30 protein-coding genes and 1 pseudogene are annotated in these 47557 nt (G+C 70.6%); 15 read left to right on the forward strand and 16 right to left on the reverse strand.

Features of this window, described 5'->3' with window-relative positions:
* The 6 genes from VF106_RS22710 to VF106_RS22735 form a co-directional block, all read right to left on the reverse strand.
* On the reverse strand, window positions 1-136 hold a 136-nt coding region (locus VF106_RS22710), incomplete at its 3' end, for a CBS domain-containing protein (RefSeq protein ID WP_330841840.1).
* 12 nt (window positions 137-148) lie between these two features.
* Complete coding sequence (locus VF106_RS22715) at window positions 149-781, reverse strand: CBS domain-containing protein (RefSeq protein ID WP_330841810.1); 633 nt, start codon at window positions 779-781, stop codon at window positions 149-151.
* A 336-nt stretch (window positions 782-1117) separates the two neighbouring features.
* Complete coding sequence (locus VF106_RS22720; protein WP_330841811.1) at window positions 1118-1501, reverse strand: RidA family protein; 384 nt, start codon at window positions 1499-1501, stop codon at window positions 1118-1120.
* Window positions 1502-1584: 83 nt separating this feature from the next.
* Entirely contained in the window at window positions 1585-3102 is a 1518-nt protein-coding gene (locus VF106_RS22725) for an alpha/beta hydrolase (protein WP_330841812.1), read from the reverse strand.
* A gap of 121 nt (window positions 3103-3223) precedes the next feature.
* A complete protein-coding gene (locus VF106_RS22730) occupies window positions 3224-3685 on the reverse strand; it encodes a hypothetical protein (RefSeq protein WP_330841813.1) in 462 nt (153 codons plus the stop codon).
* Window positions 3686-4056: 371 nt separating this feature from the next.
* On the reverse strand, window positions 4057-4665 hold the full coding sequence (locus VF106_RS22735; protein ID WP_330841814.1) for an HSP18 transcriptional regulator: 609 nt from the start codon (window positions 4663-4665) through the stop codon (window positions 4057-4059).
* A gap of 106 nt (window positions 4666-4771) precedes the next feature.
* On the opposite strand from VF106_RS22735, the gene VF106_RS22740 reads away from it, so the two are divergent.
* The gene (locus VF106_RS22740; RefSeq protein ID WP_330841815.1) at window positions 4772-5215 is read left to right on the forward strand and encodes an Hsp20/alpha crystallin family protein; all 444 of its coding nucleotides are present in this window, start codon (window positions 4772-4774) and stop codon (window positions 5213-5215) included.
* 58 nt (window positions 5216-5273) lie between these two features.
* On the opposite strand, the gene VF106_RS22745 is transcribed toward VF106_RS22740, so the two are convergent.
* Entirely contained in the window at window positions 5274-5744 is a 471-nt protein-coding gene (locus VF106_RS22745) for a heme-degrading domain-containing protein (protein ID WP_330841816.1), read from the reverse strand.
* Between the two features lie 68 nt (window positions 5745-5812).
* Between VF106_RS22745 and VF106_RS22750 the strand changes: the two genes are divergently transcribed.
* Window positions 5813-6151, forward strand: coding sequence for a TraR/DksA family transcriptional regulator (locus VF106_RS22750; protein ID WP_330841817.1), 339 nt, complete (start codon window positions 5813-5815; stop codon window positions 6149-6151).
* A 16-nt stretch (window positions 6152-6167) separates the two neighbouring features.
* Here the strand turns inward: VF106_RS22750 and VF106_RS22755 are convergent, their stop codons facing one another.
* From VF106_RS22755 to VF106_RS22765, 3 genes are all read right to left on the reverse strand, one after another.
* Window positions 6168-6992, reverse strand: coding sequence for a cupin-like domain-containing protein (locus VF106_RS22755; RefSeq protein ID WP_330841818.1), 825 nt, complete (start codon window positions 6990-6992; stop codon window positions 6168-6170).
* Window positions 6993-7132: 140 nt separating this feature from the next.
* Window positions 7133-7525 carry a hypothetical protein gene (locus tag VF106_RS22760; protein WP_330841819.1) on the reverse strand — a complete coding sequence of 131 codons (393 nt, stop codon included), beginning with the start codon at window positions 7523-7525 and terminating at the stop codon, window positions 7133-7135.
* A 22-nt stretch (window positions 7526-7547) separates the two neighbouring features.
* The gene (locus VF106_RS22765) at window positions 7548-8792 is read right to left on the reverse strand and encodes a helix-turn-helix domain-containing protein (RefSeq protein ID WP_330841820.1); all 1245 of its coding nucleotides are present in this window, start codon (window positions 8790-8792) and stop codon (window positions 7548-7550) included.
* 286 nt (window positions 8793-9078) lie between these two features.
* Between VF106_RS22765 and VF106_RS22770 the strand changes: the two genes are divergently transcribed.
* The gene (locus tag VF106_RS22770) at window positions 9079-9321 is read left to right on the forward strand and encodes a hypothetical protein (protein WP_330841821.1); all 243 of its coding nucleotides are present in this window, start codon (window positions 9079-9081) and stop codon (window positions 9319-9321) included.
* Between the two features lie 66 nt (window positions 9322-9387).
* On the opposite strand, the gene VF106_RS22775 is transcribed toward VF106_RS22770, so the two are convergent.
* Window positions 9388-12375, reverse strand: a complete 2988-nt coding sequence (locus VF106_RS22775) for an AfsR/SARP family transcriptional regulator (RefSeq protein WP_330841822.1) — start codon at window positions 12373-12375, stop codon at window positions 9388-9390.
* 253 nt (window positions 12376-12628) lie between these two features.
* Between VF106_RS22775 and VF106_RS22780 the strand changes: the two genes are divergently transcribed.
* Window positions 12629-13024 (forward strand): nuclear transport factor 2 family protein, encoded by a 396-nt coding sequence (locus VF106_RS22780; protein WP_330841823.1) that lies wholly within the window; start codon window positions 12629-12631, stop codon window positions 13022-13024.
* Between the two features lie 59 nt (window positions 13025-13083).
* Here VF106_RS22780 and VF106_RS22785 read toward each other — a convergent pair whose 3' ends face one another.
* From VF106_RS22785 to VF106_RS22805, 5 genes and pseudogenes are all read right to left on the reverse strand, one after another.
* Window positions 13084-13452 (reverse strand): nuclear transport factor 2 family protein, encoded by a 369-nt coding sequence (locus VF106_RS22785; protein WP_330841824.1) that lies wholly within the window; start codon window positions 13450-13452, stop codon window positions 13084-13086.
* A 20-nt stretch (window positions 13453-13472) separates the two neighbouring features.
* Window positions 13473-31382 carry a non-ribosomal peptide synthase/polyketide synthase gene (locus VF106_RS22790; RefSeq protein WP_330841825.1) on the reverse strand — a complete coding sequence of 5970 codons (17910 nt, stop codon included), beginning with the start codon at window positions 31380-31382 and terminating at the stop codon, window positions 13473-13475.
* A 46-nt stretch (window positions 31383-31428) separates the two neighbouring features.
* Window positions 31429-34701: pseudogene (locus tag VF106_RS22795) on the reverse strand (amino acid adenylation domain-containing protein); the annotation flags it as partial.
* 35 nt (window positions 34702-34736) lie between these two features.
* Window positions 34737-34943, reverse strand: a complete 207-nt coding sequence (locus VF106_RS22800; protein ID WP_330841827.1) for an MbtH family protein — start codon at window positions 34941-34943, stop codon at window positions 34737-34739.
* A gap of 40 nt (window positions 34944-34983) precedes the next feature.
* Window positions 34984-36261: an MFS transporter gene (locus VF106_RS22805; protein WP_330841828.1), complete on the reverse strand. Its 1278-nt coding sequence runs from the start codon at window positions 36259-36261 to the stop codon at window positions 34984-34986.
* A gap of 218 nt (window positions 36262-36479) precedes the next feature.
* Here VF106_RS22805 and VF106_RS22810 point away from each other — a divergent pair, with 218 nt between their 5' ends.
* From VF106_RS22810 to VF106_RS22860, 11 genes are all read left to right on the forward strand, one after another.
* The gene (locus VF106_RS22810; protein WP_330841829.1) at window positions 36480-36926 is read left to right on the forward strand and encodes a cobalamin B12-binding domain-containing protein; all 447 of its coding nucleotides are present in this window, start codon (window positions 36480-36482) and stop codon (window positions 36924-36926) included.
* Window positions 36923-38200 carry a methylaspartate mutase gene (locus VF106_RS22815; protein ID WP_330841830.1) on the forward strand — a complete coding sequence of 426 codons (1278 nt, stop codon included), beginning with the start codon at window positions 36923-36925 and terminating at the stop codon, window positions 38198-38200. Before VF106_RS22810 ends, VF106_RS22815 begins: the two co-directional genes overlap by 4 nt.
* A 29-nt stretch (window positions 38201-38229) precedes the next feature.
* Window positions 38230-39234 carry an asparagine synthetase A gene (locus VF106_RS22820; protein ID WP_330841831.1) on the forward strand — a complete coding sequence of 335 codons (1005 nt, stop codon included), beginning with the start codon at window positions 38230-38232 and terminating at the stop codon, window positions 39232-39234.
* Window positions 39231-40520, forward strand: a complete 1290-nt coding sequence (locus VF106_RS22825; RefSeq protein ID WP_330841832.1) for a glutamate synthase-related protein — start codon at window positions 39231-39233, stop codon at window positions 40518-40520. Before VF106_RS22820 ends, VF106_RS22825 begins: the two co-directional genes overlap by 4 nt.
* A 273-nt stretch (window positions 40521-40793) precedes the next feature.
* Window positions 40794-41894: a branched-chain amino acid aminotransferase gene (locus tag VF106_RS22830; protein WP_330841833.1), complete on the forward strand. Its 1101-nt coding sequence runs from the start codon at window positions 40794-40796 to the stop codon at window positions 41892-41894.
* A 7-nt stretch (window positions 41895-41901) separates the two neighbouring features.
* The gene (locus tag VF106_RS22835; protein ID WP_330841834.1) at window positions 41902-42534 is read left to right on the forward strand and encodes an RraA family protein; all 633 of its coding nucleotides are present in this window, start codon (window positions 41902-41904) and stop codon (window positions 42532-42534) included.
* Window positions 42535-42610: 76 nt separating this feature from the next.
* Window positions 42611-43594 (forward strand): quinone oxidoreductase family protein, encoded by a 984-nt coding sequence (locus tag VF106_RS22840; protein ID WP_330841835.1) that lies wholly within the window; start codon window positions 42611-42613, stop codon window positions 43592-43594.
* Window positions 43595-43596: 2 nt separating this feature from the next.
* Window positions 43597-44469 carry an HpcH/HpaI aldolase/citrate lyase family protein gene (locus VF106_RS22845; protein WP_330841836.1) on the forward strand — a complete coding sequence of 291 codons (873 nt, stop codon included), beginning with the start codon at window positions 43597-43599 and terminating at the stop codon, window positions 44467-44469.
* Window positions 44469-45689 (forward strand): aminotransferase class I/II-fold pyridoxal phosphate-dependent enzyme, encoded by a 1221-nt coding sequence (locus VF106_RS22850; protein WP_330841837.1) that lies wholly within the window; start codon window positions 44469-44471, stop codon window positions 45687-45689. The genes VF106_RS22845 and VF106_RS22850 overlap by 1 nt, the downstream gene beginning before the upstream one ends.
* Entirely contained in the window at window positions 45686-46222 is a 537-nt protein-coding gene (locus VF106_RS22855; protein WP_330841838.1) for a MaoC family dehydratase, read from the forward strand. Before VF106_RS22850 ends, VF106_RS22855 begins: the two co-directional genes overlap by 4 nt.
* Window positions 46222-47499: a condensation domain-containing protein gene (locus tag VF106_RS22860; protein ID WP_330841839.1), complete on the forward strand. Its 1278-nt coding sequence runs from the start codon at window positions 46222-46224 to the stop codon at window positions 47497-47499. Before VF106_RS22855 ends, VF106_RS22860 begins: the two co-directional genes overlap by 1 nt.
* The last annotated feature ends 58 nt before the right edge of the window (window positions 47500-47557 follow it).

Here is a 47557-nt window from a genome sequence, read left to right on the forward strand (position 1 = left end):
CGATCAACCGGTACTCGGCGTCGATGACGGGGAGGGCGGTGAAACCGCGGGCGGCCAGGAGCGCGGCCGCTTCCTTGATCGGCGTCTCCGGCCGCACCGTCATCACCGGAGTCGTCATGATGTCTCGGACACGCATGTCTCTTCCCTCTCAGGAACGTAGTAGGAAGGGGTCGGTGGGTTCGCACTCTCTGGGCCGAGCGCCGTCGTCGAAGACGTAGCCGAGCCGGTCGGCCACCTCCACCACACCGGGCACCGCCCGCACCCGCTCGACGATCGCGGCCCGCGTGCTGCGCCACTCGACACGGCCGAGCAGGAGCACGATCCCGTCCCGAACGCTGACGATCACCTGCCGCTGGTCGGGGCGTGCGGCCAGCACGTGCTCGACGTCCGCGCGGATCACGTCGTCGTCCCGGAGGTAGGTCGTGAGCAGGTCCCGCCGCGACAGCACACCGACCAGCCGGCCGCGCTCGGTCACGAACAACCGCCGCACGCCCGCCTCGGCAAGCCGCCTGGTCGCCGCCGGCAGCGTCGCGTCCACCGGAACGGTGCGCACCGACGTGGTCATCAGCTCGCGGGCGGTCACGCCGGCGCCGTCCCGGACACCGATCAGATCCGCCTCGGACACGACCCCGACCAGCCGCCCGTCCCGATCGACGACCGGCACCGCGCCGATCCGCCCACGTGACAGGATCGCCGCCACCGTGGCGAACGGTGTCCCGGCCGCCACCGACACCGGGCAGCGGGTCATCACGCTGCCGACCGTCATCGCTGGCACAGTCATCACGTCTCCCTCGTCGGTCTCTACCACCAGCCTTCCCGCCCCGGCGCGCCACGGTCAGTGCCGAAAGCTTCGACGACGCGGGCGAAGGTCCCGCGAGAAGTCCCGGTCGGTTCGGGACCTTCGGCCGTGCCGACTCACAAAACAGTCCAGGCCGCTTCCCGAAGGAAACGGCCTGGACTTGCGGGCGAAGCCCCTGCGAAGCAGGCGGGCGAAGCCCCTTTGCCTTGGCGTCAAGAAAAGCGAGCGGTTTGGCCATGCGGCCACGCGATAAAGGCGCCCTTCCTCACCCCCGGCACCACCGGCGATGTCCTGCCATGCACACAGTTCGACCCTCGTTCAGACGACCGCGAGGGCGTCCACCTCTACCCGGAACGCGGGATTGATGAGCCCCATGACCTGGACGAGAGAGCTCGCGGGAGGTGCCGACTGGTCGATGTACTCGTCGCGAACCCTGCGGAAGATGGCCAGGTCGTCCAGATCGGTCAGGTAGACGGTCAGCTTGACCACCCTGGTGAAATCCGAACCGGACGCTTTGAGGGCGACCCCAAGATTGTGGAATACCTGACGAATCTGCGCCTCCGGGTCGCCAGCTCCCACAACGCGACCCGCCTCGTCCATCGGAACCTGACCCGACACCGCCACCATTGTTCCGGAAAACGAGACGGCATGGCTGTAACCATTTACCGAGGGTAATCCGTCAGGTTGCCGAAAGTGTTCCATGTGATCAGTCTACCTGGAACGATCGCCACCCCGAGATGCTGAACCGGGCCACCCCATTTGGCGGTGGCCCGGCTCGGGATCTGTCAGAGCAGGTTCGGCAGCACTGTGGGGATGCGGGTTTCCGGTTGGGGATCGGGTGCGCAGAACATGTCTCGCGCGGGCAGCACGCCGGTCTCGAGGAACCGGTGCACCTCGCGGACCGCGCACGACGGGGTGCTCGGGTCGTAGGCGCCGTGGTTGCCGGTATCGACCGTCACCATCTTGGCTCGCTGGCCCAGTGCCCGGCGCATGCCGAGCGCGCCGACGTGGGGCGTGACCGGGTCGCGCATGGTCTGGATCATGAGGATGTTGGCCGGTCCGCGATCGGTGACCTTGACCGGTGGTTCGACCGGGTCGCGCCAGAACGCGCACGGCCAGATGTTCGTGCCCATCCCGCCGATCAGCGGGTATCGGGCGCGGTCGACGGTGACCTCCCGCTGGTAGTGCCGGATGTCGCGGGGCGCGCGGACGTCACCGCAGAGCACGGCGAGTTGCGACGCTCGGAGGTTGTCCATCGGCACCTGTGGTAGCGCGAACGATCGGGTCGCGGCCCCGCGCCCCTCGGCGAACACCCACAGCTCGGCGAGCGAGGGGAAGAAGACCGTGTGGTAGCTGTACCCGAACAGGGCGGCACGCATCAGGTTCCCGGTGAGCAGCCCCAAGTCCGGGACCGGCACGGGGTTCTCGTCCAGCCGCGCGACCAGGTCGAGGAACCGCTGCCGGATCTCGGCCGGTGTCGTGCCGAGGTGATACGTCGCGTCCCGCTCGGCGAGCCACGCCGCGATGTCGGCGAACCTCAGTTCCAGCCCGACGTCCCAGAGCGCGAACCGTTCGTGCCAGCCCCGGTTGGGATCCAGGTTCGAGTCGATGACGAACCGATCGGTGCGCTCGGGGAACATGGAGGCGTAGACGGCACCGAGATAGCTGCCGTACGAGCCGCTGTTGTAGGAGATCTTCCGCTCTCCCAACGCGATCCGGATGCGGTCCATGTCGCGGGCCGTGTTGGCGGTCGTGATGTGGGGCAGGACGGGGCCGCCGTGGGTCTGGCAGTCCCGCGCCAGTTCCCTTGCGAACTCGACGTTCCCGGCGATCGAACCGTCCGGCGCGGGGAACGGGAAATACCGCTCGACCGGGTACTGCTCGGGTGTCCGACCGCACGTCACCGGTGTGCTGTAACCGATTCCGCGCGGGTCGAAGCCGATCAGGTCATAGCGGTCGAGCACCTCCTGGGGATAGATCTGGGCGTAGGCCGTCGGCAGGAACAGGCTCGCCGCCCCCGGCCCACCACCGTTGTGCAGCAACACCCCGCGACGCAGACCTGGCTTGGCCGTTGAAATTCGCGAGACCATGATCTCGATCGTGCCGCCGCCCGGGTTCCGGTAGTCGAGCGGGACCCGCAGCGTCGCGCAGCGCGTCCGGGGATCCGCCGGCAGCGGGAAGTCCACCGGTGGCGGGCATTCCGTCCACGCCAGGCCCTGGGCGGGCACGGGAGCCGCGATCCCCAGCGGGGCCAGCGTTACCAGTAAAGCGACGACGAGCAGTGCCTGCAGAAGTCTTCGCACGTGTTTCTCCCCTACTGAAACAATGTAAGGGCAAGCTACTGCGGAGCCGGCGCATCCACATCCTTCGCGCGAAGGACCCCCTGTCATGCTGGAGGAGGTACCGAGCCGGTTCACCGGCTGGTCAGTCCGTTGCCATGAGTAACGCGGCTACCTTCTGAAACCGCGCGACCCTGCGAGGAACTCTCGGCGGGCGAAAGGAGTACCACGACAACGAGTTGAGATCCATATCCTCAACGCCGTCCTTACCCACCAGGACCACTGTCCTGGAGGGGAGCAACGATGGTCCTGGACCAATCCTGACCTCGGCGACATCGGCCCACTTCATTCGCGCCGAGGTGCCGGACATTCCTCGCTCCACGACACTCTCCTCGCTCACGAACACACCCGAGCGCAACGAGGTCACGCTCCACCATCCGCCGACGAGCATCACCACGATGCCGATCAGCAGCCCTGCCACATCGCCTCCGAAGGCTGTCGCGAGCCCGGTAAGTACAAATAGGACACTCAGGGCGAACATGATCCACCGCCACGGCGAGCGCAGTGAACGAGGCAGTCGCGGGCCGGCGATCTCGTCGGATATCACGTTCATCCCCTTAGGACGATTCGGACAGCGCCTCGCAAGCGCTGTCTTGAAAGACGCTTTCATGTCGTTGAACCCAGATCCACCGCTGGTCTTGGTGACTCGGGGTGCGGCCCGGAGGACTCGCTGCGCGGTGCCGGGGCACTTCGCGCCCCGACACCGCCTGAGGTCACGAGGCCTCTTCGGCCGGCAGCCATGCGAGGAAGGCGTCCTTCACCACACCGCTCACGTCGCGCTGGCCGCGCACGAATGGCGTGGTCACACCACGGGCAATGTCCCGAAGGACGCGCTCGTGTCGTCGAACGTCCCCATCGCGTCTTTCAGGACACCGGCCACGTCCCAAACGCGTCCTTCGCGGCCGGGTGCGCGTCACGTCAGGGGAGGTCCGTGTTGCGGCGGCGGTTTCCGGCCGCTTCGCGGCGTAGTTCGTCGGTGTGCTCGGTGATGGCGCCGAGCCGGTCCGCGAGCCCGGGGTGATCTCCGGTCAGGTGCGGGCGGACCGCGGCCAACGGTGACAGCAGGTTGGCGACGTCGTCGTCGCCGAGTGCCGCGCCGAGGCGCTCGGCGGTTTCCCGACCCGCCGCGTCCAGGCCGTCCAACGCGCTGACCTGACCGGCCAACTGGCGTAGGACCGCCGAGTTGCGCCGGGCCCACTCCGCGACCGCGCGGTCCCCCGCCCGCCGGTCGCGCTCGGCGTCGACGCGTGCCTCCCCGGTCATCTCCCCCGTCGACGACGGTCGCAGCCGCAGGAACCGTCGCTCGGCGGCCTGCCTGCTCGCCACCCCCAACGCCGGGGCCAGGGCCGCCCAGCTGGTGCCGCCGGTCCGGGCCGCCGCGATCAGTTCCGGCTCCCAGGCGCCGAACTGTTCGCGCACCGACCGTAACGCGGCCAGCGCCGCAAGTACCTCGTCGGGCGGCACATCACCACTCCGGGTTGCCAGCACCACCTCGTGCACGCGCTGAACGACCAGAGCCACATCCATCATGTCATCCTCTCGACGACACAGCACTTGTCATCGCTTCGATGACATGTTAGAACAGTACCGCGTGTTGACACCACAAAGACATCGAAACCAGGAGGTGGACCCGATGTTGATGCGCACCGACCCGTTCCGCGAGCTGGACCGGTTCGCCCAGCAGTTCTTCGGCACCACGCCCCCCGGCACCTGGTCCAAGCCGGCCGCGATGCCCATGGACGCCTACCGCGACGGCGACCAGTTCGTCGTCTGCTTCGACCTGCCCGGCGCCAGCCCGGACACCATCGAACTGGACGTCGAACGCAACGTCCTGACCGTCAAGGCCGAACGACGCCCCCTGCACAGCGGGGACGACGTCCAGATGCAGGTCTCCGAACGGCCCCTCGGTGTCTTCTCCCGCCAACTGTTCCTCGGCGACACCCTCGACACCGAGCACATCGCCGCCGACTACGAGGCAGGCGTGCTGACCTTGCGCATCCCGATCGCCGAGAAGGCCAAGCCCCGGCGCATCCAGATCAGCGGAACCCAGTCCGACCGCAGGGAAATCCAGGCATGACCACCCCGTCCGGTGGGGCCTGCGCACACCGGCCCCACCGGACGTCCACGCACAAAGCTCACTTGCCGTCTTCGTCGGCCAGGTAGGCGCGAATGCCGTCGACGATGAGGTCGTGGTCGTCCATGGAGGCCAGTCCGGAGGCGGTCGCCGCCGCGACGACCCCGACTCCGCGCACCCGGATGGGGAACGATCCGCCGGTCACCGCGTACTCCGCGCCCAGCCAGCCGGTCGCGACCGGATCAATGCCCGCCGAGGACAGGCGGGCGTCCACCAGCGCGCTGCTGGCCTCCATGCGCAGAACGACGGCGGCCTTGCGGGCGATCCACGACTCCTGATCGGGGGTGATGCCGGGCAGGGCGGCGCGGAACAGGATCAGGCCGGGGCGGCGGATGTCGATCCCCACCTTGTGGCCGGCCTCCTGCGCGATCGCGGTGATCCGGGTGCCCAGCCGCCAGGCGTGCGCGTGGTCGAACGCGCCGAAGACCAGTTCCTGCTCCTGACGTTCCAGCACGGTGACGAGATCAGTCATGGTCTCTCCCTAGACGGTCGCGGCGTCCTCGGCAAGGAGCCCGGCACCACATGTGCTTGGTTGGACACATGACCGACCCCGCCGGCCGGCTCGCCGCGCTCCGCACCGAGACCCTCGACCTGATCGAGGCACTCGCCCGTCGGCTGGACGGCATCATCGAGTCCGCCACGTACACGACGAACGACGACGAACACGACCCGGACGGCGTCACCGCCTTCGAGCGCGCCCAGGTCGCCGGTCTGCTCGAACAGGCCCGCGCCGACCTACGAGCACTGGACGCGGCCCGCGAACGACTGGACAACGACGCCTACGGCACCTGCCTGCGCTGCGGCCGCCCCATCACGGCCGAACGACTCGACGCACTGCCCGCCACCACCACCTGCATCCGATGCGCCGACCGCCGCTGACGACGGGAGGGCGCGGTCAGGAAGCCCGCTGCTTCACCGGCTTGTAGGTGTAGACACCCTTGAGCTTGCGGTAGGCGACCGTGCCGAGGGCGACGCCCAGGACGTGGGGCCTGCGGAAGATCTTGCGGTCCGGCAGCCAGAAGTTGATGTTGATGTTCAGCTCGTCCAGTGACTCGACCTGGTGCCACCAGCCGAGCGGCAGGTACAGCATCTGGCCAGGCTCCAGGATCAGCTCCCGCCGCTGCGCCAGCTTCGGCGCCAGCCGAGGAAAGCGCGCCGGGTCGACGTCGTCGAGGTCGAAGGCCTGGGACTTGTCGCCGAAGCCACGCAGGAGCGACCTCGGGTAGTAGTCGGCGTAGCCCGGTGGCGCCATGACGAAGCGCTTGCGGCCGGCGAGCGCGATGTTGAAGTTCTCCAGCTCGTCGAAGTGGCACTGGGTGAACACGCCGCGATGGCTGATCCACAGGTTGGCCGCGTTCAGCCGGTGCCGGTAGTCGAACAGGGCCTCGGCGTCGAACCCGAGCAGCGCGTCGATGTCGGCGGGGTTGTCGCGGAGGTTCGACACCACCCGGTGCCACGCGCCGGGGTCGCGCTGGTACTGGTCGGTGAAGAACTCCCTGAGCCGGATCTCCTCCGTGCGGAACCGCAGCGGGTTCCGCCGGTCGTTCGGTTCGGTGAACACGGTCACGACCATGTCCCCGAGGCGGTCGACCACGCTGTGGCCGTGGAATTCGCCGGGCAGGGTGATCACGACAGGCACATCGGCCCGGCCAAGGGCCCGCCGCCCGAATGCCATGAACTCGTCGAAGGACAGACGGGGCACCGAAAGCGCTGTGCTCATGGCTGTTCCGCCTCCCCGAAATTCAATGTGTTGGTTGCGCTGGGGGACGAATGGTGCTGTTTGGTCACGTGCTTGTGGCTGGCTTGCGTCACGTTCCCCTGAGGTGCGGTTGCGAGCCGGGAGATTGACACAGGGGCTACTCATAGCTCCTCACCGGAGTCGAGATCAAGGCCCGCCGCGGAGGCGAGGCTGTTCAGCTGCTGGGGGACGTGCAGCGTGCGCTCGGCGAGGCCGGTGCCGACGTGGTTGGCCGGGGAGTGCCCGCCGGCGATGGCGTCGTCGACCGCCATGATCGTGACCAGGCATTCGCCGAGCTTCGACCGGGTCGACTTGTCCGGCGGCTGGGAGATGAGGATGACGCGGCCGCCGTAGTAGCCGTAGCCGAGGACGGCCAGTGCCCAGCCGGCGGCACGCGGGACGTGGGTGGCGCGACCGTCCTCCGGCAACATCGTCACGACCGGGGTGTCGGTGGGCACGAACAGTGCCAGGTCGTCCTCGACCAGGCCGACGCCGATGCGGTGTTGGTTCGACATGGATTCTCCTCGTCGAGAAAGGTCAGGGCAGTGCCCGGATGAGGGCCAGCACCTGGAAACGGGACTGCCCGTCGGCCTGGCGGACGCGGATGACCCCATGCTGCAACAGCTGCCGCAGCAACAGGCCGGCGTCGGCCACGCTGCGTCCGGTGGACGTGACGACGTCGTCGATGGTGAAGTCGGTGCCCAGTTCGCTCAGCGTGGCCAGTGCGCGGTGAGCGGCGACCGGCAGCGTGCGTACGCGTTCGGCGAGTTGGGCCAGCAGCGCGTTGCCGACCACCGCGGCCGGGTCGGCACGCAGCATCCGGCACAGCGGCACCAGGTCGTACACCGCGAGCCAGGCGGCCGCCGAGATGAGCGCGGGTGGCAGGCCGTCGACGAGCTCGCAGATCTCGGCGACGACCGGGGCGTCGGCGCGCGTCAGCTCATAGCCCGGCCGGGCCCGGTGCACGTGGTCGAGGAACAGCCGGACAGAGGGCACGTCCTCGAGCAGGCGTGGCTCGACGAGGTCGGGGTCGGGGGTGGCCAGCGGGTTCAGCAGGAAAAGGCGCTCGCCGACGATGCCGCCCGGCCGGGTCGCGGTGATCAGCACGCGTAACCGGGGGCACTCGGCGAGCATGTGCAGCAACGGCTCGGCGCGCGGGCGGTCGCCGTCGAGCACGAGCAGCGCGTCCCGGTCGGCGATCAGCGACGTGAGCTCGGCCAGGTCGGCCGTGCCGGCGCGCCCGTAGAGCGCGGCGGAGCAACCGTGCAGCAGGCCGGCGAGCCTGCGGTCGCGGACAGGCGAGTCCGTCGCGCCGAGCCACGGAACCGGCATCCCCGTCGTGGCCTGCAGGCTGTGCGCTATCTCGATGGCCAACCGGGTCTTCCCGACGCCGGGCAGCCCGCTGATCGTGATCAGCCGGCTGGCGCCGTCGGCGAGTTCGGCGGTCAACGCCGCCGCTTCGACGGCCCGGCCGACCATCGTGTCGAGCACGGTCGGGGGTGTGGCCAGTTCGGCGTCCAGGCCCAGTCGCGCCCGGCCGCCGTTCGCCGCGCGTTCCAGGCTGGTGCGGGCCTGGCGGCCCAGCCGTAACGCCTCGGCGATCAGCCGCACGGTCCCCGCTCTCGGCTGGGCCTTGCCCTGCTCCAGGTCGCGGATCGCCCGCTCGCTGATGGTGGACAGGTCGGCCAGCATGCGCTGGGTGAGCCCGTAGTCCGTGCGGAACCGGCGTAGCAGCGCGCCGAAACGCGTGTCTATTTCCCCCGCCATCGCCTGATCGATCATCATCGACTCCCTCGCTCTTTCCTACGTGGTCGAGTAGGCGTTCGCACAGGAAGTGTCGCGCTATTCCGCTATCACGGCGGCATCCCCTCGTTAACGGGGTGTCCGAATGGTGGGCGACGACTGTCGGGAACCATTATCTTCCCAGGTCACGGCCACTCTTATCACGAGATAGGAAGTTCTACCTTTGGTGATAGGGGTGTGATAATTGTCAGGATAACGGCGGGATTCCGGCGACTCATAGCGTTTGGGTCAACCTCAGGAAAACGAAAAAACGCAGGAGCCGGAAATGATTCGCAAGCTGGTCGTCGACATTACCGCCGCCACCATCGCCGCCGCCGCGGCCCTCACCGTCTTCGCCGGCATGGCCGACGGGATCACCGGCCAGCACGACACCACGGCTCCCGTCGCCGCCGCCTCCGAGAGCGACCCGTGGGACACCCCGAAGCCCAGCAGCGACCCGTGGGACGCCCCCACGCCCAACAGCGACCCCTGGGACGCCCCGCAGCCGAACAGCGACCCATGGGACTGACCATCACACGAGGAAGAGCCGGGGTGCGACCAGCGCACCCCGGCTCTTTCGTTTCGAAGGCGAAGGTTACCGGGCCGTACCCGTGATCGTCCCGAGCGTGTCTTCCGCGACCGCACGCTCCCGCTCCATGCCCCATGCGGTGAACGTGTCGATGGCCTGCTCCAGCAAGGCCGTCGCCCGTGCGGGCTCGGCCCGGCGGAGCAGGAGCGTGGCGAGTTCGAGCCGTGCCCGTGCCGCGCCGGCCTGGTCCATGATGCCCTCCCTGGCCGCGAGCGCCAGCTCGAAATAGCCGAGTGCGGCCTCTTCGCGGCCCGCGGCGACGCTGACCTCGCCGAGGTTGCACAGCAGGTGTCCCTCGCCGATCACGTCCCCGCTGCGCCGCACCATCTCGAGCACCTCGGTGAGGGTCCGCACGGCACGCTCGTGTTCTCCCGACTGCGTCTGGAGCTGCCCGATCCGGCGCAGGGCGTGGGCCATCCCACCCATGTAGCCGACCGTCCGGTAGATGTCCATCGCCTCGGACAGCTCATTGTTGGCCCGCACCGACTCCCCGCGCATGGCGAGAATGTGGGCGCGCTGGGTGAGCACGCTGGCGCGGCCGACCACGTCCTCGACGCGGGCGAAGTCGTCGAGCGCCTGCTGGTACAGCGAAAGCGCCCGCTCGTAGTCGTCCGCGTAACGGGAAAGCAGGGCCAGGTCCCGGCGGCACAGGCCGAGTCCGCGCGGATCGTCCAGCTCGACGAACAACGCGAGTGCCTCGGTCAGCGTGTGGCGGGAGCGGTCCCACTGGCCGCGGTGGATGTACAGCGTGCCGAGCGAGCCGAGCAGGGCGGCCGTGCCACGGGTGTTGCCGGCCGCGCGTGTGGCGACCAGTGCGTTGTCGTGGGTTCGTTGCCAGTCGGCCAGGTAGCCGCGGGACTCGCAGAGTGTGGCCGTGGTGACCGCGAGATCCCAGCACAGCTCGTGCAGCCCCAACTGCGCGGCCTGGGCGACCGCGCCGCACAGGTTGGCCTGCTCGCCGGCCATCCAGTCCAGCGGCTCGGCGAGCAGTTCGTCCACGTAGCCGTCCGGCGGCAGCCAGCGGCGGCCGGTGCCGTGCAGCACCGCGTAGTCCCCGCCGTAGACCCGCCGGTGGGCGCGTTCGGCCAGCGCCAGCCAGCCGCCGATCATGCGCTCGACGGCGTCGGCGTGCGCGGCCGGGTCGACCTCGGCGGCCAGCCGTTCGCGGGCGAACAACCGCACCATGTCCTGGAGGCGGTAGCGGAACTCGCCGGTCTTCTCGACCGCGGTCACCTCGAGCATGTGCACGTCGACGAGCGGCTCGAGCAGGTCGGACGGGAACGGGTGGTCGTCGTCGAGCACGGCACCGGCGAGCCAGCCGGGCAACGTCGAGCCCTCGGCGAGGCTGAGCAGGCCGAACAATCTCCTTGACGTGTGGTCCAGGCCGTCGTGGGTGAGCGACAGGCTGGCCCTGATCGTCATCTCCCCGTGGGCCAGCTCGTCGAGGCGGCGGCGTTCGCTGGCCAGCCGGTGGACCATCGAGGCGAGCGACCAGTGCGGGCGCGCGGCCAGCCGGGCGGCGATGATCCGCAGTGCCAGCGGCAGGCCGCCGACCGTCCGCACCAGGGCGGCGGCGGACTCCGGTTCCCGGTTCACCCGGCCGGTGCCGATGACCCGGCCGAGCAGTTCCAGCGAGTGGTCGACACCCAGCACGTCGACCTCGATCTGGCGGGCGCCCGGCACGCCGGTCAACCGCGTGCGGCTGGTGATCAGCACGGCGCACGTCGGGCTGCCGGGCAGCAACGGCAGCACCTGCTGCTCGCTGACGGCGTCGTCGAGGACGACGATCACGCGCCGCTCGGCCAGCACGGTCCGGTACATCTCCACGCGGCCGTCGAGCCCGTCGGGGATCATCGGTCCCGGGATGCCGAGTGCGAGCAGGAACCGGCCGAGTACGTCGATCGCCGAGCTGGGCTCGCTTCTGGTGCCCCGCAGGTCGCAGTACAGCTGCCCGTCGGAGAAGTGTTCCTGGGCGACGAGGTGCCCGATGTGCGTCGCGACGGTGCTCTTGCCGACCCCTGGCCGGCCAACGACCACCACGACGCCGATGGCCCGGTTCTTCTCGCCGCCGGTCAGCACGGACTCCGCGGTGCGGATCAGGTTCTCCTGACCGACGAAGTCGGCGGTGTCGGCCGGCAGCTGACGGGGCCGCTCGACACGCGGCGGCTGCGGCGCCTCGGGAACCGCGCGAGTGGCCGGTGCCTTGGTTGTCCCGCCGAGCAGTTCGTTGTCACCGGACAGGATCGCGGTCTCGAGCATGCGCAGTTCCGGCCCGGGTTCCAGACCGAGTTCGTCGATCAGGAGCGCACGGCCGGCCCGGTAGACCTCGAGCGCCTCGGCCTGCCGCCCGGACCGGTGCAGTGCCGTCATCAGCAGGGCGCGCAGCCGCTCCCGCAACGGGTTCTCGTGCACCAGCCGGGTGATCTCGCCGACGAGCTGGTGGTGGCCACCCTGGCGAAGGTCGAGGTCGAGATAGTCCTCCGTGGCGTTCAGCTTCTCCTCGTCGAGGCGCATGGCCCTGGTCCGCAGCGCGCGGTTGGGCATGCCACTCAGGCACGGTCCGCCCCAGAGGGAGACGGCGGTGCGCAGCAGGCCGGCCGCCTCGCTCGCCCTGCCCTCCTTGGCGAGGACCCTGGCCTCGGCGACTTTCTGGTTGAACGCGTGGGCGTCGAGCCATTCGTCGGGCACCCGGAGCCGGTAGCCGGGTGGCCGGGTGTCGATGCCGACGTCGACACCGCCGGACGCGAGGTTCTTGCGCAGGCGTGACATGCAGATCTGCACCTGGGTACGCGCGGTGTCCGGTGGTTCGTCCTCCCACAGCGCGTCGATGATGTGCTCGATGCTGACCACTCGGTTGGCCTCGAACAACAGCAACGCCAGGATGACCTGCTGGCGGCCAGGCGGCACACGCACGGGTCCGGACGGGCCGTCGACCTCGAGGGGCCCCAGGATCCGGAAGGTGAAGTCAACGGTGTCGTGAAGGACCTCGGCCACTATCGCCCTCACCTACATCACTACCCAGCAACGGCCCGGCCACCATCGATTCCGACTATTGTTCGTCAGAAATGTACGCGTGAGCGGGCACATCGTGCAATGCGTCCACAGTCGCTGTTCCGGATGCTCCGTACGGTGGAAGATCTTCGCATTCGGCGGGATGCCACGGGGATAGTGCGCGGATAGCCGCCGTGATTGCCCACCGGATCAGGGTGGACGAGTAGATGTCACCGCGTCCCTACGGAGCTCAACCATGATCGACGGACACCAGGGGATCGAGCCGAGTGCGGCCACCACGGCCGCCGGCGTCGACCACGTCCGGCTCGCCTACGACTACATCGACGCCGGTGAGTTCGACGCCTACTCGTCCTTGCTGGACGAGAACATGCAGCTGCGCGGTCTGGGCCCCGAACCGGCCCACGGCCGAGGGGACGTGGTGCGGTCCGTACAGGAGCTGGCCGGCCCACCGGGATGGCACGAACTGTACAAGATCATCGCCAGCGGCGAGTGCGTCGTCGCGATCGGCCGGTACGTCCCGGCGGAGGCCACCTCGGACGTCGAGTTCGCGGACGCCTTCGTGCTGTCCGAGGACGGCCTGCTGCTCAGCCAACGCCGGTTCCGCTACCTTCCCGGGCCGGCCAAGCCATGACCCCTCGACGGTCCGGGGCCGGGAGCTCGCGCTTCCGGCCCCGGACCTCGTGGCGGGCATCAGACGAGTGGGGCGAAGAAGAAGGTGTCGCGGCGGGAGAAGCGGCCTTCTGGGCTCATCTGGAAGAAGTCGGCGAAGCGTAGGTGTACGTCGCGGCCGTCGAGCAGTACACCGACGAACTCGCCGTGGACCGCCACCTGGGCGCCTTCGTGGACGACGGTCGACACCTGGTGGCGGCCTTCGCGGATCACCCTCTGCTGGCGGTAGAAGCGCTCCAGTTCTCCGTGACCGACCAGGGGGTCGTAGCCCGGGCGGCAGTACGTAGCGTCCTCGGTGAACAGGTTCACCAGGCCGGGGACGTCGCCGCTGTCCACCAGGTCGTAGTAGCGCAGCACGGTTTCCGTGTCGGTCGGCATGGTCGTGGTCATGGTTGTCTCCTTTTCTTCGCTCACCGCAGATGTGCGGCGAGTACGGCGGTGATGTGGGCCAGCGGTTCGGGTTGGGTCATGGCGCCGTGGAGGCAGTCGACGTGGTGGGCCTTGATTTCTCCCGTGATGTGTTGGCGCCAGGTCTCCTGGCTTGGCGGGTTCCCGGCCGCCGCGACGAACAGCAGCAGGTCGCCGTCGTAGGCACGCGGGGTGAAGCGCGCGGCGATGTCGACGTTGTGAGCGAAGACGCCGGTCAGGTCGCGGATCCTGGTCGGGTCGAATGTCGCTAGTGGACTGTCCGGGCCGTGTGCGAGCACCAGCAGTTCTTCGTACGGCGGGAGTTCCGGCGGTACCTCGACGCCCAGCGACACGAGTAGTGAGGCCAGCGATTCCTGTTCGGTGAGTGCCTCGGTTTCCGTGACGGCCGGGTAGCCGTCCAGTACGGCCAGCAGGGCGACCTCATGGCCCTGGTCCTGTAGCGCGGTGGCGACCGCCTGCGCGACCAGGCCACCGAAGGACCAGCCCAGCAGGTGGTACGGGCCTTCCGGCTGCACGGCACGGATCTGCGCGGCGTACCCGGCGGCCAGTTCCTCGACGGACTCCCCGCGGTCACCCGGGTCGGTGAGGCCGGGCGCCTGCAGGCCGTAGATCGGCCGGTCCGGTTCCAGGCCACGCACCAACCCCGAGTAGACCCAGCTGATCCCAGCGGCCGGGTGCACGCAGAACAGCGGCTCCCTGGTGCCAGCCGTACGGATCGGCAGCAGCACAGCCAGCGCGTCCTCATCCGCACCGGTGTCGAGGGCGGCGAGTTCGGCGACCGTCGGCGCCACGAACAGGCTTCGAATGGTCAGCTCGGTGCCGAACCTCTGGTTGACGTTCGTGGCGAGCTTGGTCGCGAGCAGGGAGTGCCCGCCCAGTTCGAAGAAGTTGTCGTGGATACCGACCCGGGGAACACCCAACGCGTCCGCGAACAGTCCACACAGGACCTCCTCGCGTGGCGTCCTCGGCCGGCCGGCGCTCGTCGTGGGTGTCGTGGGTGCGGGCAGGGCACGGCGGTCGAGCTTTCCGTTGGCGGTCCTCGGGAGTTCCCGCATCGGCACGAACGCCGTGGGGACCATGTGTCTCGGCAGGCGAGTCGCCGCGTACACACGCACCTCACCGAGATCGTCCGGTCCGACGACGTACGCGACCAGTTGTTTGCCGCCGAACTGGTCCTCCCTTGCGATGACGGCGGTCTGGACCACGGCCGGATGGGTGGCGATGGCCGCCTCGACCTCCGCCGGCTCGACCCGGAACCCACGGATCTTGACCTGGTCGTCTACCCGGCCGGCGAACTCCAGCACACCGCCGGCCCGCCAGTACCCCAGGTCGCCGGTCCGGTACATCCGCTCACCGGGGCCGCCGAACGGGTCGGCCACGAACCGCTGCGCGGTGCTCGCCGACTGGGCGAGGTAGCCGTGCGCCAGTCCGACACCGGCCACGTAGATCTCCCCCACCACACCCGGCGGCACCGGGTTCAGCGCGCCGTCCAGCACGTAGGCGCGCTTGTTGGTGATCGGCCGTCCGATCGGGACGGTCGGACCGTCCAGCTCCGACAGACCAACCGGGTGATACGTGGTGAACCCCATGCTCTCCGCAGGCCCGTACCCGTTGCCCACCCGCAGGCCCGGGAACTGTCGCAGCGCACGAGCGACATGCGTTGGCGAGGCCGGTTCACCACCGGTCAACGCCCAACGCAGACTGGAGAACACCTCGGGACGCTCGTCGAGCAGGAAGTTGAACAACGTCGCCGACAGCTGCAACATCGTGACGCCGTGCTCGACGGCCAGCTTCGTGACGGTGTCCGGATCGGGCCGCTGGCCGGGCTGGACGACACACGTGGCGCCGTGCAGCAACGCGCCGAACAACTCCAGCGCGAACCCGTCCCAGGACACCGGCGAGCACTGCAGGAACACCTCGTCCGGCCCGAAATCCACATAGGACTGCGCGAGGTACGTGCCCACCAGCGCGCGATGTGGGGTCACGACGCCCTTGGGTCGGCCGGTGGAACCCGACGTGAACATCACGCACGCCACCGAACCCGGATCCACCGGCCGTCCGAGGTTCTTGCCGGACGCCGCCGCGATCGCGGCGGCGTGCTCGGCCAGGTACCGCTCGGTGACCACCACGGCGGGGTCCACATCGGACAGCACGCCGGCGATCCGCTCGTCCGGCAGCTCCGGGTCGATCAGGGTGTACCCGGCGCCGGCCTTCAACGCGGCCAGCACCGAGACCACCATGTCCACGCCACGGTCCAGCCACACCGCCACCACGGAACCCGGCCGCACTCCCCCGGCGACCAGACACCTGGCCAACCGGTTCGCCCGCCCGTTCAACTCCGCGTAGCTCAGCCAATCATCGGAGAACACGACCGCGGTGGCGTTCGGGGTCGCGACCACCTGCTCCTCGAACAACGACGGCAGACTCCGGTCCGCGGGGAACTCCTCGGTCGCACCGTGCCACCCGGTCAACAGCTCACGCTCGCCGGCAAGCAGCACGTCCAGCTGCCCGATGGACAGGTCCGGTCGCCCGGCGAGGCACACCAGCAGGTGCTCCAACCGCGCGACCATGCCGCGCACGGTGTCGGCGTCGAACAGGTCGGTGGCGAACTCCACGCCCCCGCTGATCCCAGCGGGCAAACCGGCGTCGTCGTGGTGCTCACCCAGTGCGAGCGTGAGGTCGAACTTGGCGGTCCTGACCCCGAACGGCTGCTCGGCGACGTCGAGCCCGTCCAGGTCCAGCCGCCCGCGGGCGTTGTTCTGCAGGACGAACATGACCTGGAACAGCGGGTGATGCGCGAGACTCCGCTGCGGGTTCAACACCTCCACGAGCTGCTCGAACGGCACGTCCTGGTTCGCGAACGCAGCCAGATCAGCATCCCGAACCCGCCCCAGCAGCTCGACGAAACTCGGATCACCGGAGACATCGGTCCGCAACACCAGCGTGTTCACGAAGAACCCGACCAGGTCATCCAGCGCCTCGTCCGTGCGGCCGGCCACCGGAGTACCGATCGGAATGTCCGTCCCAGCACCCAACCGCGACAGCAACGCGGCGAAACCCGCCTGCAGCACCATGAACAAGGTCACGCCATGCACCCGGGCCAACTCGGCCAACCGAGCGTGCACCGAGGCGTCGACGTGGATCGGCACGACGTCACCCCGGTGGCTGGCGACCGCTGGACGTGGCCGGTCCATCGGCAGCGACAGCTGCTCCGGCACGCCATCCAGAGTGGACTTCCAGAAGTCCAGCTGCGACGTCGCGAACGCCGTCGGGGCCTCGTTCGTGCCGAGCAGGTCCCGCTGCCACAGGGTGTAGTCGGCGTACTGGACGGGCAGCGGCGCCCAACCCGGCGCGACGCCACCACACCGGGCGGCGTAGGCGACGCCGAGGTCACGCAACAGCGGCCCCATCGACCAGCCATCCGCCGCGATGTGGTGCATGACCAGCAGCAGCACGTGCTCCTGCTCGTCCAGCCGGAACAACCAGCAGCGCAGGGGCAGTTCGCGACCGAGGTCGAAGACGTGCTCGGCGGCCGACGCGATCGCCGAGGACAGCGCGTCCGCCGGCACGTCGACCTCCGTGAGGTCCACGATGGACGAAGAGGCGACGACCTGGACCGGGCTGCCGTCGACGGCGGGGAACGTCGTGCGCAGCGGCTCATGCCTGGCCACCACGTCGGTCAGTGCCGCGCGCAGCGCGTCGTACCGCACGGCGCCACGCAACCGCAACGCGACCGGGACGTTGTACGTCGAGCCGTCGTCAAGCCGACCCAGGACCCAGAGACGCTGCTGCGCGAAGGACAGCGGAAGTTCGGCAGGACGGTCCGCCGGCCGTAGCGCTGGACGGGTGGACCGCTCGAGCCTCTCGACGAGGCCGGCGACGGTCGGGGCGCGGAACATGTCCCGGATGCTGAGCTCGGCTCCGAGCACCGTACGCACCCGGCTGATCAGCTTGGCCGCGAGCAGCGAGTGGCCGCCCAGCTCGAAGAACCCGTCGTCGATCCCGACTCCCGGCAGGCCGAGCACCTCGGCGAACAGTCCACAGAGGACCTCCTCGGTGGGGTTGCGTGGCGCGCGGCCGCCCGCCGGGCCGAGGTCCGGGGCTGGCAGGCGCCGGCGGTCGAGCTTGCCGTTCGCGGTGATGGGCAGCGCGTCCAGCACCACGAACGCCGAGGGCACCAGGTACTCGGGCAGCGCCTGCGCCACCTCGGCACGCAGCCACGCCGTGTCCAGCTCCGGTGTGCCGGTGACATAGGCGACGAGTCGCTTGTCGCCCGGCCGGTCCTCGCGCACCACGACCGCGACCTTGGTGACACCCGCCATGCGGCCGACGACCGTCTCGACATCACCCGGCTCGACCCGGAACCCCCGGATCTTCACCTGGGCGTCGGCCCGGCCGATGAAGTCCAGGACACCGTTCGCCGACCAGCGCACGAGGTCACCCGTGCGGTACATCCGCTCGCCGGGCCCGCCGAACGGGTCGGCGACGAACCGGCCCGCGGTCAGCCCCGGTTGGTGCAGGTAGCCATCCGCCAGACCGATGCCGGCCATGTACAGCTCGCCCACCACGCCGGGCGGCACCGGCCTGAGGCCGTCGTCGAGGACGTACACCCGCTTGTTGGCGATGGGCTTGCCGACCGGGATGGCCGAACGTGCCGTGTCCGCGACCACCATCCGGTGGCACAGCGTGAAGATCATGTTCTCCACCGGCGAGTAGCCGTTCACCAGCCGCAGGTCCGGGTAGCGGGCGAGCGCCTTGGCGATGTGCGGCACGGACGCCGGCTCGCCGCCGGTCATGACCTGCCGCACGCCGGCGAAGACGTCCGGGTACTCGTCGAGCAGGAAGTTCAGCAGGCTCGCGGACACGTGCACGGTGGTCACCCGGTGCCGCTCGATCAGCCGGGCGATCTCGGCAGGCTCGGGGCTCTGTCCCGGCTGCAGCACGCAGGTGCCGCCGAAGAACAGCGCGGCGAACAGCTCCAGCGCGAAGGCGTCCCAGGACACCGGTGCGCACTGCAGCACCACCTCCTCCGGCCCGCAGTCCACATAGGACTGTCTGAGGAAGGTGCCGACGAGCGCGCGGTGCGGGGCGAGGACTCCCTTGGGGCGTCCGGTGGAGCCGGAGGTGAACATCACGCACGCCACGTCCGAGGCCTGTGCGGTGCGGCCGAGGTTGTGCGTCGGTCGTGCCGCGATCTCGGTCGCGTGCTCGGCGAGGTAGTCCTCGTCCACCACGATGTCGGCGCCGGTCTCGGCGACCAGCGTCGCCACCCGGTCGGCCGGGAAGGCGGTGTCGAGCATCGCGTAGCCGCCACCTGCCTTGAGCACGGCCAGCACGGCGACGACCAGGTCGATGCCGCGGTCCAGGTGCACGCCGACGAGTTGTCCGGCACGCACGCCGTGGTCGACCAGCAGGTGGGCCAACCGGTTGGCCCGGTCGTTGACCTCGGCATAGGTCGCCTGGTCCGTGCCGAACACGAGGGCGACGGCGTCGGGGGTGCGCTCCGCCTGTGTCTCGAACACCTCGTGTGCGCACAGGTCGGCTGGGATGTCGACGGCGGTGTCGTTCCAGTCCACCAGGATCTGTCGCTGTTGCGTGGCGTCGAGCAGTGCTGCGGCGCCGATCGGGCGGTCCGGGGCGGCGCTGACCGCGTCGAGCAGCCGGGTCAGCCGCTCGACGAGCAGTTCGGCGCCGGCCCGGTCGAACAGATCGGTGGCGAACTCCAGGCTGCCGGTGATGCCGGTGCAGTCGGGGTTCTCACGCAGGCCGAGGGTCAGGTCGAACTTGGCCGCGCCGGTGGCGACCGGCTCCTCGGCGGCCTCGAGTCCGGCGAACTCGAGCGCGCCGCCGGTGTTGTTCTGCAGGACGAACATGACCTGGAACAGCGGGTGATGCGCCAGGCTCCGCTGCGGGTTCAACACCTCCACGAGCTGCTCGAACGGCACGTCCTGGTTCGCGAACGCAGCCAGGTCCGCGTCCCGAACACGCTCCAGCAGCTCGACGAACGTCGGGTCGCCGGAGAGATCGGTTCGCAGCACCAAGGTGTTGACGAAGAACCCGACCAGGTCGTCCAGGGCTTCGTCCGTGCGGCCGGCCACCGGTGTTCCGATCGGAATGTCCGTGCCGGCCCCCAACCGCGACAGCAACGCGGCAAAACCCGCCTGCAGCACCATGAACAACGTCACGCCATGCACCCGAGCCAGCTCGGCCAACCGAGCGTGCACCGAGGCGTCGACGTGGATCGGCACGATGTCGCCCTGGTGGCTGGCCGTCGCGGGCCGCGGCCGGTCGGTGGGCAGCGGGAGACACTCCGGCAGGTCATCCAAAGTGGACTTCCAGAAGTCCAGCTGGGTGCTGGTGAGCGTGGTCGGGTCGTCGCTCGCACCGAGCAGCGCCCGTTGCCAGAGGGTGTAGTCGGCGTACTGGACGGGCAGCGGTGTCCAGTCCGGCTCCGCGCCGGCGGACCGGGCGGCGTAGGCGACGTTGAGGTCGCGCAGCAGCGGCCCCATCGACCAGCCGTCCGCCGCGATGTGGTGCAGCACGAGGACGAGCACGTGCTCGTCCGGTCCGACGGTGAGCACGGTGGCCTGGAGCGGCAGATCGCGCACCTGGTCGAACGCCACGCGCGCCAGTGCCGCCAGCTCGACGGTGACGTCCACTTCGGACCGATGGGTCAACGGCACCGGGGCGGGTTCGAGGATGTGCTGGTGCCACTGACCGTCCCGCTCCGGGAACACCGTGCGCAGGGCCTCGTGGCGGCCTACCACGTCGGTCAGCGCCTCGGCGAGCGCGGGCAGGTCGAGCGTGCCGCGCAGCCGGACCGCGAACGGGACGTTGTAGGCAGGGCTGTCCTCGACGCCGTCCAGGAACAGCAGCCGTTGCTGGGCGAACGAGGGCGGGATCAGCTCCGGCCTCGGCATCGGCGCAAGCCTGGTGCGTGCCTGGCCCGCGCCCCCGGCCGCGACGATCGCCGCGAGCCCGGCGACGGTGGGGGTGGCGAAGAGGTCCTTCACGGTGATCTCGACGCCGAGGTTGGCCCGGACCCGGCTGGTCAGCCGGGTGGCGAGCAGCGAGTGACCGCCGAGGTCGAAGAACCCGTCGTCGATGCCGACCTCGGTGAGCCCGAGCAGGTCCGCGAAGAGTCCACAGAGGATCGTCTCGGTCTCGTCGCGGGGCGCGCGGCTGGTGGCGGCGCCGGTGTAGTCCGGCGCCGGCAGCGCTCGCCGGTCCAGCTTTCCGTTGGGGGTCAACGGGAACTCCGGTAGGACCACGACCGCGGCTGGCACCATGTAGGCGGGCAGCGCGGCGGCCACGTGCTGGCGCAGTTCCGGTGGTGTCACGGCGGACGTGGTGACCGCGTAGCCGACCAGGCGCCGGTCGCCGGGCCGGTCCTCGCGGACGAGCACACTCGCCTGGCCGACCGAGGGATGCCCGCGTAGCACGGCCTCGACCTCACCCAGCTCGACCCGGAAGCCGCGGATCTTCACCTGGTCGTCGGCGCGCCCGACGAACTCCACCGCGCCGGTGGCCGACCACCGCACCAGGTCTCCGGTGCGGTACATGCGGTCGCCGGCCGCCCCGAACGGGCAGGCGACGAACCGCTCCGCGGTGAGCGCGGTCCGGTTCACGTAGCCGTGCGCGAGACCGTCCCCGGCCACGTACAGTTCCCCGACCACGCCGGGCGCCACCGGCGCCAACCACTCGTCCAGGACGTACACCCGCGTGTTGGCGATCGGCGCGCCGACCGGGAGCACGGACCGTTCCGTGTCCTCGGCCGTGATCTGGTGGGTGTTGGAGAACACCATGCTCTCCACCGGTCCGTAGCCGTGCACCATCCGCAGCCCGGGGTGCTCGCGGCGCACCCGCGACACCTGCCCGAGCGACGGCGCCTCACCACCGGTCAACACCTGGCGCAGCACCGAGAACACCCTCGGGTACTCGTCGGCCATCACCGCGAACAGGCCGGCGGACAGCCACAGCGTGGTGACGCCGTGCTCGGCGACCAGCCGATCGATCACCGCGGGATCCGGTGTCTGTCCCGGCGCGAGCACACAGGTGCCGCCGTGCAGCAGGGCGGGCCACAGTTCCAGTACGAGACCGTCCCAGGAGACCGGCGCGCACTGCAGGGTGACCACGTCCGGCCCGAGGTCCATGAAGGACTGTCCGGTGAAGGTGCGGACCACCGTGCGGTGCGCGGAGATCACGCCCTTGGGCCGGCCGGTGGAGCCGGAGGTGAACAGCACGGACGCCGCGTCGCCGGCGGAGACCCGGACGCCGGGTGACGTCGGCGGCCGCGCGGCGATCGGGTCGCGGTCCAGACAGACCGGCTCGATGTCCGGCGGCAGGTTGTGCGCCAGGTCGTCGGTGGTCACCACGGTTGCGGTGCCAGCCTCGGCCAGCACCGCGGCGGTGCGCTCGGCCGGGTGCGACGGGTCGAGCGGCACGTAGGCAGCGCCGGACTTGAGCACCGCCAGGATCGCGGCCACCAGCTCCGGTCCACGGTGGACATAGATGCCCACCAGGTCGCCCGAGCCCACGCCATGGCCGATCAGGTGGTGCGCCAGCCGGTTCGCCTGCTCGTCCAGATCCCGATAGGACAGTCGACCGCCGTCGAAGACCAGTGCCGGCGCGTCGGGGGTGGCGAGTGCACGGGCTTCGAACAGCTCGTGCACACACGCCTCCGACGGGTAGTCCGTCGCGGTGTCGTTCCAGGTCTCCAGCACGCGGCGCCGCTCGGCCGGGTCCAGCACGGTGAGCGCGCTGACCCGGGTGGCCGCGTCGGCGACGGCGGAGGCGAGCAGCCCGGTGAGGCGGCCGGCCAGCACCCGAACGGTGTCCTCGTCGAACAGGTCGGTCGCGAACTCCAGCTCGGCGGTCATGCCGGCCGGCGCGCCGGCGCCGTCGGTGTGCTCGACGACCGCGACGGCCAGGTCGAACTTGGCGGCACGGTTACCGGCCGGCATGTTCTCGGCGGTCAGGCCGGGCAGCTCGAGGGCCGCACCGGCGCTGTCCTGCTGGACCAACAGGACCTGGAACAGCGGGTGCCGCGCCAGCGAGCGTGCCGGGTTGAGCACCTCCACCAACCGGTCGAACGGCACGTCCTGGTTGGCGAACGCGGCGAGATCGGTCTCGCGGACCCGGTCGAGCAGCTCCGCGAACGACGGGTCCGCCGACACGTCGGTCCGCAACACGAGGCTGTTGACGAAGAACCCGACCAGGTCGTCCAAGGCCTCGTCCGAGCGCCCGGCGACGACCGTGCCCAGCGGGATGTCGGTGCCCGCGCCGAGCCGGGTCAGCAGCGCCGCCAACGCGGCCTGCCACACCATGAACACCGTCACCTGGTTGGCGCGTGCCATGGCCCGCACGGCGGCGTGGAGGTCGGCGCCCACAGTGGCCCGGACGACGCCGCCACGGTGGCTGGCCACAGCGGGCCGGGGCCGGTCGGTGGACAGCGCCAGCTCGTCCGGCAGCCCGGCGAGGGCACGTGACCAGTGGTCGAGCTGGCGGGACAGGATGCCGTCGTCGTCGGCGAGCAGATCCCGTTGCCACTGGGCGTAGTCGGTGTACCGGACGGCGAGGTCGGACCATTTCGGCTCGGCGCAGGCCAGCCGCGCCCGGTAGGCCGTGGCGAGGTCACGCATCAGCGGGGCCATGGACCCGCCGTCGGTCGCGATGTGGTGGCACACCAGGAGCAGGACATGCTCGTCCGGCGCGGTGGTGCGCAGCCACGCACGCAGGGGCGGGTCGGTGGTGAGGTCGAACTCGCGGCACATCGCGTCGTCGAGCAGCTCGCCGGAGTCCACCTCGGTCAGCGCCGGCACCGCGTCCGGGACGGGCAGGACGTGTTGGCGGGGCACGCCGTCGTCGGCGGGGTAGACGGTACGCAGTGGTTCGTGCCGTGCCACCAGATCGGCCAGCGCGGCACGCAGTGCCGCCAGGTCGAGCGTGCCGCGGAGCTGGAACGCCAGCGGCACGTTGTAGCTGGCGTCAGGCTCGACCTGGTTGAGGAACCACAGGCGTTGCTGGGCGAAGGACAGCGGCACCGGGTCGGGACGCGGGACACGACGCAGCTCAGGACGGCCTCCGGCCAGCTCGTCGAGGCGGTGGGCGAGTTCGGCCACGGTCGGCTCGCGGAAGAGGGTGGCCACGGTGAGTTCGACGTTCAGCGAGGCCCGCACCCGTTTGGCGAGTTTGGCCGCGGTCAGTGAGTGCCCGCCGAGTTCGAAGAAGTTGTCATGGACACCGACCTGTTGGACGCCGAGCGCGTCGGCGAAGAGTCCACAGAGGACCTCCTCGCGCGGGGTACGCGGGCGGCCGGCGGTCGCCGGCTGCGCGCGACGGGCGGGCTTTCCGTTGGCGGCCCTTGGGACGGCCGACAACTCACGCTCGCCGGGGCGCAGCACCTCCAGTGCGCTGACCGGAGTGGCCGGCGCGGCCACCGCGTCACGCAGCAGCCGGCCCAGCCGGTCGAGGAGGGCGTCCGCGGTGGCGCGGTCGAACAGGTCGCACGCGTACTCGACGTCGACGTCAAGGCCCGCCGGAGCGCCTGCCGGGTCGTGGTTCTCGGCGAACGAGACGGTGAGGTCGAACTTCGCCGTGCCGGTACGCACCGGCTCGGCCGTCACGGCGAGCCCCGGCAGTACCGGCGTCGCGGCGGCCGCGTTCGCGACGACCACCATGACCTGGAACAGCGGGTGCCTGGCGGGGTCACGCACGGGGTTGAGCGCCTCGACCAGCCGGTCGAACGGCACGTCCTGGTTGGCATAGGCGGCCAGGTCGGTCTCGCGCACCCGGCCGAGCAGCTCCGCGAACGACGGGTCCCCGGTCACGTCCGTCCGCAGCACCAGGCTGTTGACGAAGAACCCGACCAGGTCGTCCAACGCCTCGTCCGTACGGCCGGCCACCGGTGTCCCCAGTGGAATGTCCGTGCCGGCGCCCATCCGGGACAGCAACGCCGCGACACCCGCCTGCAGCACCATGAACAGCGTCACCTGGTGCTGGCGGGCCACGTCGAGCAACGCCGCGTGCAGCTCGGCGTCCCAGCGCAGTGCGACGGACTCGCCGGTGAAACTCGGCTGGTCCGGACGCGGCCGATCGGCTGGCAACGTCAGCTCTTCCGGCGCGCCGGCGAGCGTGTCCGCCCAGAAGGCCAGCTCGCGGGCTTCCGTCTCGTCGAGCAGCTCGGCCTGCCATGCCGTGTAGTCGGCGTACTGCACGGGCAGCGGCGCCCAGTCCGGTGCGGCGCCGCCGCACCGGGCCGCGTACGCGACGCCGAGGTCACGCATCAGCGGTCCCATCGACCAGCCGTCGGCGGCGATGTGGTGCACGTTGACCAGCAGGACGTGGTCGGTTTCCCCGGCACGCAACAGTTCCGCGCGCACGGGCGGCTCGGCGGCGAGGTCGAACGTCCGCGTGGCACCCGCGCGGAGCGCCGCCGCCAGCTCGTCCGGCGGGCAGTCCCGCACGGGAAGATCGACCGCCGAAGGCGCCAGGACGAGCTGGTACGGCTCGTCGCCGTCGAGCGGGAACACCGTCCGCAGCGCCTCGTGGCGGGCGATCACGTCCCGCAGCGCCGCGGCCAGCGCGTCCGTGTCCAGCTCGCCGCGCATGCGCAGCGACCAGGCGACGTTGTAGGTGGCACTCCCACCCTCCAGCTCGTCCATGAACCACAGCCGGCGCTGCGCGAACGACAGCGGCACCCGTGCCGCACGGGGCACCGGCCGCAGTGATGGCCGGGCCGCGGCGGTGGTGCCCAGCGACTGCGCGAGCCCGGCCACCGTCGGTGCGCCGAACAGGTCCCGGATGCCGACCTCCGCGCCAAGCGCGGCGCGGATCCGGCTGGTCAGCCGGGTGGCGAGCAGCGAGTGTCCGCCGAGCTCGAAGAAGTCGTCGTCGATGCGGACCTTCGGCACGCCGAGGATGTCGGCGAACAGTCCACAGAGGACTTCCTCGGTGGGGTTGCGCGGGCCCCGGCCGGCGGACAGCGCGGACCGGTCCGGCGCCGGCAGCGCCCTGCGGTCGAGCTTTCCGTTCGGTGTCAACGGAAGCTCGGCCAGCACGACGAACGCCGACGGGACCATGTACGAGGGCAGCACGGCCGTGACGTGGTCCCGCAGCTCGTGTTTCGTGACGTCGCCGACGACATAGGCGACGAGGCGCTTGTCACCCGGCCGGTCCTCCCGGACGATCACGGCCACGTTGGTCACGTCAGGGTGCCCGGCGAGCACACTCTCGATCTCGCGCAGCTCGATGCGGAAGCCGCGGATCTTGACCTGGTCGTCGGCCCGGCCGGCGATCTCGACCACACCGGTGTGGCGCCAGCGGGCGAGGTCGCCCGTGCGGTACATCCGCGTGCCCGGCGGGCCGAACGGGTCGGCCACGAACCGTTCCCCGGTCAGCTCGGGCCGGTTGACGTAGCCGTGGGCGAGGCCGTCGCCCGCCGCGTACAGCTCGCCGACGACACCCGGCGGCACCGGACGCAGGCCTGCGTCCAGCACGTAGACCTGGGTGTTGGCGAGCGGCGGACCGACCGGGAGAACCGTGCGGCCCTCGTCGGACTCGCCGATCCGGTGGCAGTTGGTGAAGACCATGCTCTCGACCGGGCCGTAGCCGTGGACGAGTCGCAGATGCGGGAACTCCCGCCTGGCCCGGAGCACGTGTGCGACGGACGGCGCCTCGCCGCCGGTCATGACCTGCCGCAGCGTGGCGAAGACCTCGGGGTACTCGTCGAGCATGAAGGCGAACAACCCGGCCGACAGCCACATCGTGGTCACCCCGTGCTCGGGCACCAGGCGGGCGATGACGGCGGGGTCGGGCGTCTGTCCCGGCGAGAGCACGCAGGTGCCGCCGTGCAGCAGCGCGGGCCACAGCTCCAGCGACAGCCCGTCCCAGGCCACCGGCGCGCACTGCAGGGTGACCAGGTCCGACCCGAACTCCACATAGGACTGTCCGGTGAACGTGCGTACGGTCGCGCGGTGCGGCGACGCAACGCCCTTCGGCACGCCGGAGGAGCCGGAGGTGAACAGCACGGTCGCCACATCCCCGGCGGACACCGGCACGTTCGGCCGGGTGGCCGGCGCGGACGTGCTCGCGGCGAGCGTCTCGGCGGTCACCGTGGTGCGGACGGCGGCCTCACGCAGGATCGACTCGATGCGCTCCTCCGGGTGGGACGGGTCGATCGGCACGTAGCCCGCGCCCGTCTTGAGCACGCCGAGGAGGCCGACGACCAGACCGAACCCGCGGTCGACCCGCACCGCGACCAGGTCGCCGGTGCCGATGCCGGTGGCGATGAGGTGGTTGGCCAGCCGGTTGGCGTGCTCGTCGAGTTCCCGGTAGGTCATCGGCTCACCGGCGAAGACCAGCGCGGTGCGGTCCGGTGTGCGGTCGGCGCGATCCTCGAACAGCTCGTGCACGCACTTCTGCGCCGGGTAGTCCGTGGCGGTGTCGTTCCACTCGACCAGGACCCGGTCCTTCTCGGCCGCGTCGAGCACGTCCAGGGCATCGACCCGGACAGCTGGGTCGGCCACCGCGGCGGCCAGCACGGTGGTGAGCCTGCGCACCACCGCGAGCACGGTCGGCTCGTCGAACAGGTCGACGGCGAACTCCACCTGGCCGCCGATGCCCGCAGGCGCACCGGCGGCGTCCCGCTTCTCGTGCAGGTTGACGGTCAGGTCGAACTTCGCGACGCCGATACCGACGTGGGCGACCTCGGACGTGGCGCCAGGCAGGGTGAGCACCGCGTCGGTATTGCTCTGCAGCGCCAGCATGACCTGGAACAGCGGGTGCCGTGCCAGCGAGCGGGCCGGGTTGAGCGCCTCCACAAGGCGGTCGAACGGGACGTCCTGGTTGGCGAACGCACCGAGGTCGGCCTCCCGGACCCGCGCCAGCAATTCCGCGAAGGTCGGGTCGCCGGTGACGTCGGTCCGCAGCACCAGGCTGTTGACGAAGAACCCGACCAGGTCGTCCAACGCCTCGTCCGAGCGGCCGGCCACCGGTGTCCCCAGTGGAATGTCCGTGCCGGCGCCCAACCGGGACAGCAACGCCGCCAACGCGGCCTGCAACACCATGAACACCGTCACCTGGTTGGCGCGCGCCAGCTCCGCGATACCCGCGTGCAGGTCGGCCGGCAGCTCGACCGGCACGGTGGCGCCGCGGTGGCTGGCGGTCGCCGGTCGTGGCCGGTCGGTGGGCAGCGCCAGCTCCTCGGGCAGCCCGGCCAGGTTCCGCGACCAGTACGCGAGCTGGCCGCCGTCCTGGTCGTCCATTTCGGACAGGAGGGCACGTTGCCATACCGCGTAGTCGGCGTACTGCACCGGAAGGTTCGGCCAACCCGGCCGCTCTCCGCCCAGCCGGGCGGCGTAGGCGGTGCCGAGGTCACGCATCAGCACGGCGGTGGACCAGCCGTCGGTGACGATGTGGTGGCACACCAGGAGCAGCACGCGGTCGTCAGCGTCCACTTCGAACAGCGTGGCGTGTAGCGGCAGGTCGGTGGTGATGTCCAGTACCCGCCGGGCGGCACGGTCCAACGCGTCGGGCAGTTCGGCCTCGGTCACCGACACCACGGCCAGTTCGGGGCGTGCCGCGTCGGGGGCGAGCACGAGTTGGTGGGGCTGGCCGTCGTGGGCCGGGTGGATCGTGCGCAACGTCTCGTGCCGGGCGACCACGTCGGCCAGCGCCGACTCCAGCGCGGCGACGTCGACCGTGCCGCGCAGCCGGATCGCCATCGGCACCGAGTAGATCCCGCCGGGCCCCTCGAGCTGGTCGACCAACCACAGGCGTTGCTGGGCGAAGGACAGCGGCAGCCGGCCGTCCCGGGGTACCGGGCGCAGCACCGGCCGGTCGGACGCGGTGTCGAGCTTGCCGGCGATGCCGGCCACCGTCGGCGTCGCGAACAAGCTGCGCAGGCTCAGCTCGGCGCCGAGCACCGTGCGCACGCGGCTGATCAGCCGCGCGGCGAGCAGTGAGTGACCACCGAGCTCGAAGAAACCGTCGTCGATGCCGATCCGTGGCACGCCGAGGATGTCGGCGAACAGTCCACAGAGGATCTCCTCGGTCGCGGTCCTCGGCTCGCGTCCGGTCACCGGGCCGCCGAGGTCCGGAGCGGGCAGCGCCGCGCGGTCCAGCTTCCCGGTCGGGGTCATCGGCAACGCGTCGAGCAGCATGAACGCGGCCGGCACCATGTGCTCCGGCACCCGCTCGGCGGTGTGCCCGCGTAGCTCGGCGGCGGTGATCCCGGCGCCGACGACGTAGGCGACCAGTCGCTTGTCACCCGGCCGGTCCTCGCGCACCACGACCGCCGCCCGCGCGACGTCGGAGTGTGCGGTGATCGCGGCCTCGATCTCGGCAGGCTCGATCCGGAAGCCGCGGATCTTGACCTGGTGGTCGGCGCGGCCGAGGAACTCGACGGTGCCGTCCGGCAGGAGCCGGCCGAGGTCGCCGCTGCGGTACATGCGGGTGCCGGGAGTGAACGGGTTGGCAACGAAGCGTTCCGCGGTCAGCGAAGGCTGGCCGAGGTAGCCGTCGGCAAGGCCGGGGCCGGCCAGGTACAGCTCGGCGACGACGCCGGGTGGCACCGGCCGCAGCTCGGCGTCGAGCAGGTAGGCCTGCTTGTTGGCGATGGGCCTGCCTAGCGGGATCGACGGCCGGTCCAGGTCCGCACGGGCGATCCGGTGGCAGAAGGTGAAGATCATGCCCTCTGCCGGTGAGTAGCCGTTGATCACGTGCAGGTCGGGGTATTCCTGGGCGGCGGCGGTCACGTGCGGGATGGACAGTGCCTCGCCGCCGGTCATGAGCTGGCGCACGCCGGTGAACGCGCCAGGATGCTCGTCGAGGAGGAAGTTCATGAGGCTCGCCGAGGCGTAGACCGTGGTCACGCCGTGCTCGGCGATGAGGCCCGCGATCACCGCCGGCTCCGGGTTCTGGCCCGGTTGCAGCACACACGTCCCGCCGAACAGCAACGCGCCGAACAGCTCCAGCGCGAAGGCGTCCCACGAGACCGGCGAGGACTGCAGAACCACCTCACCGGGACCGAAGTCCGCGAAGGTCTGACCGGCCAGGGTGGCGACGATCGCGCGGTGCGGCGCGGCGACGCCCTTGGGCCGGCCGGTGGAGCCGGAGGTGAACATGACGCAGGCGAGGTCGCCCGGGGTCGCGGCGCGCGGCACGACGGTGGCCGGGAGGGCGGCGACGGTGGCCGCGTGCTCGTCGAGGTACTGCCGGTCGATCACGACCGCCGGCGCGGCCTCGGTGAGCACCCGCCTGATCCGCTCGGCGGGGAACCGGGGGTCGAGCAGTGTGTAACCGCCGCCCGCCTTCAACACCGCCAGCACCGCGACGATCAGGTCGACGCCGCGTTCCAGGTGCACCGCGACGAGCTGGCCTGGTGCCAGGCCGGTGCCGGTGAGGTGCCGGGCGAGCTGGTTGGCCGCGGCGTCGAGTTCGCCGTAGCTCATGCGCGAACCGTCGTGGATCAGCGCGGTCGCGTCGGGAGTACGCGCGGCCTGGGCGGCGAACACCTCGTGCACACTCGCGTCCGGGTACTCCCCACGCGCGTCGTTGAGGTCGTACAGCACCTGGTCGCGTTCCTCGGCGGACAGCGTGTCCAACCGTCCCATCTGGACATCCACCGTCGAGGCGAAGGTCTCCAGCACCCGCACGACACGTTCGAGCGTCCGGCGCACGATGTCCTCGCCGAACACCTCCGGCCGGAACAGCAGCCGCACCTCGAACCGCTCCCCCGGCTCGACGACCAGGATGAGCGGGTAGTGCGCGGTGTCCCGGAACGTGATGCCGTCCACCTCGGGACCGCCGGGGATGCCCAGCTTGTAGTCGTTCATCGGGAAGTTGTCGAACACCACGGTGGTGTCGAACAGCGCGCGGTCGGCCCCGGTGGCCTGCTGGATGTCCGCGAGCCCGAGGTGGTCGTGGTCGAGCAACCGGGAGCGCTGGTCGTGCAGTGCCGCGAGCACCTCGCGCACGGTGGTCGTGGCCGTCAGCTCGACGCGCACCGGAACGGTGTTGATGAACAGGCCGATCATCTCGTCGGCGCCGGGCAGGTCCGAGGGGCGGCCGCTGACCGTCGAGCCGAACACGACATCGCGCCGGCCGGTGAGCTGGCCGAGCACGACGGCCCATGCCGTCTGGCACAACGTGTTCAGCGTGACCTCGCAGTCCCGCGCGACGGCCTGCAGGCGGTCGACGAGCTCGTCCGGCAGCTCGGCGACGACGATGTCGGCCTCACCGACGGCGATGGTGCCCGCGTCCGGCGCCACGTGCGTCGGTCCGTCCACACCGGACAGCGCCGCTCGCCATGCCTCCTCCGCGGTCGCCTTGTCCCGGCCGGCGAGCCAGGTCAGGTAGTCCCGGTACGGCCGCACGGCGGAACCCGCGACGCCGTCCGCGTAGAGCGCGAACAGCTCGCGGAACAGCAGTGCCACCGACCAACCGTCCAGCAGGATGTGGTGGGCGGCGAGCACCAGCCGGTGCCGCGCGGGTCCCTCGGTGATCAGGGTGAACCGCAGCAGCGACGCGTCGCCGATGTCGAAGCCGCGGTCCCAGTCCTCCGCGACCAGCTCGGCCGACCGCACGGCACGGTGCTCGCCGTCCAGGTGACTCAGGTCGATCTCGGTCCACCCCAACGGAATGTCCCGCCGCAGCACCTGGACCGGCTCGCCGGTCTTGCGGTTGCGGAAACTCGCCCGCAGGTTCGCGTGCCGCCGCAGCAGTTCCTGCGCGGCTGTCCGCAGCCGGGCCGGCTCGAGGTCGCCGCGCAGCTCGGCGACGAACTGCGTCAGGTAGAGGCTCTTCGCCTCGCGGTCGTACAGCGCGTGGAAGAGCAGGCCCTCCTGCAGCGGCGAGAGCGGGAGGATGTCCTCGATCGGTGACTGGGCCACCTTGACCATCTCCTGGAAAAGTCGGGACGTGCGGGGTGGGAAGGGCTCAGAGGGCGCCGAGTTCGGCCTCGACCTGGTCGAGTTCTTCCTGGCTGAAGTCGAGCAATGACAGGTCGGACGGCGTCAGACCGCCGGATTCCGGCCGCTGGGCGTGTTCGACGAGGGCACCAAGGGCCTGGAACCACGTCCGCGCGAGGTCTTCCGCCTCGGCCGAGGTGTGCACGCCGTCCGCCCAGGTCCACGTCGCGGTGAGCACGGGGCCCTCGCTGGTGTCGTAGGTCGCCGCGTTGACCTCGATGCCGTGTGCCATCGGCATTCCCGGCTCCGCGTCGTCCAGACCGACGGTGTGCTCGGGTGCCACCGCCCAGTCCCGCGCCGGGCCGGCGGTGAACCGGCCGAGGTAGTTGAAGCCCAGCTCCGGCGAGCCGAACGCGGCGAGGGCCGGCGCGGTCTCCTGGTTGAGCCTGCGCAGCGAGCCGAACCCGATTCCCTTGTCCGGCAACGCGCGGAGCTGTTCCTTGACCCGCTTGAGCGCGGCACCGACCGACGGGCCGCCGTGCACGAGGTCGTCCGCGTCGACGGGGCCGGCGTCGAGGCGTACGGGGAACAGGCTGGTGAACCAGCCGACCGTGCGGGACAGGTCGGTCACGCGGCCGGGCAGTTCCTCCCGCCCGTGGCCTTCGAGGTCGACGAGCACCGCGCCCCGGTCCGTGCCACGCCACCGCGTGACCGCGAGCGCGAGACCGGTGAGCAGCACGTCGTTGACGGTCGCGCCGAACGCCGACGGCACCGCGGCCAGCAGCGGCTCGGTGGTCTCGGCCGGCAGGGTCATGGTGAGCCGGCAGTGCTCGGTCTCGACGTCACGAGCCGGGTCCAGGGCTCGCCTGCCGATCCGCGTGCTGGCGCCGCTCAGGGTCGCGGTCCAGTAGGCCAGTTCCGCGTCCCGCCGGGCCGCGTCCTGGTGGAGCAGTTCGGCCCAGCGGCGGAACGAGGTGCCGACCGGCGCCAGCCGGATCTCCCGGCCGTCGGACACCGCCTGCCACGCCGCGGCGAGGTCGTCGAGCAGGATGCGCCAGGACACGCCGTCGACCGCCATGTGGTTGATCACGATCGCCAGGCGGCCCTGCTTGCCGGCACCCGCGTCGAACCACACCGCGCGGACCAGCACGCCGTCCGCCATGGACAGCAGTTTCCGTTCGGCGGCGATGTGTTCGCGGACCAGCTGCGCCAGGTCCTCCCCGGTGACCTCGACCCGCCGCAGGCAGCGTGTCGCGTCGACCGCGCCGACCGGCGCGACCTCGACGTCCCACGCCGGCGTGACACGCATGCGCAGTGCGTCGTGGGTGTCCAGCAGCGCCTGGAGCATGGCTTCCAGCTGGTCCTGTCGCAGGCCGGGCGGGGTGTTCACGAGCACGGACTGGTTGAAGCTGTCCACCGGCCCGCCCCGGTCACGCAGCCAGTGCATGATCGGCACCGACCGCACCGGTCCGGTCCCACTGTCAGTGGCCTCGACGCGGGTGGCGCCACTGTCGATCACCTCGGCCTTGGCTGCCAGTGCCTCGGGTGTCCGGCACCGCAACACGTCGCCGGGGGTGAGCAACAGGCCGGACTGCCGGGCCAGGGCGACCAGCCGCATGGCGACGATGCTGTCGCCGCCGAGTCCGACGAAGCTGTCGTCGATGTCCACATGGGACAACTCGAGCACCTCGGCGACCATCGCGCAGAGGATCTCCTCTCGCGGGGTGCGGGGTGCGCGGCCGGTGCCCGCGCCCGAGAACACCGGGGCCGGCAGTGCCCTGCGGTCCAGCTTTCCGTTGGGGGTCAAGGGGAGCGTGGCCATGTCGACGAACGCGGCCGGCACCATGTGTGCGGGTAGGGTGGTCGCGAGGTGGGCACGCAGAACGGACTCGTCCATGGTCACGCCGGCCGCCGGCACGACGTAGCCGACCAGTTGCTTGTCACCGGGACGGTCCTCGCGGACCACGACCGCGGTCTCCGCCACCGCCGGATGCCTGGCCAGTACCGCCTCGATCTCGCCGAGTTCGACACGCAGGCCGCGAATCTTGACCTGGCCGTCCGCCCTGCCGACGTAGTCGATCACGCCGTCCGCCCGCCACCGGACCAGGTCGCCGGTGCGGTACATCCGTGCGCCGCCCGGTTCGAACGGGTTGGCCACGAACCGTTCCGCGGTCAGGCCGGGACGGTTCAGGTAGCCCCGCGCGAGCTGCACGCCGGCCAGGTACAGCTCACCGACGACCCCGACCGGGACCGGCGCCAGCTCGGCGTCGAGCACCCGCACGGTGGTGTTCCACACCGGGGCCCCGATGGGCACCGACGTCGCGTCGGACTCGGCCACACACCGCCAGTGCGTCACCTCGACCGCGGCCTCGGTCGGCCCGTACAGGTTGAACAGGTCGACGTCGAGCAACGCGGCGAACCGGGCACGCAGTTCCGCCGGCAGCGCCTCGCCGCTGCAGATCACCCGGCGCAGCCCCGTGCACGACCGCGCGGAAGGCTCCCGCACGAACGCCTGCAGCATGGACGGTACGAAGTGGACGGTCGTGATCCGCTCACGGCGGATCAGCTCGGCGAGATAGGCCGGGTCCCGGTGCCCCTCGGGGCGGGCGACGACGAGCGCGGCGCCGACGATCAGCGGCCAGAAGAACTCCCATACCGAGACGTCGAAACCGGACGGGGTCTTCTGGAGGACCCGGTCATCGCCGGCGAGAGCGTACTGTGCCTGCCCCCAGCACAGCCGGTTGACGATCGACTGGTGACTGACCACGACCCCCTTCGGCCGGCCGGTGGAGCCCGAGGTGTAGATCACGTAGGCCGGATGCGACGGGGTCAGCGCGGTGACCGGGTCGTGCTCGGGACGAGACGCGAACGCCTGCCCGTCCAGCACGATCATCGGCGCCACGGCGGGCAGCGTCGGCGCGAGGGCCTCGGTGGTCAGTACCCGCAGCGGCGCGGCGTCGGTCAGCATGAACTCGATCCGCTCGGTCGGGTAGTCCGGGTCGACCGGAAGGTAGGCGGCACCGGCCTTGAGCACGGCGACCAGTGCCACCACCAGTTCCACCGACCGAGGCACGGCGATCGCGACGATCGACTCCGGGCCGGCGCCTGCCGCGATCAGCTCGTGCGCGAGCCGGTTGGCCCGCGCGTTGAGCGCGGCGTAGCTGTGCTCGACGCCGTCGAAGACCAGTGCGGTGGCCGCCGGGGTGGCGGCGGCCTGCTCCTCGAGAAGTGCCGTCAGGGTGGTGCTGGGCACCGGGTGGCCGGTCTCGTTCCACTCCGGACGGACCGCGCGGGTGTCGGCGTTCATCGTTCGTCGTCCCATCTCAGTCTTGGTGGCTAGCTGTGGGCCGCGATCACGCTGGCCGGCCGAAGGTCCGTCCAGTTGGTCTCGATGTAGTCGAGGCACGACTTCCTGGTTTCCGGGCCGTGCGCGACGGTCCAGCCGTCCGGCACGTCGATGTGCGATGGCCACAGCGAGTGCTGGTTCTCGACGTTGACCAGAACCTGGTACACGCCGTCCTCTTTCTCGAATGGGTTCGTCATGACTTCGTCTCCGATTTCTCTTGTGGACAGTGCGGAACGTTCAGCGGACGGGCGGGCTGGTCGGCAGGTCGCGGCACCGCGCGGGCGGGCCGACCAACCGGACGCATCTCCCCAGCAGGCCGAGGATCAGCAGCAGCCACAGCGCGTCCCGGACCCCCAGCACGGTGCCCGCCCAGCCGCCGGTCACGGCACCGAGCGGAATGACACCGAACTGGATGAACCTGGCACTCGCGAACACCCGGCCGATCAGCTCGGGTGGGGTGTAGCTCTGCCGGAAAACCGCTGCGATGACGTTTCCGATGACCAGCCCGGCCGCCGGCACGAGCAGGCCGAAGAAGAAGAACAGCAGGCCGGGGCCGACATCGGTGAGCGGGATCAGCAGACCGAACGGCGCGCTGCCCAGCGTCGCGTACAGCAGGCCACGACCGGTGCCGAACCTGCGGGCGAACCGGGTGGCGACCAGCGCGCCGAGCACTCCGCCGATCGCGTCGGCGGTGAGCAGCAGACCGGTGGTGCCCGGCGACACGCCGACGTCGCGGATCAGGAACACGACCAGCAGCGAGTGCGTCGCGGTGAGCACGAAGTTGTCGATGGCGCCGCACGTGACCAGCACACGCAGGTACGGGTCACGCGAGACGAAGCTCAGCCCCTCCCCCACGTCGGCCCGGAGCGACCGGCGTGGTCCGGACCCGGCCGGCGGGGGCTCGGCCGACCGGATCCGAAGTAGACAGCACGCGGACACCACGAACGTCACGATGTCGATGAGCAGCCCGAAGACCGCGCCGACGAACTGGGCGATCAGCCCACCGATGCCGGGTCCCGCGATGGCGGCGGCCTGGTCGCTCGCCTGCAGCTTCGCGTTGCCCTCCGGCAGATCCTCCTTGGCCACCACCGTGGGCAGGTAGGCCTGGTAGGCCGTGGTGAAGAAGACCGTGGTCACGCCGAGCAGCAGTGCCACCACCAGCAGGTGCGTCATGGTCAGCGCACCGGCGAAGGCAAGCAGCGGCACGCTGAGCAGCAGGAGCACCGACACCGCGTCGCAGACCAGCATCGTCGGGCGACGGCTGAGCCGGTCGGTGAGCACGCCGGCCGGCAGCCCGATCAACAGCCACGGCAGCCAGGCCAGCGCGTCCAGCAGCCCCACCAGGAACGTGCTCGCGTGCAGCGTGTCGACCGCGATCAGCGGTATCGCGATGCCGGTGATCGTGGTGCCGAGCCGGCTCGTGGTCTCGCCGACCCACAGCATGCGGAAGTCGTGCTGGTGCAACAGACCGCCGATGCGGCGCGGCCGGCTCGGCGCGGTCTCGGTGACTGTCATCTGAACTCCTCGTTGCTGTTCGGCTGACCAGAAAGCTAGCCACGCGCGGGGGCCGGAACCGGCAGTCCGACCGGCAGCACGGCGGCATGTCGGGGCGCGGGCGCCAACCTCCGGTGAGCTGCCGATGACACTGCCGATCGGCCCGCCCGCCGGCTCCTAGCGTTGGCGCACAACAGCTTCGCCGGGCGCTCCGGCGGCGGAACAGACGAGGATTGATCATGGAAGTGGTGACCCCGAGACCCGGGTGCGGTCTGGACGTGATCGTCAGCGGTCTCGCCTCCGACGCACACACGTGGAACCTGGTGTACCTGCAGATGTTCCTCGAGGAACGCGGCCATCGGGTACGCAACCTCGGCGGGTGCGTGCCGGACGACATGCTGGTCGCCGAGTGCGTGCGGACCGATCCCGAGCTCGTCGTGATCGGCACCGTCAACGGGCACGGCTGGCAGGACGGCGAACGCGCGATCCGCGCACTGCGGGCCCGGCCGGAGCTGGCCGCCACCCGCGTCGTGATCGGCGGCAAGCTCGGCATCGACGGCCCACGCGGCGTGTCCCACAGCGCGCGACTGCGTGACGCCGGCTTCGACGCCGTCTTCGAGGACCACCTCGGCATCGCCCCGTTCCGGTCCTATGTGGACCAGCTGCCGGCGAGGGTGCGGACATGAACGGGAGCTTCGGTGAGTTCGTGGCCCACGCGGCACGCGACGGCGCGCTGGTCGTCCAGCCCCGCATGGGGATGAGCGACCCGGCACGCATGCGGGCCGGACTGCTGGCCACCCGCGCGACGGACGTCCGGGCCGCGGGCACGATCACACTGGACAGCTTCACCAGGGTCGGTGAGCACGACAGCGTGCGCACCGCGCTCACCAAAGGCAAGCAGCTCAACGGGTATCCGATCGTCGACCATCCGGTCGCGGTCACCAGGAAGGTGCTCGCCGGCGTGTGCGGCCCGGACTTCCCGGTCCAGGTCCGCCACGGATCGCCGAGACCACAGCGAATCATCGCCGCTCTCGTCGCGGCGAGGCTGCACGCCACCGAGGGCGGCCCGATCTCCTACTGCCTGCCCTACAGCCGGGTCCCGGTCGCCGAGTCGGTCCGAGCCTGGACGGAGTCGGCCCGGATGTTGGCCGCCCTGCGCGAGCAGGGACAGCGCCCGCACCTGGAGACGTTCGGTGGCTGCATGATGGCCCAGCTCTGCCCACCAGCACTGCTGGTGGCGATCAGCGTGCTCGAGGCCGTGTTCTTCCGCCGGCACGGGGTGGACAGCGTCTCGCTGAGCTACGCCCAGCAGACCCATCCCGGCCAGGACGCCGAGGCACTGGGGGCACTGCGGGCACTGGCCGAGGAGTTCCTGCCGAACACCGACTGGCATGTGGTGCTCTACACCTACATGGGCGCCTTTCCCCGGACCCCCGCGGGTTCGGTCGCGCTGCTGGAGGAGGCAGCGCGGCTGTCCGTCCGCGGCGGGGCGAGCAGGCTCATCGTCAAGACGGTCGCGGAGGCGCACCGCATCCCCACCATCGCGGAGAACGTCGACGCACTGCTGGTCGCGAGCCGTGCCGCGGACCGCGAACGCCACGCGCCGACGGCACACGAGCCGGTCGAGGACACCGGCATCGCCGGCCAGGCCCGCGCGATCGTCGAAGCGGTGCTCGATCTCGACCCCGACCTCGATGCCGGGCTGACCAGGGCCGTGCGGCTCGGGCTGCTCGACATCCCGTACTGCCTGCACCCGGACAACGCCGGACGGACGAGGGCGACCGTCGACGGTGCCGGGCGCCTGCAGTGGACAAGGACCGGCGCGCTGCCCCTGCGTGGGCTCGCCGAGTCGACCAACCACGAGCCGGTCACCGCCGACCGACTGCTGCGCTCACTGTCCTATGTGGAACGAAGGTTCGACGACGCCGCGCTCGAACACACCGCGGGCGCGCCGGCCTAGCCAAAAGCCACCGTGAGAAGAGGAACGACATGGACCAGATGCGAGTCGCGACGCAAGCCGAGCTGCCCGCGAGTCCCGGGGAGCACCTGTCCTCCCCGACCACCCGTGCCGTACTGCGCATCCAGCACGTGGTGCTCGGCGCGGCGCGGGAGTACCTGGAGAGCCAGGGCTGCACCGAGGTGCTGCTCCCCATCATCGGACCGGTGACCGATCCGGGCGCCCGCGGCGCCAAACAGGTCGACATCGACTACTACGGCCACCGCTACAAACTCATGACCAGCGCGATCCTGTACAAGCAGGCCGCGCTCACCACGTTCGACCGGATCTACTGCATCGCCCCCAACGTCCGCCTCGAGCCGCTGGAGACCAGCTCGACGAGCCGGCATCTCGCCGAGTTCCACCAGATCGACGTCGAGTTGGCCGGCGCGTCCCGCACCGAGGCCATGGCGGTCGCCGAGGGCACGGTGCGCCACATCGCGCGCCGGGTGACCGAGCGGGCCGGCGAGGAGCTCGACCTTCTCGGCCGCGACGTGGACGCCTTCGTCGACCTGCTGGCCGAGCGGTTCGAGTTCCGCACGCACGCCGAGGCGGTCAGCGAACTGACCGAGATCGGTCACCCGCAGAGCCCGGACGCGGAGATCGACTGGACCGGCGAGGCGCTGCTGTCGGCCAAGGCCAGCAGGCCGTTCTTCCTGACCGACTACCCGAAGGGCTCACGCGGGTTCTACGACCGGGAGAGCCGCGAGGAGCCCGGCCGGCTGCGTAACTTCGACCTGCTCGCCCCTGAGGGCTTCGGCGAGTTGGCGAGCGGCGGGGAACGGGAGAACGAGTACGCGGCGATCATCGCGCGGATGCGGGAGACCGGCGAGAACCCGGCCAAGTACCGCTGGTACCTGGACATGGTCCGCGCGGGCATCCCGGTGAGCGCCGGCTTCGGCCTGGGCCTCGAACGGCTCACCCGCTACGTCGCCGGCCTCGACTTCGCCTGGCAGGCCACCGGTTTCCCGAAAGTCCCCGGGCTGGTGTCCCCATGACATCCCTGCGCGCCAACGCCTTTCCCGAGGCCGCTGTCCGAGAACGGGCCCGCAGGGGCACCGCGGCGGTGTTCCCCGACGAGAACGAGTACGGCCACGCCCTGTTCGGCGATCCCGCCGGCCCGGCGCCGGCCGACCGGATCGACGCCATGCGCGTGGTGCCGCCGGTGTTCATGCCGCGCCGCCTGGAGAAGCTCATCGACCTGGCCCGCGAGCCCATGCACTCCGATGTGGACCTTCGGACCACGATCGGCGGGTTCACCTCCGCGCTGCCCGTCTACCTGTCCGCGTTCGGCTCCACCCAGGTGGCCAGCGTCGACCTCGGCACGGCCTGCGCACGGCAGGCAGGCGAGCTGGGCATTCCCATGGTCGTCGGCGAGAACGTGGTGCCGGTCAGCGGGTACGGCCGGCTCGACGACGCGGGCGGTCGCGGGCTGGTGGACCGGATCCGCGCCTACGCCGGCAGCGTCGCCGACGGTGTCGGCGGCGTCGCGGTCCAGCAGAGCACGGAGGACGCCGACGCCGAGGTGTGGAACCTCGTCTACAGCGACCCGTCCGCCCTGCCACTGCTGGAGAGCGGCCGACTCGCGTTCGAGCTGAAGGTCGGGCAGGGCGCCAAACCGGGCCTCGGCGGAATGACCGTCGTGGACTCCGGCACGGCGGCACATCTCGCCGACCAGTTCACCGTGGAGCCGGTGTTCGGTGACGGCGCGGGCAAGATGCTGCGCTGCGCGAGTCCCGGCACCTTCACCGACGAGATCCTGCGCCAGCAGATCCGGTTGATGCGCAACAACTTCCCCCGCGCCAGGACGTGGGTGAAGCTGCCGCCGGGACGCGACATCGGGCACGCCGCCGCGGTCGCGTGGGCGGCCGGCGCTGACGCGGTCACCGTCGACGGCGCGGAGGGCGGAACCGGCTGGGCGCCCATGGCCTTCCTCGCGGGGGTCGGTCTTCCGCTCGCCGAGTGCCTGCACCGGATCGGCCGGCCGGACGGCAGCCTGCTGGTGACCGGGCGGATCTGGGAGGGCCTGCGCGCGGCGAAGTGCCTCGCGCTCGGCGCCACCGCGACCGGGCTCGGCCGCGCGGCACTCATCGCCGCGAACGAGGACCCGAGCCGTGGCCTGATCCGCCTGGTCGAGGCCATGGCACTGGAACTACGCATGCTCACGAGCGCGCTCGGGAAGTACCACCCGGACGCGCTCGGCCCGGAGGACCTCTGGTCCCCGACCGAAGACCTGGTAACCGGACAGCGGGCCACAAGCCTGATGTCCACACAGGACAGCTGACGGGCCGGAAAGCCGGACGTCGGCAGGCGGTGACGCGGCCCGCGACACATCCATCCGGGTCGCACGAACCGACCGCGGCCGGGCACGCAAGCGACACGATCGCCGTGCCCGGCCGCGATATCCCTGTCATACCAACCAAGGAGCACAACCATGACACTCTCTGTGCCAACCTCGGCACCGAAATCAGGCCGCGGGCTGCTCAACCGCACCTCAGGGGAACGTGACGCAAGCCAGCCACAAGTACGTGCCCAAACAGAACCGTCCTTCGCCAACGTGACCAACACATTTAATTCCGGGGAGGCGGGACAGTCCGCACTACTCGACCCGTCTCGGGCTACGCACACCAGCCCGGGCCACGGTGACGCGTTCACCCGGCACATGTACAGCCTGCGCTACACGCCGGCGCACGGCTGGCACGACGGGGAGTTGTTGCCCCTCGCCGAGCTTTCCCTGCATCCGGCGACCATCGGCCTGCACTACGCACAGGTCATCTTCGAGGGCATGAAGGCGTTCCGCCAGGCCGACGGGTCCGTCGCGGTGTTCCGGCCGTGGGAGAACGCCCGCCGGTTCCAGCGCTCCGCCGAACGCATGGCGATGCCGAAGCTGCCGACGGAGCTGTACGTCGAGGGTGTCGACCAGGTCGTCGCCGCGGACCAGAACGAGCTGTCCGACAACCCCGACCACAGCCTCTACCTGCGACCGCTGATGTTCGGCACCGACGTGAACCTGATGCTCCGCCCGTCCAACGACTACCTGTTCCTCGTGATGGCCTTCGTCGCCGGCGGGTTCTTCGGCGACACGGTCGAGGCCGTGTCGGTGTTCGTGTCCCGCGAGCACAGCCGCGCGATGCCCGGCGGCACCGGCGACGTGAAGTGCGCCGCCAACTACGGCCCATCGTTCGTCGCGCAGCGCCAGGCCCAGGAGGCCGGCTGCCAGCAGGTGGTGTGGCTCGACTCCGCCGAGCACCGGTGGGTCGAGGAGATGGGCGGGATGAACCTGTTCTTCGTCCGAGGCACCGGCCCCGACGCCCGGATCTGCACGAGCCCGCTGACCGGCACGCTGCTGCCCGGCGTCACCCGCGACTCGCTGCTGCGCATCGCGAACCGGCTCGGCTACGGCACCGAGGAGGCCCCGATCACCGTCGACCAGTGGCGTGCCGACTGCGCCTCTGGCGAGATCACCGAAGTGTTCGCGTGCGGCACCGCGGCCGTGGTCACCCCCGTCGGCTCGGTGCGTGACCGGGACGGCGACTGGACCGTCGCCGACGGCCGGATGGGCCCGGTCACCGCGCGGCTGCGCCGGGCGCTGGTCGACCTCCAGCAGGGCCGGATCGCCGACCAGGACGGCTGGCTGCACCGTGTCCCGTCACACTGAGTCCACGGTGGACCTACGGCCGGTCGCCCGGCTCGCCGAGGTGACCACGGCGCACGTGTCCGACGCGTGCGCGCGGGCCGGGCTCGTGCCGCGGTTCGCCCCACCAGCCATGCGGCCCGTGATCCCCGGCGGACGCCTCGCGGGACGGGTGTGGCCCGTCCGCCACTCCGGCAGCACCGACGTCCTGCTCGAGGCGTTCGACACGGCGACCCCGGGTGACGTGCTGGTCGTCGACAACGGCGGCCGGCTGGACGAGGCGTGCGTCGGCGACCTGATGGTCGCGGAGGCACGCGGCGCGGGCCTCGCGGGGATCGTGGTCTGGGGACTGCACCGCGACACCGCCGAGCTGCGTGCCATCGGGTTGCCGGTGTACAGCCTCGGCGCCATCCCCTGCCGCCCGGGACGCGTCGAGACGAGGCCACCCGGCGCGCTGGAGACCGCGACGGTCGGCGACTGGACGGTGTGCGCGCGGGACCTCGTCCTCGCCGACGACGACGGCGTGCTGTTCCTGCCGGAGACCGCCATCACGGAGATCGTCACCATCGCGGAGGGGATCCGCGACGCGGAGCACCGCCAGGCCGAGGACATCAAGGCCGGCCACTCCCTGCGTGAGCGGCTGCGTGCGACATCGCGGGGATAGCGCCGGGATGACGGGCTGATGCCTCACCGCTTGATCGTGAGGAGGTACCCGAGAGGGCGTCCAGACGGAGGCCGATATGACGGAAAACTTCGAGAACCCGCCGAACGCGGTGGTATTACGCCGCTTCGGCGGGCCGGAGGTGCTCTGCGTCGAGCACCTGCCAGAACCATCTCCCAACGACGGACAGAGCCTGGTGGACGTGGCGTTCGCCGGGGTCAACTTCGACGACCTGGAGCGGCGGCGCGGCGACCACCCGCAGCCGCTGCCCGCGGTGCTCGGCGTCGACCTGGTGGGGCGGCGCAGGCGAGACGGCCGCCGGGTGGCCGCGCTGATGCGCGACGGCGGCGGGTACGCACGGGTGGCCACGGCCACCGACCTGCACTCGATCGAGGTGCCCGACCACGTCGACGACGAGCAAGCCGTCGGACTGCTGGAACAGGGCGCGACGGCGTACGGCGCGCTGCACGTCGCCGGCCGGCTGCGTAAAGGTGAGTCGGTGGCGGTGACGGCCGCCGCGGGCGGCGTCGGTCATCTCGCCGTCCAGCTCGCGGTCGCGGCCGGAGCCGGGCCGGTCATCGGGATGGCGTCCACGCCGGAGAAACGCGCGCGGGTGCTCGAACTCGGCGCGGACATCGTGCTCGACGCCATGACCCCCGACCTCGACGACCAGTTGCGTGCGGCCACGTGCGGGCAGGGCGTCGACCTTGCCGTCGACGGGACCGGCGGGGACGTGGCGCGCGGGGTCCTGCGCGGGTTGGCGCCGTTCGGCCGGCTGGTCAGCTACGGGTGGCGGGCCGCCGAGCCGTCGCTGCGGGTCACCGCCGACGAGCTGATCGAACGCTCGGTGGGCTGTGCGGGGTTCTGGATGCGGCACGTGGTGGGCGACCGGCGGTTGCTGTGCCACATCGCCGACGAGCTGTTCGGCCTGGCGCGCCGGGGAGAGCTGGTCGCGCTCATCGACCGCGTCGTGCCGCTGACCGGTGTCGGCACCGCCCACGCCGCACTGGCCGCGCGCGCCACCGTCGGCAAGGTCCTCATCGACGTGAACCGGGAGCACTGACCATGTTCACCCGCTACTGCCGGTCGGTGCTGTGCACGCCGGCCATCGCACCCGACCGGTACGCCTCGTGCCACTCCTCCGGCGCCGACATCCGGGTCGTCGACCTCGAGGACTCGGTACCCGCTCACCGCAAGGAGGAGGCACGGCACACGGCGGCGCGGTTCTTCTCCACCGCGCCGCAGGACACGACGGCTCGCTGTGCCATCCGCGTCAACGCGGTCACCGAGCCGGACGGCCTCGCCGACCTGTTGGCGCTGCGGCACTATCCGGTCAAGCCGGCCATCGTGCAGATCCCGAAGGTCGAGTCGGCGCGGGACGTGGAGATCGTCGAGCAGGTGCTCGGCGGGGACTGCCCACGACTGGAGCTGTTCGCGGTGATCGAGACCCCACGCGGGGTGGAGCGGCTGCGGGAGATAGCCACGGCGTCGCCCCGGCTCCGAGCGCTGATCTTCGGCGCCGCCGACTACGCCATGGAGTTGGGCGTTGGCTTGGAGTGGGAGCCGTTGGCCCAGGTGCGGTCGCTGGTGGTCAACAGCGCGCGAGCGGCGGGCCTGCACGCGATCGACGCCCCCACGTTCGAGCTGACCGACCTGCCGCTGGCACACCGAGAGTCCACATTGGCCAGACGGGCCGGGTTCAGCGGGAAGATCGCGCTGCACCCGCGCCAGGTGCCGGTGCTGCACGAGGTGTTCTCACCGGACGCCGAGCAGCTCGCGCTGGCGCGCCGGATCGTCGCCGCCGCCGAGACCAGCGGCGAGAGCGTCACCACCGTGGCCGGCACCATGGTCGGCCGCCCGTTCTTCACCGCGTCCCGGCGCCTGCTCGACGAGTTCGGCCCGGTCCCCGTGCTGACCAGCCAAGAAGGAGACCGCTGATGACCGCGACCGTCCCCGTCGTCGCAGGCCCGCGCCGCTTCCGCAACAGCACCGCACTGGTCGAGCACGCCGACCCGGTGTGGCAACGCGCCGCCGACAACGGCCTCATCGGCATCGAGGTCGACCACGAGTCGAACAACCGGCTCGTCGTGCCCGGCACCGGCCACACGTTCGTCAACATGTGCTCGTGCTCCTACCTCGGCCTCAACCGCCACCCGGCGATCATCGAGGGCACGGTCCGCGCGCTGCGGGACACCGGGACGATCGAACTGATGACGTCCACCACCCGCATCCGTCCGAGCCTGCAGGCACGGCTGGAGACGGAGCTGGGTGACCTGTTCGGCGCGCACATCCTGCTCAGCACCACGTGCAGCACGATCAGCGCCGGCATCCTGCCGCTGCTGGCGTCCGGGCACCTCGCACCGGGCGGCCCACGCGTGATGATCTTCGACCGGCACTGCCACTTCTCGATGAACTACGTCAAGGCCATCTGTGCCGAGGAAAGCCTCGTCCTCACCTGCGACCACAACGACCTCGACTTCATCGCCGACGCCTGCCGCCGCTACGGCAGCGTCGCGTACGTCGCCGACGGCGCCTACTCGATGGGCGGCGCCGCCGCGCTGGACGGTCTGCTCGAGCTGCGGGAGCGGTACGGGCTGTACCTGTTTCTCGACGACTCACACTCGCTGTCGATCGTGGGCGAGCGCGGCGAGGGCTTTGTCCGGTCCCACACCGAGGTCGACCCGCTCACCACGATCGTGACGAGTCTTGGCAAGGGTTTCGGCAGCGGTGGCGGCGTGGCGATGCTGTCGAGCGGGCGGCAGGCCGAGTTCCTCGCCAGGCACGGCGGCCCGCTGGGCTGGTCGCAGAACATGTCGGTGCCCACGATCGGCGCGGCGCTGGCCAGCGCCGCCATCCACCGTTCCCCGGAGCTCGGCGAGTTGCAGGCCGGACTGCGGGCCAACCTCGACTACTTCGACTCGCTGCTGCCCACTCCGTTGGCCGGCAACGGTCTGCCCGTGCGCCGCGTCAACGTGGGCGACGCGGACCTGGCCGTGCGGATGTCGGCGGAGCTGTTCCGCCGCGGCTTCTACAGCTCCGCCGTGTTCTTCCCGATCGTTCCGCGCGGCGAGGCCGGGCTGCGGGTGATGATCCGCGCCGACATGACGCGGGAGGACCTGGCCACGTTCACCAGCCATGTCAAGGAGTTGACGGCATGAGCGTCCACAGTGGAGTCCCGGTCGGGTACCGGCCGGTCGGCGAGAACCGGTTCCGCGAGGTGGTCGGCTTCTGCTACGAGGACCTGACGGTCGGCACGGTGATCGAGCACCGGCCCGGCCGCACGGTCACGGAGATGGACAACGTCCTCATGTCCATGCTCAGTATGAACGCGTCGCCACTGCACATCGACGCCGCGTTCTGTGAGAAGGGTCCGTGGGGCAGACCGCTGGTGTCGAGCCTGGTGACACTGAGCATCGTCGCCGGCATGGCGGCCCGCGGCACGAGCGGCCAGGCACTGGCCAACCTGGGCTGGGACCACATCCGGCTGACCAGACCGGTGTTCGTCGGCGACACCCTGTACGCGGAGAGCGAGATCACCGCGAAACGCCTGTCCGCCAGTCGTCCCGGCGACGGCATCGTGTCGTGCCGCACGTCCGGCCGCAAGGCGGACGGCGAGATGGTGCTCACCTTCGAACGCAGCTTCCTGGTGCCGACGTCGGCGAACGACATCCACACGGCGGCGGGATACTGATGACCATCGCACCGGTCAGTACGGGTCTGGCCCACGGCTACTGGCTCACGAAGAACAGCGACACACCGAGCGTGCTGACGATCGCCCTTCGCTTCGCCCTACACGGCCCGCTTTCCCGGCGGGCTCTCGGTGCCGCGTTGACGGCGTTGGTCGAACGCCACCCAGCCCTACGCACCCGCTACCAGCGCACCGGCGACGATCTGCGACAGCAGGTCCTGCCGCCGGAACCCGTTGCGCTGCCCGTGATTCCAGTGTCCGAAGAGGACCTGGAAGACGCGTTGCTCGACTGGTCGGCCCGCCCGTTCGACCTCGACAACGAGTCCGGCTTCCGCCCGGTGCTGTTCACCGTGACGCCCACCCACGCCGAACTACTGCTGGCCATCCACCACGCGTTCAGCGACGGCTGGTCGATGGGCGTGCTGATCCGGGATCTCGGCGAGCTGTACCGCGCCGAGGTGACCGGTACGGTCCCGGATCTGCCGCCCCTGCCTGCGGACTACGTCGAGTTCACCCGTTGGGAGCGCGAGTACCTGGCCGACCCGTCGACCCGCGCGATGGTCGCGTCATGGACGGCGGAGGCACGCCGGGCGGGTGCGGAACCGTTACTGCTCCCCACCGACCGCCCACGAGCCGACCGTCCCAGCCGCATCGGCGCGATCTTCGAGACGACGTTGCCAGTCACCATGGCAGAGGTGGCTGCCGCCGCCACCGCACGCCGAGCCACCCCGTTCGCCGTGTTGTTGGCGGTCTTCGCCGCCCTGACACACGACCTGACGGGCAGGCCGGTCGTGGCGCCGCAGTGCGCCGTGGCGAACCGCGTGGACGCCCGCTTCGACAACGTGGTCGGCGTGTTCACGAACGCGTCATGGTTGGTGATCCCGGTGGCGGACGCCCCGTCGTTCGACGACCTGGTGACCAGAGCGGTTTGTGCTGTCCTGCAACGCCTCGAGGTCCAGTCGGTGCCGACGCCGGTACTCAAGGAGGCACTCGGCGGCCCGTTCGAAGGCACCCCGCCCAGGGTCCTGTTCGGCTTGGGCGCCGAGCCGATGCCATCGTTGGAGTTGCATGGCCTCACCCCGGCCCCCGCGGTGGAGGTGGACCTCCCGGTGTCCAGAGCGGACCAGTCCTGGGCCTTCGACCCGACAGACGATGGCGGCCTGACCCTCCGTGTGGAGTACGCGACGGAGCTCTTCGACACCACCACGGTCGCCGCGTGGACGGGGCGCTTCCAGGAACTGCTACGCACCGGCCTGGCCAATCCGCGGACCGCATGGTGATCCGGTCTCCGCGTTATCGTGGCGGCATGGTGGAGACCCAGCGAGAGCCGGTGCCCAG

The organism is Actinophytocola sp. (assembly GCF_036378875.1).
GTDB lineage: Bacteria > Actinomycetota > Actinomycetes > Mycobacteriales > Pseudonocardiaceae > Actinophytocola.

Bases quoted from the DNA above. Each gene is read 5' to 3' on its own strand.
- VF106_RS22845 (WP_330841836.1), top strand. From the start codon at position 43,597: ATGTTCACCCGCTACTGCCGGTCGGTGCTGTGCACGCCGGCCATCGCA.
- VF106_RS22760 (WP_330841819.1), bottom strand. From the start codon at position 7,525: ATGTCGAACCAACACCGCATCGGCGTCGGCCTGGTCGAGGACGACCTG.
- VF106_RS22750 (WP_330841817.1), top strand. From the start codon at position 5,813: ATGACCGACCCCGCCGGCCGGCTCGCCGCGCTCCGCACCGAGACCCTC.
- VF106_RS22780 (WP_330841823.1), top strand. From the start codon at position 12,629: ATGATCGACGGACACCAGGGGATCGAGCCGAGTGCGGCCACCACGGCC.
- VF106_RS22840 (WP_330841835.1), top strand. From the start codon at position 42,611: ATGACGGAAAACTTCGAGAACCCGCCGAACGCGGTGGTATTACGCCGC.
- VF106_RS22720 (WP_330841811.1), bottom strand. From the start codon at position 1,501: ATGGAACACTTTCGGCAACCTGACGGATTACCCTCGGTAAATGGTTAC.
- VF106_RS22770 (WP_330841821.1), top strand. From the start codon at position 9,079: ATGATTCGCAAGCTGGTCGTCGACATTACCGCCGCCACCATCGCCGCC.
- VF106_RS22855 (WP_330841838.1), top strand. From the start codon at position 45,686: ATGAGCGTCCACAGTGGAGTCCCGGTCGGGTACCGGCCGGTCGGCGAG.
- VF106_RS22860 (WP_330841839.1), top strand. From the start codon at position 46,222: ATGACCATCGCACCGGTCAGTACGGGTCTGGCCCACGGCTACTGGCTC.
- VF106_RS22805 (WP_330841828.1), bottom strand. From the start codon at position 36,261: ATGACAGTCACCGAGACCGCGCCGAGCCGGCCGCGCCGCATCGGCGGT.
- VF106_RS22800 (WP_330841827.1), bottom strand. From the start codon at position 34,943: ATGACGAACCCATTCGAGAAAGAGGACGGCGTGTACCAGGTTCTGGTC.
- VF106_RS22745 (WP_330841816.1), bottom strand. From the start codon at position 5,744: ATGACTGATCTCGTCACCGTGCTGGAACGTCAGGAGCAGGAACTGGTC.
- VF106_RS22810 (WP_330841829.1), top strand. From the start codon at position 36,480: ATGGAAGTGGTGACCCCGAGACCCGGGTGCGGTCTGGACGTGATCGTC.
- VF106_RS22715 (WP_330841810.1), bottom strand. From the start codon at position 781: ATGACTGTGCCAGCGATGACGGTCGGCAGCGTGATGACCCGCTGCCCG.
- VF106_RS22815 (WP_330841830.1), top strand. From the start codon at position 36,923: ATGAACGGGAGCTTCGGTGAGTTCGTGGCCCACGCGGCACGCGACGGC.
- VF106_RS22850 (WP_330841837.1), top strand. From the start codon at position 44,469: ATGACCGCGACCGTCCCCGTCGTCGCAGGCCCGCGCCGCTTCCGCAAC.
- VF106_RS22735 (WP_330841814.1), bottom strand. From the start codon at position 4,665: ATGGATGTGGCTCTGGTCGTTCAGCGCGTGCACGAGGTGGTGCTGGCA.
- VF106_RS22825 (WP_330841832.1), top strand. From the start codon at position 39,231: ATGACATCCCTGCGCGCCAACGCCTTTCCCGAGGCCGCTGTCCGAGAA.
- VF106_RS22785 (WP_330841824.1), bottom strand. From the start codon at position 13,452: ATGACCACGACCATGCCGACCGACACGGAAACCGTGCTGCGCTACTAC.
- VF106_RS22765 (WP_330841820.1), bottom strand. From the start codon at position 8,792: ATGATCGATCAGGCGATGGCGGGGGAAATAGACACGCGTTTCGGCGCG.
- VF106_RS22740 (WP_330841815.1), top strand. From the start codon at position 4,772: ATGTTGATGCGCACCGACCCGTTCCGCGAGCTGGACCGGTTCGCCCAG.
- VF106_RS22820 (WP_330841831.1), top strand. From the start codon at position 38,230: ATGGACCAGATGCGAGTCGCGACGCAAGCCGAGCTGCCCGCGAGTCCC.
- VF106_RS22755 (WP_330841818.1), bottom strand. From the start codon at position 6,992: ATGAGCACAGCGCTTTCGGTGCCCCGTCTGTCCTTCGACGAGTTCATG.